Source organism: Cupriavidus sp. 05L310, from assembly GCF_056398185.1.
In genome coordinates this window covers 1-57348 of record NZ_JBFTOX010000065.1, presented here as the reverse complement: position 1 = coordinate 57348, position 57348 = coordinate 1, and the positions used below count along the sequence as shown (strand labels likewise).

Annotated in this window: 55 protein-coding genes and 1 pseudogene; 30 read left to right on the top strand and 26 right to left on the bottom strand. The window is 61.5% G+C overall.

The window, feature by feature from the left end; translation table 11 throughout:
• The coding region (locus AC1DS6_RS35015; RefSeq protein WP_477104196.1) for an IS4 family transposase at positions 1–125 on the top strand (125 nt) is incomplete at its 5' end.
• A gap of 242 nt (positions 126–367) precedes the next feature.
• Entirely contained in the window at positions 368–1384 is a 1017-nt protein-coding gene (locus AC1DS6_RS35010) for a restriction endonuclease (protein WP_477104195.1), read from the top strand.
• Positions 1385–1837: 453 nt separating this feature from the next.
• Here AC1DS6_RS35010 and AC1DS6_RS35005 read toward each other — a convergent pair whose 3' ends face one another.
• The 5 genes from AC1DS6_RS35005 to AC1DS6_RS34985 all read right to left on the bottom strand — a co-directional run bounded on the left by AC1DS6_RS35005 (position 1838) and on the right by AC1DS6_RS34985 (position 6805).
• A complete protein-coding gene (locus AC1DS6_RS35005; RefSeq protein WP_477104194.1) occupies positions 1838–2686 on the bottom strand; it encodes an enoyl-CoA hydratase-related protein in 849 nt (282 codons plus the stop codon).
• Positions 2683–3465, bottom strand: a complete 783-nt coding sequence (locus tag AC1DS6_RS35000) for an enoyl-CoA hydratase-related protein (protein WP_477104193.1) — start codon at positions 3463–3465, stop codon at positions 2683–2685. The genes AC1DS6_RS35005 and AC1DS6_RS35000 overlap by 4 nt, the downstream gene beginning before the upstream one ends.
• 38 nt (positions 3466–3503) lie before the next feature.
• On the bottom strand, positions 3504–4727 hold the full coding sequence (locus AC1DS6_RS34995) for a CaiB/BaiF CoA transferase family protein (RefSeq protein WP_477104192.1): 1224 nt from the start codon (positions 4725–4727) through the stop codon (positions 3504–3506).
• Between the two features lie 10 nt (positions 4728–4737).
• Positions 4738–5706 carry a Bug family tripartite tricarboxylate transporter substrate binding protein gene (locus AC1DS6_RS34990; protein ID WP_477104191.1) on the bottom strand — a complete coding sequence of 323 codons (969 nt, stop codon included), beginning with the start codon at positions 5704–5706 and terminating at the stop codon, positions 4738–4740.
• Between the two features lie 133 nt (positions 5707–5839).
• Positions 5840–6805 (bottom strand): LysR family transcriptional regulator, encoded by a 966-nt coding sequence (locus tag AC1DS6_RS34985; protein ID WP_477104190.1) that lies wholly within the window; start codon positions 6803–6805, stop codon positions 5840–5842.
• Between the two features lie 373 nt (positions 6806–7178).
• Here AC1DS6_RS34985 and AC1DS6_RS34980 point away from each other — a divergent pair, with 373 nt between their 5' ends.
• The 12 genes and pseudogenes from AC1DS6_RS34980 to AC1DS6_RS34925 all read left to right on the top strand — a co-directional run bounded on the left by AC1DS6_RS34980 (position 7179) and on the right by AC1DS6_RS34925 (position 21345).
• Positions 7179–8528, top strand: a complete 1350-nt coding sequence (locus tag AC1DS6_RS34980) for a hypothetical protein (protein WP_477104189.1) — start codon at positions 7179–7181, stop codon at positions 8526–8528.
• Positions 8529–8979: 451 nt separating this feature from the next.
• Positions 8980–10932: a CHAT domain-containing protein gene (locus AC1DS6_RS34975; protein WP_477104188.1), complete on the top strand. Its 1953-nt coding sequence runs from the start codon at positions 8980–8982 to the stop codon at positions 10930–10932.
• 62 nt (positions 10933–10994) lie between these two features.
• Positions 10995–12647: an amidohydrolase family protein gene (locus AC1DS6_RS34970; RefSeq protein ID WP_477104187.1), complete on the top strand. Its 1653-nt coding sequence runs from the start codon at positions 10995–10997 to the stop codon at positions 12645–12647.
• 1065 nt (positions 12648–13712) lie between these two features.
• Positions 13713–14222 (top strand): annotated as a pseudogene (locus AC1DS6_RS34965) (peptidylprolyl isomerase); the annotation flags it as partial.
• Between the two features lie 1640 nt (positions 14223–15862).
• The gene (locus AC1DS6_RS34960) at positions 15863–16771 is read left to right on the top strand and encodes a tyrosine-type recombinase/integrase (protein ID WP_477104186.1); all 909 of its coding nucleotides are present in this window, start codon (positions 15863–15865) and stop codon (positions 16769–16771) included.
• Positions 16772–16914: 143 nt separating this feature from the next.
• The gene (locus AC1DS6_RS34955; RefSeq protein WP_253932974.1) at positions 16915–17328 is read left to right on the top strand and encodes an HU family DNA-binding protein; all 414 of its coding nucleotides are present in this window, start codon (positions 16915–16917) and stop codon (positions 17326–17328) included.
• A gap of 279 nt (positions 17329–17607) precedes the next feature.
• A complete protein-coding gene (locus AC1DS6_RS34950; RefSeq protein WP_253932975.1) occupies positions 17608–18444 on the top strand; it encodes a hypothetical protein in 837 nt (278 codons plus the stop codon).
• A gap of 138 nt (positions 18445–18582) precedes the next feature.
• A complete protein-coding gene (locus AC1DS6_RS34945; protein WP_253932976.1) occupies positions 18583–18807 on the top strand; it encodes a hypothetical protein in 225 nt (74 codons plus the stop codon).
• Positions 18808–18817: 10 nt separating this feature from the next.
• On the top strand, positions 18818–19447 hold the full coding sequence (locus AC1DS6_RS34940; RefSeq protein WP_477104185.1) for a hypothetical protein: 630 nt from the start codon (positions 18818–18820) through the stop codon (positions 19445–19447).
• Positions 19444–19989 carry a hypothetical protein gene (locus AC1DS6_RS34935; protein ID WP_477104184.1) on the top strand — a complete coding sequence of 182 codons (546 nt, stop codon included), beginning with the start codon at positions 19444–19446 and terminating at the stop codon, positions 19987–19989. Before AC1DS6_RS34940 ends, AC1DS6_RS34935 begins: the two co-directional genes overlap by 4 nt.
• Before the next feature lie 397 nt (positions 19990–20386).
• Positions 20387–20866, top strand: coding sequence for a hypothetical protein (locus tag AC1DS6_RS34930; protein ID WP_477104183.1), 480 nt, complete (start codon positions 20387–20389; stop codon positions 20864–20866).
• Positions 20863–21345 carry a hypothetical protein gene (locus AC1DS6_RS34925; RefSeq protein ID WP_253932980.1) on the top strand — a complete coding sequence of 161 codons (483 nt, stop codon included), beginning with the start codon at positions 20863–20865 and terminating at the stop codon, positions 21343–21345. The genes AC1DS6_RS34930 and AC1DS6_RS34925 overlap by 4 nt, the downstream gene beginning before the upstream one ends.
• 378 nt (positions 21346–21723) lie before the next feature.
• Here the strand turns inward: AC1DS6_RS34925 and AC1DS6_RS34920 are convergent, their stop codons facing one another.
• The 12 genes from AC1DS6_RS34920 to AC1DS6_RS34865 all read right to left on the bottom strand — a co-directional run bounded on the left by AC1DS6_RS34920 (position 21724) and on the right by AC1DS6_RS34865 (position 30754).
• A complete protein-coding gene (locus AC1DS6_RS34920; protein ID WP_477104182.1) occupies positions 21724–22203 on the bottom strand; it encodes an outer membrane lipoprotein in 480 nt (159 codons plus the stop codon).
• Between the two features lie 113 nt (positions 22204–22316).
• Positions 22317–23165 (bottom strand): PRTRC system ThiF family protein, encoded by an 849-nt coding sequence (locus AC1DS6_RS34915; protein ID WP_477104181.1) that lies wholly within the window; start codon positions 23163–23165, stop codon positions 22317–22319.
• Complete coding sequence (locus AC1DS6_RS34910; protein WP_477104180.1) at positions 23146–23796, bottom strand: PRTRC system protein A; 651 nt, start codon at positions 23794–23796, stop codon at positions 23146–23148. The genes AC1DS6_RS34915 and AC1DS6_RS34910 overlap by 20 nt, the downstream gene beginning before the upstream one ends.
• A gap of 2 nt (positions 23797–23798) precedes the next feature.
• A complete protein-coding gene (locus AC1DS6_RS34905; protein ID WP_477104179.1) occupies positions 23799–24521 on the bottom strand; it encodes a PRTRC system protein B in 723 nt (240 codons plus the stop codon).
• Positions 24518–25666, bottom strand: coding sequence for a PRTRC system protein F (locus AC1DS6_RS34900; protein ID WP_477104178.1), 1149 nt, complete (start codon positions 25664–25666; stop codon positions 24518–24520). Before AC1DS6_RS34900 ends, AC1DS6_RS34905 begins: the two co-directional genes overlap by 4 nt.
• Positions 25667–25766: 100 nt before the next feature.
• The gene (locus AC1DS6_RS34895) at positions 25767–25976 is read right to left on the bottom strand and encodes a PRTRC system protein C (protein ID WP_477104177.1); all 210 of its coding nucleotides are present in this window, start codon (positions 25974–25976) and stop codon (positions 25767–25769) included.
• Positions 25977–25989: 13 nt separating this feature from the next.
• Entirely contained in the window at positions 25990–26469 is a 480-nt protein-coding gene (locus AC1DS6_RS34890; protein WP_477104176.1) for a PRTRC system protein E, read from the bottom strand.
• Positions 26470–26508: 39 nt separating this feature from the next.
• Positions 26509–28209 carry a PRTRC system ParB family protein gene (locus AC1DS6_RS34885; protein WP_477104175.1) on the bottom strand — a complete coding sequence of 567 codons (1701 nt, stop codon included), beginning with the start codon at positions 28207–28209 and terminating at the stop codon, positions 26509–26511.
• Positions 28210–28431: 222 nt separating this feature from the next.
• Positions 28432–28824, bottom strand: a complete 393-nt coding sequence (locus AC1DS6_RS34880; RefSeq protein WP_477104174.1) for a hypothetical protein — start codon at positions 28822–28824, stop codon at positions 28432–28434.
• Between the two features lie 59 nt (positions 28825–28883).
• Complete coding sequence (locus tag AC1DS6_RS34875; protein ID WP_477104173.1) at positions 28884–29855, bottom strand: DUF932 domain-containing protein; 972 nt, start codon at positions 29853–29855, stop codon at positions 28884–28886.
• A 140-nt stretch (positions 29856–29995) separates the two neighbouring features.
• Positions 29996–30334: a hypothetical protein gene (locus AC1DS6_RS34870; protein WP_477104172.1), complete on the bottom strand. Its 339-nt coding sequence runs from the start codon at positions 30332–30334 to the stop codon at positions 29996–29998.
• A 15-nt stretch (positions 30335–30349) separates the two neighbouring features.
• Positions 30350–30754 (bottom strand): hypothetical protein, encoded by a 405-nt coding sequence (locus AC1DS6_RS34865; RefSeq protein WP_477104171.1) that lies wholly within the window; start codon positions 30752–30754, stop codon positions 30350–30352.
• 189 nt (positions 30755–30943) lie between these two features.
• Between AC1DS6_RS34865 and AC1DS6_RS34860 the strand changes: the two genes are divergently transcribed.
• On the top strand, positions 30944–32347 hold the full coding sequence (locus AC1DS6_RS34860; RefSeq protein ID WP_477104170.1) for a UvrD-helicase domain-containing protein: 1404 nt from the start codon (positions 30944–30946) through the stop codon (positions 32345–32347).
• Between the two features lie 243 nt (positions 32348–32590).
• The gene (locus AC1DS6_RS34855) at positions 32591–33028 is read left to right on the top strand and encodes a Rieske (2Fe-2S) protein (protein WP_477104169.1); all 438 of its coding nucleotides are present in this window, start codon (positions 32591–32593) and stop codon (positions 33026–33028) included.
• Between the two features lie 155 nt (positions 33029–33183).
• On the opposite strand, the gene AC1DS6_RS34850 is transcribed toward AC1DS6_RS34855, so the two are convergent.
• Together AC1DS6_RS34850 and AC1DS6_RS34845 are read right to left on the bottom strand one after the other, a co-directional pair.
• Positions 33184–33486, bottom strand: a complete 303-nt coding sequence (locus AC1DS6_RS34850; RefSeq protein ID WP_400097295.1) for a hypothetical protein — start codon at positions 33484–33486, stop codon at positions 33184–33186.
• 299 nt (positions 33487–33785) lie between these two features.
• Positions 33786–34322 (bottom strand): YcbK family protein, encoded by a 537-nt coding sequence (locus AC1DS6_RS34845; protein ID WP_477104168.1) that lies wholly within the window; start codon positions 34320–34322, stop codon positions 33786–33788.
• Positions 34323–34551: 229 nt separating this feature from the next.
• Here AC1DS6_RS34845 and AC1DS6_RS34840 point away from each other — a divergent pair, with 229 nt between their 5' ends.
• The 6 genes from AC1DS6_RS34840 to AC1DS6_RS34815 all read left to right on the top strand — a co-directional run bounded on the left by AC1DS6_RS34840 (position 34552) and on the right by AC1DS6_RS34815 (position 39199).
• Positions 34552–35583, top strand: a complete 1032-nt coding sequence (locus tag AC1DS6_RS34840; RefSeq protein WP_477104167.1) for a hypothetical protein — start codon at positions 34552–34554, stop codon at positions 35581–35583.
• 9 nt (positions 35584–35592) lie between these two features.
• Complete coding sequence (locus AC1DS6_RS34835) at positions 35593–36138, top strand: 1-acyl-sn-glycerol-3-phosphate acyltransferase (protein ID WP_477104166.1); 546 nt, start codon at positions 35593–35595, stop codon at positions 36136–36138.
• A gap of 305 nt (positions 36139–36443) precedes the next feature.
• The gene (locus AC1DS6_RS34830) at positions 36444–36587 is read left to right on the top strand and encodes a hypothetical protein (RefSeq protein WP_477104165.1); all 144 of its coding nucleotides are present in this window, start codon (positions 36444–36446) and stop codon (positions 36585–36587) included.
• Between the two features lie 43 nt (positions 36588–36630).
• The gene (locus AC1DS6_RS34825; protein ID WP_477104164.1) at positions 36631–37008 is read left to right on the top strand and encodes a hypothetical protein; all 378 of its coding nucleotides are present in this window, start codon (positions 36631–36633) and stop codon (positions 37006–37008) included.
• Between the two features lie 111 nt (positions 37009–37119).
• Entirely contained in the window at positions 37120–37710 is a 591-nt protein-coding gene (locus AC1DS6_RS34820) for a phospholipase D family nuclease (RefSeq protein WP_477104163.1), read from the top strand.
• 256 nt (positions 37711–37966) lie between these two features.
• Complete coding sequence (locus AC1DS6_RS34815; RefSeq protein ID WP_477104162.1) at positions 37967–39199, top strand: DUF1173 family protein; 1233 nt, start codon at positions 37967–37969, stop codon at positions 39197–39199.
• Here AC1DS6_RS34815 and AC1DS6_RS34810 read toward each other — a convergent pair.
• The 4 genes from AC1DS6_RS34810 to AC1DS6_RS34795 form a co-directional block, all read right to left on the bottom strand.
• Entirely contained in the window at positions 39171–40055 is an 885-nt protein-coding gene (locus AC1DS6_RS34810) for a hypothetical protein (RefSeq protein WP_477104161.1), read from the bottom strand. The genes AC1DS6_RS34815 and AC1DS6_RS34810 overlap by 29 nt on opposite strands.
• A 126-nt stretch (positions 40056–40181) precedes the next feature.
• Complete coding sequence (locus AC1DS6_RS34805) at positions 40182–40397, bottom strand: hypothetical protein (protein WP_477104160.1); 216 nt, start codon at positions 40395–40397, stop codon at positions 40182–40184.
• Between the two features lie 235 nt (positions 40398–40632).
• A complete protein-coding gene (locus AC1DS6_RS34800; protein WP_477104159.1) occupies positions 40633–43611 on the bottom strand; it encodes a DEAD/DEAH box helicase in 2979 nt (992 codons plus the stop codon).
• 5 nt (positions 43612–43616) lie between these two features.
• Positions 43617–44414: a Hachiman antiphage defense system protein HamA gene (locus tag AC1DS6_RS34795; protein ID WP_477104158.1), complete on the bottom strand. Its 798-nt coding sequence runs from the start codon at positions 44412–44414 to the stop codon at positions 43617–43619.
• Between the two features lie 722 nt (positions 44415–45136).
• Here AC1DS6_RS34795 and AC1DS6_RS34790 point away from each other — a divergent pair.
• The 8 genes from AC1DS6_RS34790 to ltrA all read left to right on the top strand — a co-directional run bounded on the left by AC1DS6_RS34790 (position 45137) and on the right by ltrA (position 54285).
• On the top strand, positions 45137–45607 hold the full coding sequence (locus tag AC1DS6_RS34790) for a toll/interleukin-1 receptor domain-containing protein (RefSeq protein ID WP_477104157.1): 471 nt from the start codon (positions 45137–45139) through the stop codon (positions 45605–45607).
• Between the two features lie 408 nt (positions 45608–46015).
• Complete coding sequence (locus tag AC1DS6_RS34785) at positions 46016–47167, top strand: IS110 family RNA-guided transposase (RefSeq protein WP_477104156.1); 1152 nt, start codon at positions 46016–46018, stop codon at positions 47165–47167.
• A gap of 511 nt (positions 47168–47678) precedes the next feature.
• Positions 47679–48971, top strand: a complete 1293-nt coding sequence (locus AC1DS6_RS34780) for an IS701 family transposase (protein WP_477104155.1) — start codon at positions 47679–47681, stop codon at positions 48969–48971.
• A gap of 411 nt (positions 48972–49382) precedes the next feature.
• Positions 49383–49916 carry a DUF6431 domain-containing protein gene (locus tag AC1DS6_RS34775; RefSeq protein WP_267606736.1) on the top strand — a complete coding sequence of 178 codons (534 nt, stop codon included), beginning with the start codon at positions 49383–49385 and terminating at the stop codon, positions 49914–49916.
• 128 nt (positions 49917–50044) lie between these two features.
• Positions 50045–51367, top strand: a complete 1323-nt coding sequence (locus AC1DS6_RS34770; protein WP_477104154.1) for a DDE-type integrase/transposase/recombinase — start codon at positions 50045–50047, stop codon at positions 51365–51367.
• 1 nt (position 51368) lies between these two features.
• The gene (locus AC1DS6_RS34765) at positions 51369–52163 is read left to right on the top strand and encodes an ExeA family protein (RefSeq protein WP_477104153.1); all 795 of its coding nucleotides are present in this window, start codon (positions 51369–51371) and stop codon (positions 52161–52163) included.
• Between the two features lie 32 nt (positions 52164–52195).
• Positions 52196–52402 (top strand): hypothetical protein, encoded by a 207-nt coding sequence (locus tag AC1DS6_RS34760; RefSeq protein WP_477104152.1) that lies wholly within the window; start codon positions 52196–52198, stop codon positions 52400–52402.
• Positions 52403–52980: 578 nt separating this feature from the next.
• Positions 52981–54285, top strand: a complete 1305-nt coding sequence (ltrA, locus tag AC1DS6_RS34755) for a group II intron reverse transcriptase/maturase (protein ID WP_477104151.1) — start codon at positions 52981–52983, stop codon at positions 54283–54285.
• Between the two features lie 311 nt (positions 54286–54596).
• Here ltrA and AC1DS6_RS34750 read toward each other — a convergent pair whose 3' ends face one another.
• From AC1DS6_RS34750 to AC1DS6_RS34740, 3 genes are all read right to left on the bottom strand, one after another.
• The gene (locus AC1DS6_RS34750) at positions 54597–55316 is read right to left on the bottom strand and encodes a hypothetical protein (protein WP_459572972.1); all 720 of its coding nucleotides are present in this window, start codon (positions 55314–55316) and stop codon (positions 54597–54599) included.
• A 17-nt stretch (positions 55317–55333) separates the two neighbouring features.
• Positions 55334–56482 carry an MFS transporter gene (locus tag AC1DS6_RS34745; RefSeq protein WP_459572969.1) on the bottom strand — a complete coding sequence of 383 codons (1149 nt, stop codon included), beginning with the start codon at positions 56480–56482 and terminating at the stop codon, positions 55334–55336.
• A gap of 140 nt (positions 56483–56622) precedes the next feature.
• Positions 56623–57348: SDR family oxidoreductase (locus AC1DS6_RS34740; protein WP_477104150.1), on the bottom strand; the 726-nt coding region annotated here is incomplete at its 5' end.

Genomic DNA, 57348 nt, shown 5'->3' with positions numbered 1-57348 from the left:
CACTGGGTGGTTTCCTGGGCCGCAAGAGTGATGGCGAGCCCGGCGCCAAAACGATCTGGATCGGCATGCAGCGAACCATGGATGCTGCGTTCATGATCCTGGCGCTACGGGCTGAGGACTCATGACTTCTGTATAAGGAGATGCGTTATATGGTGCCTACGCAATTTTCAAATTGTTCGGATTATATGTGGTCGCTGGATACTAACCATAATATTTGAGTTTTGTGCCCAAGCCTCTATTTCGTCGGTGCAATTTCACCAGGGCAGGAGGATCAACCAAGTGAGTTGTGTGGTCAAATCTATGTTTCAGGTTGTATTTACAAAAATGTCAGATTGATTGTCAAATTAAGATCTTCTGGAGGTTATGCATGGCCGGAATTTGGTTTAATCCTGAAACGCTAGCTGATTCACTCAATGAAACAGTTGGCTACAAAGCAGGACTTGCGCTTTCCGCGGAGGAAATTTGTGACCACCTCGCGGGAACAGGATATCCAGACGTCATTAAAAGATCTGAAATTCGTACGGTTCGACTTCGGTCAGAAGAGTACGAAGAACTTTTCTACAAATTGCTCCATCGAGTCGGATACACAACCGAAGAACATGGCGGCGCAGTCGCTAGTATGGCGTCTCTTTATCACAAGTATAAAAAGGCCGACCTCGCCACATACGAAGGAGTCATGAGGCTGTATCATTCCCACGCTCGAATCATGATGGAAGAGGCCATGCGGCAAGGAGTAAAGTCGATGGATCCTACGGATTTCATGCGCAATGTATTTGCAAAGTATGGAGAGCGAGGTCTTAGAATTTCCATGGAGGTGATCGAAACTTTTAATCGAGTCGTTAGTTTGAGCCCGCACAGTATTGTGCGTTACACGGAGTGGAGAAATATCGAAAAATTAAGCTCCTTGTTTGCAGGAGGCAAGACAAAACCGGCGTATGGAGAATTCATTGATCAACGTTTCATTGACTATCTTAGTCAAAATCCAGAGTCTATTGGAAAGATGCATTGGCGCAAGTTCGAGGAACTAACCGCCGAGTATTTTTTTAGAGTCGGATACAAAGTGGAGCTAGGGCCGGGTGGGAATGATGACGGAGTCGATATTCGCATCTGGCTGCCGGATGAAAGCGAAAACGCTCCGCACGGGATCATTCAGTGTAAGAGACAAAAAGACAAAGTGGAGAAGGTTGTTGTCAAAGGTCTTATGACAGACGTCCAGTTTGCCGACGCACATTTTGGCTTGATTGTGACAAGCTCAGAATTAAGTGTGGGTGCTCGAAATACAATCGTCTCCCGTGGATATCCAATTGAGGAAGTCAACAAAGAGGGTGTTGCTAAATGGCTGATGACACTGAGGACGCCAGGCACTGGAATCGTACGAAATTAGCAGTGCCGGCAAGGCGAGATGGGGAGATGGGGAGATGGAGGAGGTTGCGAAAGTGCGATCTCCAGGCGCCTGGTTTTTTGTCTCAATTTCGGGGCAGAACAGGCGAGCCGCTTCGCCATCGCGCGTCGCTCACATGTTAATTACTTAACATAATAAATGTTATGTTACGTTTGCGGCACATTTGCCGGGCGTGTCCCGGTTCGTCCAAGAACTTCACCATGGGTAATGCGTTGACGGCCATTGACCCGGAGGCTTCCTAAATCGAATGTCCTGCTGTAGGAAACCGGAATTCGCTGGACTGGCCGTGTGCCACAGGGGTTCAATGCGCCCGCGTAGGACCGTTGACGGCCAATTTCGGACATCGGCCAACGCTTGCGTCCAGACATCCCAATGTCCGGTCTACTCCTCGTATCGGACGTTCGGGCGTACGCTAGCGGCGTGCTTGCGGGTCGCTCAGCGTTCCAGTCCCGCAAACGAAGGCTGGCGTTTTCCGAGGAAGGCCGCCACACCCTCACGGAAGTCGCTCCCCTGCAATAAAGCCGCGATCTCGCGCTCGGCCAGCGCCACGCTTTCACCCAGAGTCTGGCCGAGCGCGAGGTAAGACTGCCGCTTGGTCGCCGCCATTGCACTGGGGGAGCACAGGGTAGCCAATGCGGCGGCACGTTCGAGGACCTCTGGCAGAAAGCCATCGGTTTCGAGCACGGCTGAAACGAGGCCGGCCTGTTCCGCCTCCTGTGCGCTCATTGACCTGCCGCTGATCAGCCATTCGAGCGCACGAGACAGACCAATCAGCCTGGGCAGGATCCAAGCAATGCCGTGTTCGGCGGGCAGCCCGCGCCGCACGAAGGCTGGTACCAGGCGCGCTTCGCGGCTAGCGTAGCGGATATCGCAATAGAGGGAGAGCACCAGCCCCACACCGGCTGCCGCGCCGTTCAGAGCGCAGATGATCGGCTTGCCGATCGACAGCAGATAGCTGTAGCGCTGGCCAAAGTCCTCCCTGGCGGCGACATCGTTGGGCGCGTGAGCCGCCGTACTACTGACGTGTCGCGGGCCGGACTCTGCCAGCCGCGCGCGCGCCGCCGACAGGTCGGCGCCGGCGCAGAAGGCCTTTCCGGCCCCGGTCAATACGATCACCCGGACCTCGCGATCGTCCTGGCAGCGCTCTAGCGCAGTGCGCAGTCCGGCTTCCATCTCAGGGTTCCAGGCGTTGAGCTGGTCCGGCCTGTTTAGGGTGATGACGGCAATCCGGTCCGCCACTTCGCAGAGGATGATCTCGTTGATGCTGGGGCTGGCCGCGCTCATGATTTGCTCCCCACGCGTTCAGTCATCAAGCGCAGCGCCTGGCGGTGCGCCTCGGTGGTGTGCGCCAGCGCCTGCATGCTGGCGGAGAGGTTGAGCACGGAGTCGAGCGTGTTGAGCAGGGACGCGTCCACCAGGCGCTTCGTCATCCTGACCGCGTGCCCCGGGTTCGCGGCGATCGCGCGCGCAAGCGTCAGCGCAGCGTCCGTCAATGTCTCAGGCTCGGCCAGGCGCGACACGAGACCCCACTCCAGCGCCTGCTGTGCATCGATGGCGTTGCCGGTGAGCGCCATTTCATAGGCGCGCGCCAGAGGCAGGGTGCGTGCCAGTAGCCAGGCGCCGCCGTCACCCGCCACCAGGCCAAGCTTGACGAAGCTCTCTGCAAAGGTAGCGCGGGTCGAGGCAATGCGGATGTCGCACATGCAGGCCAGGTCCAGTCCAGCACCAATGGCGGGGCCGTTGACCGCGGCGATCACCGGTATGTCGAGTTGCTGGAAGGCTCGCGGGATGCGCTGGATGCCATTGCGGTAGCGCTCTTCGTTGGCGATCGGCTCGCCCGCGGCGAACTGGCCCAGCGACTGCAGGCTGCCGCCGGCGCAGAATGCGGGCCCGGCCCCGGTCAGGACGGCCGCGCGCAGGGCCGGGTCGGCGGAGATCTCCGCAAGCGCCGTGACGATGGCCTGGATGCAGGATTCGTCTGCAATGGCATTGCGGGTATGCGGGTGGTTCAGCGTGATGACGGCGATGCCGTCATCGCGGAAAATCTGGACGAAATCTGACATGGCTGGCGTTTTCTCTTGGCTGGGGACTGGTTCTTGCTTCAGAACGCGCCTTGCTGGCGCAGGGTGTCGATTGCCGCGGGCGACAGTCCGAGAAGCTCGCTCAGTACAGCCTCGTTGTGCTCGCCGAGGTCCGGGTTGGGCCTCAGTGCCAACGGTGGGGACTGGTGAAAGCGCAAGGGGCTGTTGGGCAGGACCACCTCGCCCAATTTGGGATGCGTCACATAGTTCAGCATGCCGCGCTCGTGCATATGACGGTCGTGCACAACCTCATCGAGCGTGCGTACCGGCGCGCAGGGAAAGTGATGGGCCTGGCCGGCCGCCATGATCTCGGCGCGCGTCAGGTTGCAGGCCCAGGAGGCAACCAGTTCGTCCACCTCGCTCATCACCGCACAACGCGAGGCGTGCGTCGCGTAGCGTTCCTGCCTGCCCAGCTCAGAGCGCCCCATCGCCTGGCACAGCCCCGGCCAGTGGCCTTCGGTGACGCAGATAATGGCAATGTAGCCATCCTTCGCCGAGTAGGTGTTGTAGGGCGACATTGCGAGCGCCCCGTGCCGGTTTCCGGTGCGCGGATTGCGTTCCGGGTCCTCGTAGTACATCGTCAGGTTTGAGGCGAGAGCAGGATACATCGTGTCCTGCATGGCGATCTCGACAATCCTTCCGCGGCCGCTGCGTTCGCGCTCGAACAAGGCCGAGACGATGGCCCCATAGAGGTGGATACCGCCCAGGAAATCGCTGATGGCCGGCCCTGCCTTGAGGGGGGGGCTGTCGGGATAGCCGGTCACGTGCATGGCCCCGCTCATGGCCTGAATGGTCAGGTCCATGGCAAGATGATCGCGATTCGGCCCACTGGTCCCGTAGCCCGAGGCAGACGCGTAGATCAAGCGAGGCTGGATCTCCAGCAGCGCCTCGGCCCCGAGGCCGAGGCGCTCCATCACGCCCGGCATGAAGTTCTCGAGCACCACGTCTGCCTTGGCCACCAGGTCACGAAAGACGCTGCGGCCTTGCTCGGTCTTGAAGTTGAGCGTGATGCCGCGCTTGTTGGAATTAAGCATGGCCAGGGGCAACAGCGACTCGCGGCGCGCGCGCACCGGCTCGCCATGTGGTGGTTCGATCTTGATCACGTCGGCGCCGGCCATCGCCAGAAGGAAGCCGCAGTAGGGACCCTGATAGATCTGGCCCAGGTCGAGTACGGTAAGGCCGGCAAGGGGAAGCTGGCGAGCCAGAAATTGGTCGGTGACGCTCTTGGTCAGGTTCGTCGTCATGATATGGCTCTCATTGTTTCTGCATCCCGGCCTGCCGGGCTGCCTGCTCCCAGCGGCTGATTTCCTCAAGCTGGAAGCGCCTCAGTTCGTTGGCATCGCCAACAAACGGCTCGCCGTAGGATTGCCGCACCTTCATCGCTGTTTCGGGCAAGCGGTAGATCGCCTGCAACTGCTTGTCTAGCAGGTCGACGACGGACGCCGGCGTACGAGCCGGAACGAATGCGCCGGTCCAGTTGACCATGTAGTAGTCCCGGAAGCCCGACTCCTGCAGCGTCGGCACCTTGGGGAAAGCGTCGAAGCGCCGGTCGCCGGTCACAGCCAGCATCCGAACCTTGCCGGACTGGAGAAAGGGAACGACGGCGCCGAGGTCGACAAAGGCAAAGTCGAGCTGGCCGCCGGCCAGGTCCGACAAAGCCGGCGCCACGCCCTTGTAAGGCACCGGCGTAGCGCGGCCACCCGCAAGTTGAAGGAAGAGTTCGGTGGCGACCTGGTAGGAGGCCGCACCGGCGCCATAGTTGAGCGTGCCCGGCTGGGCCCGGCTGCGTGCTGCCAGATCGCCAATCGTTTTCACACCCGAAGAGCCTGGCACCACCACCGCCATCACGCCACGCGTCAACCGGGCCACCGGTGCGAAGTCCTTCACGGGGTTGTATGGCAAGCGCTTGAAGATGGCAACATTGGTCGCCATCGGTGAATTGCTGGCCAGAAAGATCGTGTGGCCGTCGGCGTCGGCGCTGGCCACGGCCGTGGCTGCGATGAAGCTGTTGGCACCGGGCCGGTTCTCCACGACCACCGGCTTGCCCAGCCGCTCGCCGAGCTTCTGCGCGACATAGCGCGCAGTGGTATCAGCACCACTGCCGGGCGGGAACGATACTACCAGTCGGATTGGCTTATCAGGGTAGGCGCCCGCGCTGAAGGGCAGTGCCAGCAAGAGCAATGTGACCGCTCCGGCAAGGCGCAGTGAGGTGCGTCTGTTCATCTTGTCTCCACGCTAACTTATCGAGGGCGAGCTCTGTCTGGCTCGCATGGCTGCAGAATAGGCAGCCACAGACACGGCACCAATTGGGGCGGGTATATATCAGCCATACCACTACTGGTATGACTTGTAACCTTTATTGCGCGGGGAGTGCGTGGCTGATCTCGGTGCGCAGCCAAGCGCAGGCCGCGTCGCGGTGGGTGAGGTTGTGCCAAAACATCGAGACATCCGTGGCAGGCGCCTCGAAGGCAAGCTCGGCCACCACAACGTTGCCTGGCAAGGCCAGTCGCCTGGCTGTCCTTGCCGGGATGGCGCAAATCATGTCGGTCTCGCTGACGATCTGCGGCGCCGCCATGAAGCTGGAAATGGTGTACACCACCCGGCGCGAGCCACCTTGCTTGCGGATGGTCCGGTCGATCAGTTCACCCAGCAGGGTAAGGCCGGTTGGCGAGACGTCCAGGTGGGGCAGGTTGCAGAAGTCCTTCAGGCTGATCCGTACATTCCCTCCGGTATTGCGCGGCTTGCGCATCACACAGACGAACGCCTCGGAATATAGGAGCCGAGTGCGGATCCCGGGTGCGGAGGGACAGGCCGAGCCAATGCAGAGATCGAGTTCGCCGCTTGCCAACGCATCGACGGCGCCGCTCCGATGCAATGGACTGAACTGCGCCGTGATGGAGGGGGCGGCGGACCGCAGTGCGCTCAGCAAGGAGGGGGCCAGCGAGAGCTGAATATGCTCATTGCAGGCCAGCGAGAAGTGTCGCACGTGGGTGGCGGCATCGAAGGGCGCATTGGCGCCTGCCAACTGAGCCGTGGTTTCCAGCAGTTTTTCCACGATCGGCAGCAATTCCTTGCCGTGCGAGGTCAGCAGCATATGGTTGCCTTCACGCACCAGCAGGGCATCCTGAAAGACGTTGCGCAGGCGATCGAGGGTTCGACTCATAGCCGGCTGCGACACCTCCATCTGGGCCGCCGCCTGCGATACGCTGCGCCCTCGCAACAGGGCGGCAAGCGCGTACAAGGTATGGAAGTCAACATTGCCCAGGCGGTCCAGACCGGATGTCGGGTTAGCTTTTTTGCCTGCTTTAATTTCGGGCTCCACGCCATCATTGAGATGGCCACATGATAGTAGCTATAGGAAAGGAGCTACGCGGATTTTGGTGAAGGAACGAAAAATCCCCGGCGTCGCGACTGCCTGCAGCTATCGAACATTTTGCAGTCCGACGTACGTTCGCTTCGGCCGATGACCTGCTGATCGCGGTAAGCGAGGCGATGGCGGTTGTACTTTGAGAACGGCCGTTGCCGTCGCGGCGATCCGAATGACGGCAAGGGGTCGGATCCCGCCTGTCGCCCTTTGCTTTTGGCCGGCGCTTGCCGGTCAGGAGCGGTCTGCTGCGACTGGCTGCTTTGGGTATTGTTGATGGGGAACAATCTGGCAAGCCGCCCTCGTCGAGCCCCCCCAGCATCGCGTAGCGGTGGATCATGAGGCAGGCGACGTAGGCGACCGTCGACGGCCAGACCTGCTGACGGCGCTGGCCGGACAGCAACGCGCCATCTTCGCCCGCCTCCTGCTGTGGCTCGCCGTCGGCCCGGCCGTCGGTGCGACAATGCGTTCTCTTGAGGAGATGACCACCATGAGCATGAAGATCCAGTGGCCCATGCCGGCGCATTGGGAAGACTTCGAGGACATGTGCTATCGACTCGCCCAAGCGGAGCGCACCTTGGTGTCGGGTCGCAAGTACGGGCGGCGCGGCCAGGAACAGCACGGCGTCGACATCGTGGGGAAAGCGGACCACCCCGACTGGCACAACGTGGGCATCCAGTGCAAGTTGAAGACCGAGCATCTTGGCGGCGAATTGAGGGCCGCCGAGCTGAACGAAGTCTACGAGAAATCGAAGTCGCTCCAGCCGCGGTTGGACAAGCTCTACGTGGCCACGACGATCTCACGGGACACCGAGATCTCGGCGCTCGTTGACCGGATCAACGAGTCGTGGCAGCGGCGGCACTTCGTGGAGGTCTGGTGCTGGGAGGACATCTGCGACATGCTCGACGCGCATCCGACCGTCGCCACGCGCTACTACCCCGGCATCGTGGACACGGATGAGCTCCAACGCACGCCGAGGGATCCGTTTGAGCTGTTCCTCGGTGCGGGATCCGAGGAAATGACATCGAGGCGCCTGCGCAAGCTGTTCGACCATGATGCGTTTCGCGCGCAGTTCCAGGCCGCCACCCGCGAGGTCGCCAACGTCTTGAGCGAATACGTCCTGAACTGCCTGCATGTGCGCAAGGGCAAGGCGCGGCGGGTCGCCATCATGCTGGACGGGACCGAACTGGTGGTCGAGGACGACGGCCAGGCCTTCGATCCTCTCGACCACTCGTTCGAGACCATCCCGGACCAGGTCGGCCTCCGGACGATTCGGGGACTGGTGGACAACCAACCCCGTCTCCAGGCGACCTACATCCCGAGGAGCTCCGATGACGCGCAGGCGTTCAACCGCTTCGTGATCCGGGTCTTGGACATGGAAGGCATCGCCTCGAGCAATTGCAGCGTCCACGTTGACGCAGCCGAACTATTCACACGCCAGGACGGGCACGCCTATTTCGAGCAGATGAATATCCCGCAGGACTGCGACCCGTTCACGATCAACGTCGGAACCACCGACCACGCCTCGTCATCCGGCACGCACGAAGTACTCAGGCGCCTGAAGGAATACCTTGGCGACAGAAAGCTGGTCGTGGTCGTCGCGCCGCATCGGCCGGATCTCTACGCCGCGCTGGAACCCTCCGTTGCGCGCTGGCCGAACGTGTCGCTGCTGATGCGCTGAGATTACCGCACGCGCCGACGTACCCGCACGACGTGCTGAAACCGCAACCGTCCTTTTGGATCATCGTCGCGTTGCCGCACTCGGGGCGGGGGCTCGGCCCGCGGGCGGTTTGAGCAGGCCCATCGTGCGCAGCGGGAAAAGGCACCGCACGGCCCGTTCCCGAGATTGGTGAGGGAGATCTATGAGCATTGAGATCGTACTTTCCCTCGAATCCAATCGGGTAGCTGCCGACTCATTTCGCATACCTCTGGCTGCTGCTCAGCTTCAACGATCAGTGACTGCTTTCCGACACGCCCGCCGGGATGATCGACCGGTTGAATCCTCAGTCGTTAGCTGCCAATAGCATGAAATGATCCGCGCGCGGGAATTGGAACTGCAATATTTGCCCATCCTGGGGAGGGGTTGACATCTTCCGGTGGTTGAATAAATTTGCTTCCAGGGAGGAAGACATATGATTCAATTCAAAAACCAACGCCGGGGATTTTCATTCGCCAGACACATCTGGCTCATAGGGCTCGCCATGGCGCTGGCTGCGTGTTCCAGTGTTTATGACACGGAAGTATCCACTGCAATTGCGCAATCGGGAGTCACAGCAGCTTTGGCAACAGCAGTGCCCGCACCACCGCCGCCTGCCCGGGCAGATGGCCCCGTCGTTTATAACGCCAGCCTGTCTCCGGCGTTGCCAAAAAGCAGCGCATTCCCGAAGCGCCAGGTCTTGAAATCGGGACAGGCCACCACCTTGCGGTTCCATCTCGGTCCGCAGGATCCATTGTCGATCCTTGAGGCACAAATTGTCGCCACCGAGATTCGCACAAGCAAGGCCGATGTCCCGCTGAGCGTGGTGCTCGCCTGTTCGTTCTGCGAGCCGCGTGCGAACTCCCTAAGGCACATCGTTTACAAGCCCGACGCGCGCCGATCGAACGACGCCAGTTTTGCGTTCACCCCTCAGGCATCTGCGGATGGCCGCGCCTACACGGCGACGTTGCAGATCCTGATCATCAATGACACGACCGGAACCGAGCACGACCGGCTGAGCATCGATGTTGCTGTCGATGCGGCAAACGCCACGCCGGCAACGGCGGCCGTCGGCTCCGAGGTGTCGACGCGGACGGTGAAGGCGGTCGAGCCGTCCGCGGCGTCCTCCGCATGGCAGCCTGACCTCATTCTCTACGCGAACGAGGAACTCGGACGCTATGTCAGCATCGAGATCGAGCCGGTCAGCGCGGAGATGAAGGCATTGATCGGCAGTCTCATGCTCGACGCCAGTGGGGCGCGAAGAAAGTTTCGCTCAGGCGTGGACGACGCAACTATGGTGGACGCCATGACGAAGACCTCGTACGGCGTGATGTCGGCCGTCAGCCTGCAAGGGGAGTTTCTCGATCGGCTCAGTGCCACGGGCGTGAATGCGGCGGTGTCCGACGCATCGCAGACCACCCTCAAGCTGAACGATTCCGAAGCGAAGGTCGTTGCGGAGACGATCGCGGCAAGCGGACGACAACTGTACCGGAATCTCTTTACGAAATCGCAAGAATCCGATTTACGGACGGCGATTCGCCAGATCGAATCCGCGGCCGATCAACCTAGGGCCAGGCCCTTGCGCCTGAAAGTGATCACCGATCGGATCTCGTTGCCGTGGCAGTATCTTCATCCGGTTGGCCCGTCGGTCGATCCGAACAAGTTCTGGGGCATGCGCTTCAGCTTGAGCGTGCTGCGCACCAGCACCGGTGGCGCGGGACGAGGCGTACAAGTTGGCCAACCAATCGTCCCCACGGTGGTGTTTGCGCGCTACGGCAAAAGCGCGGACGACAGCGTGCACCGGGCCATTGAGCAGATAGCGCAACTGAAGCAGATCACGTTCAAGGAACCGCTCGTGGTGGACTCCGGCCCGAAACTGCTGAACGATGCGCTGACACGGGATCGCCGGCAAGTCTCCGCCATCTTGACATTCCTGCATGCCTCGTCCGGCGCGCAAACTCCGGCCGACTTCACGAGTGGCCCGCAACTGGAATTCAACACCGGCGACCTCGTGACCAGCGAAACCCTCGAGAACCTGCTGAACATCATGTCCGCCGAGGATCTCGAATCGCGCGTTCCCTACCTGACCAGCATGCCGCTCGTCATTCTCAACGCCTGCGAAACCGGCCCGTCGACCCATCTTCCCCACGTCAAGCTGCAGGACGCCTTGTTCCAGCTCGGCGCCGAGGGCGTGGTCGTCACGGAAGTCTCTGTCTGGATTCCGCTCGGCCACGAGGTAGCTACCCGCCTGATCGACAAGCTCGGCAAGGGCGAAGCGGTGAGCGACGCGTTGACGGTGGTCCGTCGTGAACTCTATGCCGAAAAGAAGAATCCGTTGGGACTGCTTTACGCCTACTACGGCGACCCGGCCGCAACCCTTCGCTATTGAATCCCACCTCTTCCGACATTAGTGTAACTATGACGACGCCCTTTAGCCGACGGAACTTCCTCGTGGCGCTTGCCGCCAGTCTCGCACCCGTGCCGAGCATTGGTCGCACAGCACCGCTATGCCAGACCGACCCAGCCATTTCGGATGTAAATGCACCGTTGACTATCGACGTGCACACCCACATCTTCAACGGGCGGGATCTTCAGATTCGCCAATTCTTCGCCAAGACGACGGTCCAACAGGGCTCCGAGCTGTACCCGTTTGCCAACGCTATGGGTGCCGTTCTGCAGACGCTGGGCTGGCATCTGGCCCCCAATGCGGAAAGCGAGCGGAGGGCCATCGCGCAATACGCCGCCGAGATGCGGAACTGCGGGGGTGCGGAGACATTGAGAACGCTGGCCGCGCCTGCCTTTGAGGAAGGCTACGCAGTGGGGCGGCGCGAGCTGCAAGCTGCGGCGCAGACGCTCAATCAGACGCCTCAGGGCGCCGCCGTGCTGGGGCCGAAGACAAAGGGTGGCTCTCGCCTGGAAGACGCGATCCGGTCGCTCCCGCCCACCTACAAGGGCTTCGAGGCGAAGCGGACACAACCTGGCGTCCTGGGTTCCAATCCCACGCTTCTCGGGTATCTGCGGTTCATCCTGCACAACTTCAACCATCGCCATGTCAATGCGATCGACTACCTGACGACCTATTCACGAAATTCGAGCCGCAAGGTGGACCTGGTGGTCGCCAGCATGGTGGACTACGACTGGTGGCTGGCGCAGGGTAAGCAAACTCCGACCACGCTCGCGGAGCAGGTCGACCTGATGGGGGAGATTTCCGTGCTGCTGGGCGGTCGCGTGCATGGCTTCGCACCATTCTGCCCGTTCCGGGAGGCGATGACCAAGGGGGCGGATGGCATCGGAGATTCGATGCGCCTTGTCAAGCGGGCCGTGGAGACCCAGGGCTTCCTTGGCGTCAAGTTGTATCCGCCGATGGGATTTGCGCCGTGGGGCAACACGGGCCAAACGATTTGGGTGGGCAAGCCCGGACTACCGGCGGCCGCATCGGATCCCGCATTCGGCGAGCATCTGGACGCGGCCATGGAGACGCTGTTCAAGTATTGCACCGATAACGGCGTGCCAATCATGGCGCATTCCAATCACTCGAACGGGCCCGACAAGGCATTCCTGGACCTTGCCGGCAGTGAGTACTGGTCAAAGGCCTTGGGCAAGTTCCCCGGCCTGCGGGCCAGCTTTGGCCACTTCGGCGACACCAATCTGGAGGATCATCAGGGCGACAAATCGCGCAAGTTCCTCGATCTGATGAGCAGCGCGGCGGGGTCGGCTGGTGCAAACATATTTGCCGACAGCGGCTATTTCGCTGGCGTTCTTTCCAACCAGTCGAAGATGACTCAAGTGTTGCAGACGCTGTACGCCGCCTCGGACAACCATGTGCTGCGGGAGCGCCTGATGTACGGCACCGACTGGACCATGATCCTGCCGCAGAAGAATGTGGACGATTACCTGTCGGACTTCATCGACGTGATGGGCAAGGTCGAAGCCGCCCAGCACGGCGTCACCGTGCGGCAGACCACCCTGTCGAACGCGTTCTTCGGCCACAACGCGGCCGAGTTCCTAGGCTTGAAGTCCGGCATGGTGAACCGGAGGCGGCTCGAGACGTTCTATGCGGCTAACAAGGTGCCGGAGCCAGACTGGATGCGCAAGGTGGGCTGACGCCGGCCGCTCCATGATGACCGCATGAGGGCATGAGAGCACGACCTTGCTCCGTCCGCTTTCGTGCCGGATGGCGGCCATATAACGCGCCGGTTCGGCGATGCCGAGCTGCTCGCGCGCGGCTTGGACCGGCTCGTTCAGCAATGTCTCGCAGTCCTCGTCGAGCAGCCCGCGTGTGAGTGTCGTATGCAACGGATCATTTTGTCGCGGAGACCGGCCGGCATAGTGCCGGTCCACGCGCGAGAAGGAAGAATGGGACTGACCGTCAGACAATGCTATGGCCGCACTCGGCCATAAGGCGACGCTCCCGTAAAGAACGACGGGGATGCTCAATCTTCGGCTGTGGACCAGACAGCGGACGCTCGGGTTCGCACGGCACCGCGCACTGCCTTCGCGCCTTCCGCCTGCAGTTCTGGCGGGGAACGCCCTTCTTCACCTCCGCTATTTCTTCGAGAATCGAACCCACGATTTCCGACGGGCGCCCGGCTGCCGATGAAGATGCCCACCGGCCATTGTCCCGGGCCGTTCCTCGGAGCAGCTATCATCATTTTTTTAGTCGCACTCGCTTGTGACTGGCCTGAGTGTGTGCGGCGTCGTTTCCATTCTGTCCGGCACGCTTCGTGCCATGAAGCGCCGTTCGCCTGCACGGTCATCGGGCAATTGGAAATCTGATCTGCAAGCGAGCGCCGCTTCAATAGACATATCAGAAACTGGCTTTATCCCGACCATGGGCGTCCGACGCGCCAAGGCACTCCTCCCGTGGTTATCGCGAGCCAGCTCGGAAGGCGAATGGCGGCTGTACCCCGGGGAAGCAGCCCTTGCGCAACCGCTCCGCTAGGACCGAAAGTCAGACAGCGGCACACGGGCGGACATGGCGGCTAAGACATCCGCCGCGCCCCCACTGTTGGGGAGAGTCGACATCTCCGCCCCATAACCCAATCTGGGGATGCGGTGTTTCCCGCCTTCCATCAGAATCACACAACACTTTTTCCTGACCCATTGCAACGATCTGACGCTATGCTCACCCGTTCGCTCTGTAAGTACATCCTTGTCGCGGCGGGGCTCATGCCCGTCTTTGTGAGCGCCCAGGAGGCGCCTCGCGTCAAAATTTCCACAAGCTCTGGCGATATCGTCGTCGAGCTCTATCCGGAGAAGGCGCCGAAGTCCGTCGATAACTTCCTTCAGTATGTCCGCGTCGGCCAGTACACCGGCACAATCTTCCACCGGGTCATACCGGGATTCATGGTTCAAGGCGGTGGCTTTGACAGCAACTTGACCGAAAAGTCGACCCGGGCGCCCATCCCCCTCGAGGCGAACAATGGGCTCCTGAACGAACGGGGAACGCTGGCCGTGGCCCGAACTGCGAACCCGAACTCCGCGACCGCCCAGTTTTTCATTAACCTCAGAGACAATCCTTCGCTGAATGCGCCCAAGCCAGACGGGTATGGCTACGCGGTCTTCGGACGCGTGGTGAGTGGGATGGATGTCGTGGATTCCATCGCGACGGTGGCGACGACAACGGTCCGCGGGTATGCGAACGTTCCAATCAGCCCTATCACCATCACGTCGGCTTCTGTTGATACGACGCCTATCCGGACCGTGGTTGTATCGAATTCCGCTTCCCTAGGCGTCTCCACCACGTCCCAGAAAGCGGACTCAAAGAAGAAGAGCGGCGCGCTCGCAGATAGCGGTGCCGTGGCCTCTAACGCGTCCCACAGTGCTACACGCGCGACAACAACCCTTGCTGCCGCCGATTCGAAAGAGCGATCACCGGCCTCCACGAACTGCCCGGTCGAAGCGACATTTTTGGGCGCCTTTCAAAAGGTTACCACGCTAAAGTTTGCGGCCCTGCGCGAGAAGATGCTCACGAAAGCAGAGTTGGAGGAGTACTTCCAAGATCTTGTAACGCTCCAGCGGGAAGCAAGCACAAACGTTCAAAACAATGGAATGCGCATCTACCTCTCCTACGGCATCACTGACACGCCGCGGCAACGCGCATTACTCGGGTGCGCGGAGAACTCAACTGGCGATTGCGCTGATCTGACCATCAACAGGGAGCCGCCGAACTTCCGTGACACCATCACACCACGGCTGGCGGTGTACCAGTGCCATCATGATGCGGGATGGCCCTCGGCAAGCGATTCGACACCGCCGCGCGGCAGGACGCCGACGCTAATTGCTGCGACACCTTCCGGTGGCCGGCAGCAGGCGCCGATACAAGAGAAGTCGAGCGCCAGACAATTGGGCGCGACGACTGGCGAGGGAGGCGGTCCTACGCTGAATGGCGTCCCGTCGCCACGACCGAGCGCAACGAAACAAGAAGATGATCACGCTCCGTACATCTCGCGCAAATGCGTTCGTATCGTCCAAGGCGGAAAAGGTGTGGCGGACGCGTACAAGCGGATTCAGAACGATTGCGGGACGCCAGTGACCGTCGCTTTCTGCCTTGAGGCGCCAGGACCGATTAACGAATGTCTGAATCCCCTTAAGTATGGCCTCAGCGACGTCATTCCGGCGCGAAAGTCCCAACTGACGGCGGACGCGATTCAAGGACCGTGGACCGCGTGGTCCTTTGTCTGTGACATGAGCAATCCGAAGAAACAGACATGCCTACCACCAAAAGATATTGCGGGAGGCGGGGCGTTTAGGGACTGACTGAGGGTGGACTACGCCAACCTCGCAACCACTATTAAATTTTCTTGTGGGACACACTGATGGCTGCTGACTCTTCTAACTGGACGTTAGCAAATTAGGACACCAATGGCAGAGAAGAGGCGGGAGGGCCTGTCGCATCTCTCTTCTCAAGGTTTGTGGACACAGGTAGTTACCATCTACCCTTTGGTGCCCTGAGACGCCACCATCCTGAGCGGGACGCAGCCGTTTCCGGCCAGCGTCACCGCCCGACGGCCACCCGCAGAAGCTTCAGACCCCGCACAAACCGACCAGCGTCCCGTCATCCTCAAGACGCTACCGAAGGCACGGGGCGAAAACCCTGTTGCACGCCGCGTTGCAACCACCGTAGCCATCGGATCTCTATCCTCTGCATTCCGGACTCTCCAGCGCCAACTAACACTGCAAGATGGAGCTTACCAAACGTCGTTGGACCGCTGGCACGCCCCTCGTGGCATTCGCCCCGGCCCGGTTTGGAAGCAGCAGCCGCCTCGAAGAGGCGGTAGGTGGTAGCGAAGATCGACTTTCAGTATATAACATCTGGAATGAACCAAATCGACCGCCTCTGGCTAACTAATCCGACCCTCGCCTATGCCGACTGGCAAGCGCGCGAGGCCGCCGGCGCGGACCGGCGCCCGTTCTCCGCACGCTCCATTGTTCAGCACCAGGCGATGTTCGAACACTTCCGACGGCACCTGTTCGCGCTCGACGAGACCCTGGCCACCTTCGGCTCCGACCACATCGCCGCCTTCTGGCAACTGCCGGAGGCTAGCAGCTACAGTACAGCCACCCGCATGCGATACCTGAAACTGCTCGACCGGCTGTGCCGCCACCTGATGGCCATCGGCGTGCGACAAGGCAATCCTGCCGAGAAATTGGTGCGCGACGGTCAGTGGCCAAAGGACGACCCTGCTCCGATCTTCCTCCGGGAGGACGCCGATGCCCGGCTGCAGGCTTACGTTCAGCCGCATGTTGGCGACGATCTCGCAATGCTGCGCAGCCGAGCAATCGTCGCGTTTTTCCTGGGAACCGGTGTCACGGTCGCGGAGAGCCGAGTTGCCCAGGTGGTCGACCTGCAGCCCGCGGCCGCGCCGCCCTATCTTCATGTTCCTGCGCATGGCGCGCGTGAAACCCGCACCGTGCATCTGGACACGTTCGCCGTACCCATCCTTTCGGCCTGGCTCGAACGCCGTGCCGCCCTGCCGATCGCTGGGGATCTGCTCTTCTCGCTCAAGGCCAGCGGCACGCCAATCACGGAAATTAGCCTCGGCAGGATCGTGCGCGCTACACTGGAGACCATCGCTTTCGAGGCGGACGACATGAGCCCTCGGATCCTGCGCAATACGTTCTGCCGGCGCCAGCTGCTCGCTGGCCGCTCGAGCGAGGATGTCAGCAAGCAGCTCGGCTTGGTCAGCTCAAGGACCTGCGACCGAATCGCTGCCACGATCGAATAATTCTCGCCGCATGATCGAACCTGCGGAAGTGTCGGAAATGCGACGGTGGGTCACAGTTCGCACTGATTTTGCTATCCTCCACGCAGCGCCGATGCCACCGGCATGCTGGCGCCTCACTCAACATACGACGAGCACCTATCCATATGGCAACCAAAGCAAAACCTGTCGCGAAGAGCGCCACGCCTGTGGCCAAGAAGGCAGCACCGGCCAAGAAGACCGCCGCCGCAGCTGCCCCAGTCGCCAAGCCACTGGCGGAAAAGTTTAACAAGTCCAGCCTGCTCGCCCACCTGGTCGCAAAAACCGAGCTGGATGCCAAGACCGTGAAGACCGTGTTGGCGCATCTGGAGAACACGGTCCTGAGCGCCGTGCACAAGAAGGGCGCAGGCGAGTTCACCCTGCCCGGCCTGTTCAAGGTGGTGGCCACCCAGGTCCCGGCGACCAAGAAGCGCTTCGGCAAGAACCCGTTCACCGGCGAAGACCAGTGGTTCGCCGCCAAGCCGGCGACCGTCAAGGTCAAGGTCCGCCCGCTGAAGAAGCTCAAGGACGCCGCGATCTGAGCATTGGACGGTTAGGCCGGGACAGCCCGCCCTAACCCATGCCGGCCTCGGCTTCCGTCGCCACGAGCCGGCAATCTACCGAAACTGGCTATCAAACCAGCGCGGAACCCCGCTATCATAGTGGCGTCGCATCAGCGGCAGGAAGCACAAGAAGCGGACCGGAAAGCGGTCCCGTCAGCCATCCCATAGAGCGTCTGTCCATGCCAGTCGGCATCGGCATGCGCTTCTCTTGCGCTTATCTCCTTTTTACCGCCGAGAACTCGGCAAAAGGAGAGAATCATGACTACCGCAATCGAGCCGGCTGCCCGTGCTGACCAGAATCCAATCTTCCGCCTGGAAGCGTTCGCATCCGGCCGCTACGACGTCTACTCGGCCATCAATGGCCTGCGTGCCGGCGCGCTCATTGGCGGCAATGGCCAATGGTGCGCGGAACAAGGCGCCAAGACCCTGGGCTACTTCGAGACGAAGGACGCCGCCGCCATGGCCTTGATCCAGGCCCGGGGCTTCCCATCGCAAACGCTGTTCGAGCAGATGCGCGACTTCATCGAAGGCCCGCAAAGGCCTCTGCAGCACTACCAGGACGACTTCTACAAGCACGACCGCGCCTACCTCGATGGATGGCGGAATGCCACCGATCTGCTTTGGTTCGTGACCGCCACGGCGACACATCTCGTCCCGCTGGATCTGGACGAGATCACCAAGCGTGAGGGCAACGCCGTCCTGGAGGCGCGGGATCCGGCGATCACGGGCCAGCCGCTGCACATCCATCACCTGGACGTAGCGACAGGAAGGATGCGTCCATGCACGTCCAACAAGGCGCACTCCCTTATCAATAGCCTGACGCAAACCTATCGGCTTGGCTGGGGGAACCTCAAGAAGCATGGGGAGACCTTGGCGCGCGTCACCATCACGGTGAATCGTCCGCCGGCGCAAAGTCCCATCGCCAATGTCGCAATGGCTGTCACGCGCGAGCCTTCGCCGAAGGAAATCGCGGTGCTTCGCCGCTTTGCCGCCTATGCGGCCGTCCGCCACTTCGGCACCTTGTTCGCGGCCGTCGGTCACGTTCGTATCGCCGACGACGAGCGAGCCTACTTCGACTCCGCTCAAGAATCGTAATCTCCCCGCCCTGGCTCGTGCCGGGGTGGAACCCCATCAAGCTTGTCCGTCCGGAGTCCTTTCGCCAGGCAGCAGCCTTGGGACAGGGTTTCCCCTGCGCTTCTTTCAACTGCGTCGTAGGACGCAAAGGAGCGAAAGATGGACCTCAGCAATTCCCGGCTCGGCGACTGCCAGCCGCTCGACAGCCTGCAGACGGCCAGCATTGGTATCTGCCTCACCACCGACCCGCGCATCACACACCTCGAAGACACGCCAATCACTGGCGCCGTCATCGTCTACGGACGCCCGGCCAAGCAAGTCTGGGCCTCGCAAACGGCACACCCGTTTGCTGACCCGGCCACGCCGTTCGTCCGACTGCAATAGGAGCCATGGCATGACCAACGAAATCCGGCGGGCTATCGTCGTCTTCCGGGGAACCTACCCGGGGGAGTACCCTGGCTCCTCTACCGAACTCCCGATCATCTGGGACCAGACCGGCCACCACACCAATGTGACCGCACTGACGAGCCATCCCAATCTCCAGCTTCCGGCGAGCAGTGCAATCCAACTGGTCTGCCGGCTTCGCGCGCCACTGACCGTGCGCGGTCGGCTCCTGCAGGATGGCCAACAGGTGAGTCCAGAGAAATACCTGGCCACCTGGCGAACCGCCCCGCGGGTGTGCCACTCACGCGTAGCAGAGGACCTGCAGATCGCCCTCTCCGGCGTGGCCACCTTTGACCTCCGCGTCGAGCGGTGCAACAAGGGCGGCTACCTCCTCGAGGAGTTGGGCATCGTCGACATAGATAGCCTGGTTTCGCAGTTTCCCGCTGTCCCCGTCGGGCAACAGTGGCGAATCGAGTTCGATCTCGCCTCACCCCACGCCTGGCGCGTGTTCGCGCAGTTCGCAGCAAGGAGTTACTACGACCCCGAAGTGAGGGCCCAACCCGCGCAGTTCCACGTCCAGACGCGCGCACTGGCCGGAACCGCCCCGCAACCTGACCTGTTCGGAGAAGAATTGGCATGAGCTACCGCATCGAGTACGCGCATCGCACCCTCAGAGTCGACGGTAGCGAGTTCCCGGATGCTAAGGACCGCTACATCGTGCTCGCGGAAGGTGGCGACAGCAATTGCTACGGCTCCGACAACAGGCGCTCGCGGTCATGGGGAGCCATCGCGATCGGGAGGCTGGAGGAAGTGCTGGAGGACGGCTGTCAGCTCGCGGCAGCCTGCGAGAGTGAAGGACTTCGGCTCAAGGGCCGCGCATTGCGGCCGGAGGCGTATCTGCGCCTCCTACGTGAGCAAATGCGGAAGGCGCAGCCCACGTGCTCGGCAAGGTATCGGCTCGGATTGTACTGCCGCACCGAAACGGACGACGAGACGGACATGTTGCTGCGCGCGCTGCCGGGCGCCGCACGGACCATCGAAAGGGACTGGGACAACAAGCCCGTTGTCGTCTACCGCTTCGCGGAGAACGGCCAGCCGGATTTCCGCCTGTTCTTCTCGGTCTACCCCGCGATCCGATGTGCCAAGCACGCCTGGCATTTTGTCGACAGCAGCAACCTCTGATGTACCAAGCCACGCCCTACCCGGGCGTGGCTCTTTGCTTTGGTTCAACGCGGCATTGTGGGCTGGTTGGAGTCAAGCTGATAGCCCACCGCAGAATGCGGAGCAACGGCCGAGTTCAACTGCGGATTCAACCGGTCATTCGCCCCAGCACCGCTCCGACGTCAGCTTCCGAAGTCCATCGGTCATTCAGCGCTTCGTCTCAGCTCGCAAATCATCGGCCGACACGCGTAGGCTAAGGAATCTGGGAGGAACCGGTTCGGAAGTTCCGTTTGCGTTGCATCGGCATGCCTCCGTCTCGATCCCTTCGCCTCGGGACAAGCAGACAAACGCGGGGACCGAACCGCCTCCGCATTCCGGACTGGTATAGTCGGCCTATCCGAATCCCGGTGCGCGCCATATGCCGACCTTCCAGAAGAGCGATATTGCACGTACACAGCTTGAGGCGGCTGTGGACATATTTCTTCGCGGCCTCAGTTACCACGCGGTCATCACTCTCGCCGGCGCGGCGAGCGGCTTGCTGGACGGCATGTTACGGGCGCAAGCCGGCAAGGAACCCTTCGTTGACTATGCGCGGCGAGTCTGTGAGCAAATGGCCGGGAAGACGCCATCGCGCCAATCCTATTACCACCATATCGAGATGATGCTTGGCATCTCCGCCCACAAGCATCTCGCGGAGACAGACACCGAAACGGTGGAGATGGACCTGTATGACTCGGCAGAGAAGGCGCTGACCAGAGCCATACTGGACTACATCAAGTTGAACGGACGCGGCGAACCACTCATGAACGTATTCTTGCGCCTTCTTTGGGCGAAGTACGATGGAGCACGCTTGGTGGCTGAATATGAGAACGTACCGAAGCAAATGAGGCCGCGATGACCACCCAAACCTACACCCGCCTCCAGATTGCGGCAGACCAGCTTCGGGCGGCAATCGGCCTCTTCGTAGCACGCAACGACCGCTTCTCAGTTATCACGCTTGCCGGTGCGGCAGACGTCATCCTCTCCCGCCTCGTTCTCAATACCGGCCAAAGCAACTTCACTGACTCGATCATCGAAATGGAAGTTGAGAAGGGGGGGCCAAGACAGACGAGAGCGGTTGCCGGAACGGCGGTCAACGACATGCTGCTCATCAATGCAATCAAGCACTTCGACCAAGGCGACAGCGGAACTGTTGAAGTGGACGATCTGGACGAATGTGCGCTCGCGGCAATCCTCAAGGCGCTGCCTAACTACGTCGCTCTTGCTGGACAGAATGAGGATTGGATAACAGCCTTCTACTACTGGATCAGGCAGAACCTGGACCCGAAAAAGTACAACGTGAACCTCGATCCAAATTGGGTAGCACCAGCAGCTTAGTAAGGGCATCACGTCCTGTGCCCGTCGTTGTATAGATTTTATGCCGCCAGTCGTTTCGAAGTCCTCCGCATCGGCTGGCGAAATAGCTAGCAGCCTCCAATCGAGACGCCAGCGCGGCAGACATAGGCAGTGCCCCAGACGCCGTCTCTCGTCGATCGAACGACCGCTAGCTGAGCGGAGCTGTCACGTGAATGTCTCGACGACGCATCGAACGCGGGTCCCCTCACGGCCTCGGCCGAACTGAGCCGTCGGATCGTTCCCTGAACTATACCGTCTCCGCCGCCACCGCTCCCCCATCCCGAAAGCCGCCGAAAAACAAAAAAGCCGCCCCCCAACATGGGGAGCGGCTGATTGCTGTGGGCGAGGCCCCGGGGACTGCTAACGGGTTACCCGCATGGCGCCGCCGCTGGACACGAGCATCACCCGATCGCCAGGGGCAATCGGTTGATCGGCATCCTGCGTGATGGCCACAAGTCGCCCCAGATCCGTGCGAACGACAATCTCATAGCCCTGCCGGCTGGCGTTCGACGCGCGTTCAGCAACCTGCTGCGCGACGATACCCGCAACCGGGCCGGCAATGGCTGCGGCGACATACCTGCCACGGCCACCACCGATGGCCTGCGAGCCAACGACCGAACCCACGATCGCACCGGCAATGCCGGCAAGACCCGAGAATGCGCCGTAGCCCGGCGTCACACTACCCTGGATGATGACAGCACGTACCCGTACGACCGACGCGTGCTCGACCTGGCCGCCGTGCAACGCCTCCATGCCTCGGTAGACATTGGAGGACGTGTGCTCGACGGCGCAGCCGGTCAGCATGGCGATTGCGGTAATGGTTGCAAATAGCTTTTTCATGGTTTCACCTTTCTTGAGGCGGGCGAAGCCATGCCATCGGGCATGGACATTCGCCCGATGGGACTTGAGGGAACACGCCACAGAAAGTGGCGCGGGTTACTACATTGCGGTGTTCAAACTGCCGTTGCCTGTGCCGCACCGGTGCGGCTGCGCGGCGACCTGCGCTGCTTGCTGCCTTCTTTCTTGCCCGGGCTTGGAACTGGGTCAACGTACCCAAATCTCGCCCAGGCTGCCGGGTCCAAGGCCAACGGATTGGTCCGGCCGGTAGCCAGGTTCACGAACACCCCCGAGTACGGGAGTGCGCCGGTTCGATAGAAAGTCCACAGCAGGTTGAAGGCCTGGACACCGATCGCCTGGTTGATGACCAACGACTGCTTGCGCAGTGCGTCGGCCATCGAGCAGGACGGCGCGGAGTCTTCCTTGTCACCTGCCGGGTCGATCAGATCCGGAAAGAGGTCGCCCACATGAGGCAGGCGCCCCGGGTGAGGTTGTCTGATCTCCCCCAGGATGACCTGGCCACGGTCCGTTTCGTTGCCGCAGTCGAGGTAGTAACTTCCCCCGCCCTTGCCACAAGCCGACAGGATCGCCTTTCGCGCAGCACGGGTATCGACGCACCCGATCACCAGATCGGCGTGCACTGCCTCGGAGGCGGCGAGTTTGCGGGGCACCGCGACCCATCGTGTGCCCATGAGGACATTGAGCCGGTTGACCAGCAACAGCGCCTTGTAGCCGCCGACGTCCGCCGGGTAGAAACCCTGGCGGCCGACATTGGTTTCGCTCACGGTGTCGTCGTCGTAGACGGTGCAGTCAATGCCACCGGGATGGCCGAGCTCGAGCATGGCATGGTGCAGTCGCGCCAGGTTCGGCAGCAGGGCGCTGCCCGTGCCGCCGGCACCAACCACGACCACCTTCCATGCCCCACTGATCATGCACGGCGGGATCCTATGTTGCAGCAACGTCATTGGCTTCTCCAACGGCATCCAACCAGGACACCGGAATGTTGTGGGAACGCTCGAAGATCCCCTTCGCGCAGAGTCGCAAGGCAACATCCATGCTTCGGGTATGACAGCGGCCAAGCACAACCGCAAACTTCACGTCAAAGCGATCGTCTTGGTCATCGGTCGTTGAGAAGCCGGCGGCGAAGCACCCGTGCGAGTGGCAGTCAGCCACCAGGACTTCGCCGTCGGCGAGTTGCGGTCGGTCGTAGCGGAGGCTGGCGCTGTCATGCGACAGCACGACCACCGAAACCAGGCGAAACGCCTTGGTCCCGGGGTTCCAGACAATCCACCCACCAGTTTCATTAGGACACGCCGCCCTCGCCTGCTCGGCAAAGGCGCCGATCAACTCTGGCGGAACTCGGCCGCACAGCAGTTCGGTCACCTCCTCGACAACCCCATAGGGGATGGCCGTTGAGACGGCGTAGCTGCTGATGCGGCGAATGAGCCGGATCCAGGGCCGAAAGATCTCGATGAATACGCCGTTGCTCGCGACAAGCAAGCGCTCGCCTGCTGTTGTCATCCCCGCGACGGGCTCCCTCGTCGGGACCATGACGGTCGGGAAGGAGCGTTGCAATGTAGAATCGAAAGGGTTCATGGTTATGTGAGCTCGTTGGCGATCAGATCGCCGAGAGTGTGTTTGAAGGGAACGAGGACGTCCTTTGGGTATGCCTTCCCGAACGCGCCGTCCAGCATGTCTTTCCAGAACGCGAACACGCCGCGCTTGTAGGCAACCCGTTTGCCGCCGTGGTTGGGGTGCGTGAAGGCCGAGTTGAAAAATGCATCCTCCCAGCCACGAATCGCGCTCACGCCGATCCTCGCAGGGACCTTTGCCGAGCCGACGCAGATCTCTCCAGCGTCCCAGGTGTTGAAGTAGGGAGGCTCGTAGAGCTTCGTCTTCGGCGTCGGCCTGCCTTCGTCCCGCAGGGCGAACACGCGGAATCCGTCGACAGCGGCCTGAAACACAAGCCCGGGGTGCGGCACGATGCTGCTGCGATTGCCAAGCTCCTTGCACTGGAAGAACACGCGACGCGTGCACGGCGGGCACCACCAGGTCACTGCATGCGCTCCAATGGACAACACGGTCGCAGGCAGAAACTCCGCCTGTGGGATCGCGTTCTCGGCGAGAGATTGCAGGCACTGCACGAGGCCGAACCGGTCAAGCGGCACACCCGCGCCGATCGTGGGCCTGTCGCCCTTGGGCGCAACCAGGATCGGGTGGAGCGTCGCATAGGAAATGGTTCCGTCTTTCTGGCTATATAAGAGGACGGCCTTGGTGACATTTACCTCCACGCCGGCCTGTCCCATTGCAATCTTTGTCATAGTGGATCCGAGTTTGTGAGGTGGCCAAGCACACGATCGATGCTGGTCAGCGTTTGAAGGGCAAGTTGCCAATCGGCGTACTGGCGTCGGATGGCCGAAGGTTCCTGTGCAATCGGGATGAAACCCAAGTGCATCGTCGCCTCGCCGCCATCCCACTCGTATTGATAGATGTCGTCGAAGAGCTGCTGGACCCGCTCGTCGTTCTCCCAGACCAGTACGGCCGCTGAGTACACAGGACGTGCGTCGTAGCCATAGTTGAGGAGATCCCGGCCCCGCGCCCTGCTAATCAGGTTGCGGAGCAGGATCAGCTCTCGGCAGAGCCGTGCCATGCCTCGCCGACTGGTCAACGATTCCAGCGTAGCGACGTCGAGACCGAAGTCCCGGCGATCTCTGCGTCGGCGCCGACCTGTCGGCGTCAGGCGAAGCGCGGCGGGGACAAGCTCTGCACGCACGACCGACGGCAAGTAGCGCTGCATTGTTTCCTGGTCCTCGTCAAAGCGCTCCTTCAGCCACTCAAGGCTGTCGGCGTCCGACTCTGTCTCGTCCCCCTCCCAATAGAAATGGGCAAAGTGAGAGAGCAGCTCGCTCGGCGTCCTGATCCAGGCAGTCCGCCATGACGCCGCTTCGATGAGACGCAAGGCGGTCGCCAGCAGCTGCGGGTGCGCACGCGTGAGCTTCTCGGCGTGTGCGCGCAGCTCGAAGATCCCTTCCCCTTCGCTACTCACCGCCAGATAGAGCGGTGCGTCGCCAGTAAAGGAACGCGCCTCGTATTGATGAGCAATCTCCTCGCGGACAGCATCGGCGTCCAGCAAGGAGAACTTGAGGTTGAGGTAATTGAACGGCCGATGCTGCCGGCCGAACCACTTAAAGAGCGCCTGGGCGTAGGCGTCGCCAACGCCGGTCGGTGCCTTGACGTCCCGCGCGCGCAACGCACCGGTATCAAAATGGGCACGCGCCAGCGCGGTGACCGCTTCGGGGGTATGGAAACGTACCTTGCCCCTGACCGCAACGTCGGCCGAGACTTCCGGCAGCGTCAGAAAACCATGGGCAGGTCGATCTGCGGCAGCGGCAGGCCGCAGAAATTGCGGGATTGCGGCGACGCCTCCATCGACGCCGCCACCAGTTTGCCGAGGGCTGAGCAGCATGCTTGCATCTCCTTCGATTGTAAAAAAACCGCCCCGGGCGGCCGATCAAATGCTCTGTCGGGATCCGCCAGGGCTTTCATCAAGTCCCGATGGCGCATGGCTACCCCTTGGCGCCCGCAGCGCGGACGAAGGTGTAAGTTGCCGTCTCCCCCTTGTGCTCGGGGCCGTCCACCTTGGCGGTGGTCAGCTCCGGGTACTGCGCCGAGTACAGGTCCCGCACATCGTCGGGACTGAACGCAGGGCCGGGATCGACGAACGTCATGCCGTTGTAGAGGAACTCGCGCACAAGGCGCGTCACTTCGATGGTCATGGTGTGCCTCCAATTAGTCGTCGAGCAATGCGGCAAGGTCCGTCCCCTTGGACTCCGGAGGATGTCCGTCGCTGGAGGGAGCTGCAGTTGCCGGGGCTTCCGCCTCGGTAGTGCCATCGGCGGACTCTTCCTCCTCTTCGCCTTCACTCTCCTCATTCGGGAGCTGCGGCTTGGACTTCGATTTGCCAGCGTTGGCGATCGCCTTCGAGGCCTTCTGCGTTTGCGCGGTCTTGGCGGCATCAAGCACGGCAGTCGTCGCCTCCACCTGCTCGCTGAGCGAGCGGCGTGACGTCGTATACCCGGCAAGCGCGTCGAGGAATCCGGTATCCAGCTCAGCCGGCGTGGCCGTCAGGACCAGCGGCAGGCTCAGACCCGTGTCAGCACCACCCTTGACGGTTGGCGCGACGAAGACCGTCATCTGTTCGCCCTTGAGGGCGAGCGTCAGGACGAGCTTCTCACACGAGCCAAGCAGGGTTGCAAGTTGTTGGAACATGGAATTTCCTTTCACTGAAAACTGGGGGAAAGCGATGCCTTAGAACAGCAGCACGCGCGGTACCTTGCCTTCGTACTCGAACTTCTCCACCTTCAGGAGGGCTTCGATCAACTCGGGCTTGGGCTTGTTGAAAACCTTGGCAGTGCTATCGCCAAGCGCGGCCAGCAGGCCGATCTCGTTGGCAACCACCCTCATCTCGGACTTGGTCAGCAATTCCAGGAAGTCCTTGGAGAGCTTCCAGTACTTGCGCAAGTCGAGCTTCTGGTATTTGCACAGACGCACCAGCGATGGCACGTCCAGTCCCTCGATGGCGGCAACGGTGAGCGCCACGGACATGTTCTCCCGCTGCACTTCGGTCAGTGCGCTTGCGGCGTCCAGCGCCTTGTCAAGGTCAGTGGCCGAGCACGTTTCGTCGGGAACGATGCGCTCATAAAGCTTGCGCATGGCCGCCCCGTCGATCGTTCGCGCCTGGCCCGCCAATGCGACGGCAAGGAGGTAGTGATTGGCCACGATCGGATCGGACGCCACTTCGCGCCGCAGGCATTTACGCCAGAGGGCGACGCGGTAGGCCTTCACCTTATCGGTCTCGCTGACAGCCGTGACGGGCTTCTCCGCCGGCGTAGCGCCAGCGGTGGTGCCGGCGCCAGATGCCGCTGCTGCCTTTCCCGTCGTACCGCCCTTCTTTGATGTCGACGGCGGTGCCGCCGCGGCTTTGTCGGCCGCGATCCGCGCGGCAACCTTGCGCGAGTTGCAGGCCGTGTCGAAGCATTGACCCCGGTAGACCTTGCCCATCGAGTCCGGCAGGCCGCTGACGGCAGCACCGAAGTTCTGGCAGGCATGGCAGGCCTTGGCTTGCTCCTCACCAACCCCGGTGGAACCCTCCACGACCAGCTGGATCCGCGTGTACTTGTCGCCTGTCCGCACGATCCGAACCGCAGGAAATTCGTCTTTGAGGCCTTGCTCGATCGTGGCCAGCTGCGCCTCGCACTTAGTGTTGAAGCAAGTGCGATTGGTGCAGTTTCCGGTGGCGATGGATTCGCCGAACATCTCCGTCTGCAGCGCAGAATTGTGCGGGCACGTTGCGCACTCCGTTTTATCAAAAATGGCGCTTGCAAGACTGCAGGACACCGTCTCAATTGCCTTCTTCAACTCAGCAACCGTCTTCGACTCGGAGATGATGACAGGCAGGAACTTGTCCTGCTTATCCTTGGCGAGGGCGGCGAGCAGCTCGGCGTGACCGAGCTGGATCCTGCGCTCGTTGAGAGCATTAAGCACCTCACTGCTACAGTTCATGAGTGCCAGGCGTTTGTCGAGAAGCGCACGGGACCAGCCGAAAATGCGCGCCGCCTCCTCCCGGTCACCCTTAAGTTTGCCGACCATCCTCGCTGCAGCCACCGCCTCCTCAGAGGGCGCGATGTCGTCGCGGGAGACGTTCTCGATGATCGCCATGGCCTCCGCCGTCTCGTCGTCGACATCCTGCACCACGATGGGCATCGCGTACTCGACGCCAAACACCTCGGTCGCCGCGCGGTAGCGTCGCTCGCCGGCGATGATCTCGTAGAGGTCGTCCTCAACCGGGCGGACAACGATGGGTTGCATGATGCATCCCGCCGCACGTACGCCGGCAACGAGTTCTGCCATTTTCACCGGATCAAAGAACCGGCGTGGATTGAATCGGCTCGTGCGGATCCGGCTCAAGGGTAGAGTCGGCTGTTCGAGCAGCATTGCGGATTCTTGCATTGTGGGTTCTCCTATAGCGAGGGAACCCACCCGTGAAGGGAGTGGTTCCCCTCTTGGGCTTAACTTGCCGCTCTGGCGGCTGTGAAAACCATCTAGACTCTTCGCGCCTTGGGACTGCAGCAGCAGTCCGAAAACGCGGCAGTGCAGGTGTACCGATCCGGGATCGGAGAACGCCTGGTGTCTGTGCCGTGCTTCCTGCCTTGCGGACGGGCCGGGCGCGGCCTAGCCTTCGAAGGTGCCATCCGCTCGATAGACCACATACCGGTTGCCGATGTTGAGTGCTTTGTCGCGCAGGACCTGGGTGAACATGGTCTCCGGCACGGTGACGCCAAGTGCGGCGAGCTTGCTGCGGAAGTAAGCGAGGCCGGCACCCATCGAAGTGGTGTCGTCCAGGTTGTGGTAGAGGAAGTCCTCCGAGGGCTCTTCGCAATCATCAGTCAGCTCTTCTTGACAATCCGCCGTCTCGGCCATTGCTCGTTGCTCGGCTTGTTCCATGGCAACCGGAGAGCGCAGGCGCTCCACCCACAGAAAGAAATGGTGCAGCGGGCGGTCCCAACCGAGTACGACGTCGATGGTATTGGCCCCGTGGACCGTTTGAAAGTGGTGTTGGCTCATGGCGATCTCCAGATGAGGTGGCGCCGCGCCAGCCTGGCGGCTGGCGGCGGCGTTACGACTTACAGTGCTTCCAGCGCTTGAAGCGCCTTTTCCTTGGCGTTGGCACCAATGCCGAACCAAGCGGAGTTCAGGCGATTGTCCTGACCGCGTGCGCGGATATGGAAATCGTGGTACTCGGTGACCGCGTTAAGCAGCCCCCATGCCGTACCCCTGACACCGTCCAACCCGGCGCCCTTGCCGGCGCCATTGAATAGCCCCATGACGGTCTTGTAGCCTCGCGACTTCGTGACGTCAGGGGTTGCAATCGAACTCATCAAGGACTGCAGCACGGCATCCGCCTGTGCGGGCGAAACCGCCTTCTCCGACAAGTTCTTCATGCGGTCGATGAAACTGCCGAAGACCTTCTCGCCGATCAAGCCGAGCTGGTCCTGCACAACGGTCGGATCGAACTCGGTGTTGTGGCGGACCTTGATCACCGACGCACTGGCCAACGCGGCTTGCGCGCCATGCAGGCTCAGATGCAAGGTGTTGTTGCAAACGACGCGAATGGAGGTGAACTGCGCGGTCGTCGCCAGCGAGCCATCGCAAGAGGTGGCCAGCAGCAGGTAGTTCTTCACCGGATCGTTGTCGACCACTTCGGCGTCAAAACCCGTCCTGGCCAGCGCCCAGATTCGGCGCCCGCCCTTCAGGCTGCCCGCGGTCTCGAGCGTGAAGCCCGAGTGCGCGACCAGGTCACGGAAGAATTCCAGGACCTCGCCCGGCTGGACGACCTTGTAGCGATCGGAAACCACCGCCAGCGGCGCGTTGCTGTCGCTTCGGTAGAGCACGTGATGCTCCGGGAAGTCGTGCATCTCGCCATTCATGAACTGCACCGTGCTGCGGTGCAGATGCCAATCCAGCTTGGCTTCGCGGCGCCAGTCTTCGATCGTCGCGTTCTCGGTGAGCTTTCGGCCGAGGCCATGCCACGGCATTGCACCGACGTAGGCCATGGAGGCCGTGCCGTCGAGAGAGAGTTGTAGTTCGTGAGCCATTTGGAATCTCCTGGGTGGCGTTTGTGACAATGCAGCTGGGTGCTGCAACAAAAACCAGGAGGTATCGGACCTTCCGTCTACGCCTCGTGCAGGGCGCAAACGGAAGCCCCGAGGGGCTTCACGAAGTTGTGGGAAGAAGGCTAGAACCCGAAGCGCGCGCAGCGCATCCGGGCCAACGGACCGGTGATACCGGCAGTGGCCAACTCGCTGACTAGCGCCGCGATGCCGGCATCCTTATCCGGTACCGGAGTACGAGCCTGTTCCGCATACGGCTGAACGCGGCACTTGCGGACCAGAAACGTGTTGCCGCACTGAATGAGCGCGAGCTCGATATCCAGAGTGCGGAAACCGGCAATCAACAGGCTGTGCTGCTTCTTGGACTTGCGTCCCCGCGACGGGCTGACAGCCGCCGTTTCGGGCTTCTCTTCGGGAAGGGCGGCGAGATCCAGCCCACCCTGATCGTCTGGGTGCTTTTTCATGATTGTTGGTTTTCCTTACTGTGTCTCGCCAACGCACAGGGCGGCGATCACGCTGCGGATAAGTTGTCTGCTGTATTCCAGGCGACTGCCGGACTGCACGCAGAAGTCGACGAGACGATTGACGCCGTCCGTGACGATCGTGCCGTAGAGCACGAACGAATCCGGAGTGGCCTTGTGGAATTGATGGATGCGACCTTCGCTACTAAAAAAGCGCTCGTGATATCGCAAAAACGTGCGCGCGATGAAATCACGATGGTCGAATACGGGGAGCGCGCGGGCCAAATCCCGGCGCTGCAATGCGCCAATAGGATGGATCAGGCCAAGCTCATCTTCTGTCCGGCAAGTGGGCGAAATGATCCGCGCAATATGCACGGGTTCGTCGCACTCGCGCTCGGGTTGAAGCTTCCCGAGCAGACGCATATATCCCCTGCCTACTGCTAGCTCTGTCATTTCACCCCCCTTCCGGTACATGCCGCTGCTGCGGCGATTTGAAAGCGGGGTAACGGGTTCAATTCTGCATCGTTTTCGGGGTGGCGCGCAAGAGAAACACCAAGAGAATGAATCGGAATTTGCGGCCGCACTCGCGAGATGCCGCCAGGAAGCGAAGTGATGCAATTGACGGACGAACAGGAAACCATCATCGCGGATCCGCTGGATAGCGATCTGGCGATGGTGATCGCCTTCGCCGGCGCGGCGAAAACCACGACGCTGCGGCTCAAGGCCGCGGCGCACCCGAAAAAGCGCGGGCTCTATCTTGCCTATAACCGGGCCGCTGCCATCGCTGCCCGCGAGACCTTTCCTCCCAATACGACCTGCAAGACAGTGCACGCACTGGCCTATCCGCGCTTCGGCAGTCGCTATGCGCACAAGCTCGCCGGGAACCTGCGAGTGGGCGATGCGATGCGGCTAATGGGGCTGGGTGAGGATTGGAAGCTGGGGCGCGAAGTGGTCGAGTGTGTAAACGCCTACATCTGCTCTGACCACGACGAGTTTCCGCGGCTCGCACCGGCCGGTGGCGACCTATCCATTACGACGGAGCGAAGGACCCACGTTGCAGCGGTCGCCAAGAGCCTTTGGCAACGGATGGCCGACCCCAAGGACGAGGCACCAATGGTGCACGACGGCTACCTGAAGCTGTTTCAGCTCTCTCGCCCCACCCTGCCCTACGACTTCGTCATGCTGGACGAGGGTCAGGACAGCAATCCGACCACCCTCGCTCTGTTTCGCAACCCGGCTCCGCCCAAGATCATCGTGGGCGACCCCTACCAGAGCATCTACCGCTACCGAGGCAGCGTCAATGCGATGGACCCCGGCACGGCCTCCCGCGTTTATCACCTGACCCGGAGTTTCCGCTTCGGGCCGCGGGTCGCGGCGATTGCCACTGCCTTGTTACTGGAGTTCTACGGCGAGACGCGAGCGATCGTCGGCGGCGGTGCCGACACCCAGATTGAAGACTTCCGGCCATACGGACCCCACGCGTGTCTTTGCCGCACCAACGCCGAGGTGTTCGCCCAGGCTGCCGTTGCTGTCCAGAGCGGTGAGTCGCTCGCGTTCGTCGGCGGCATCGATGGCTACAACTTTGCACAGGTACTGGACGCCTATTGGTTGTTTATCGGGTGCCCCGATCAGGTCCGCGATCCGCTAGTGCGGCAGTTCCGGTCCTTTCGGGAGATGGAGCGCTACGCAGAGGCAGCGGATGACCCCGAGACAAAACGCTTGATCAAGGTGGTGGGGATCTACGGCGGAGACATCCCGGCGCTGATCAAGGCGATACGCCGGGCGCTTCCACCCGTGGGCGCGACCGCTGACCTCACCTTGGCCACCGCCCATAAATCCAAAGGCCAGGACCTGTTGCGCGTCGTGATGGCCGACGATTTCCCGGATCTCGCCGATGACGATCTGGACTTGCAGGAAGCGAACTTGGCTTATGTAGCCGTGACCCGTGCCGTGCATTCGCTACGGCCAAACAGCATGTTGCGCGACTGGTTACGGGAGATATCGTTGAACCGATAGGGCCGCGCGGAAGAACACTGCACCCCCGCGGTAGACGGCGAACGCCGTCGCTTTAAGGCGCAGTTGAAAGTGAGGTGAAGAGCTAAGGAATGCTTGATGAGTATGTGAGAGGGCAGCTTGCATGCCCCGCTGGTTGCCGCAATCAAGGTGGCCCCAGAACCAGGGAAGTTCCGGCGTCACAGCCGGTCGGGAAATACGTCAGAAACGGTCTCGAACAGCGACTCGAGCCAAGGAAGTATGAGAATGGTCAAGAAACAAAGAAAGTCCAACCCGGTACGCCTCTCGGCAGAGCAGATTGCGCGTCTCGACGTAGCATTGGCACGGGTTTCTGCCGCCGCAATTAGCATTGAAGCAAAAGGGCATTATGGGATGACTCTAGGCAGAGCAGAATGCAGACGCGTCGCGGCGCAGATCAAGGAATCCAGAGCAGTAGCAAAGCGCGACCTAAGGGACATAAGACTCCGGATTGGCAGAAGAGAGATCGAACTACTAAGGGGGATATCCACCCATTTCGGAAAGATACCGTCGGACATCGTGATCTTGCTCATACATCGGGCGGCATCTGAGCTAGTCGGCGGGAGCCCAGTCCTCATGCAGACCGAACGGCTTGGAGAGCCCGTCATCGATGCTTATCTCCAGATGCTCGGGCGGTCACAGGGGAAGGCGTCGCTAAACCGCTAAACTGCTAAACCTCCGGCTTCAGGGTATTGAGAAGCGACGGCGGGTTCCTACCGTCGGCGGCCCAGGAGGCCGCCGACGGCAGAACCTAAAGGAAAAAGGGACTTCCAGAGAGGTCCTCTGGAAGTCCCTTTCGGGACTTCGAATTGCGGTGGCTGTCAGTGCAGCACGCGTGCGCGACGCGAGGTCGCGGTTGCGAGCTTGAACAGCATTTCGAGGTTGCGCAGCACGGTGGGCGATTCATCCGCTCCGGCTTCGAACATTTGCTCTACGAGGGCCTTTACTCGGGCTGCTTCTTCGGGCTGTTCCGCTGCCTTGGTCAAACTGCCCCAAAACGCCGGCTCGAAGAGCGGCCAACGTGCATAGGCACTGGCTTGAGCTCGATCGGTGCGACGAAACGTGTTGCCTTCGGAAGCCGCTTGAATAGCTTTGCGTTCGACCTTGTCAAAAATTGCGGGCATCGCGATCTCCAGACATTGCCGCGGAACGGCGATTGAAATGGAGATGGGCGCGTAGCGCCTTCGGAATGGGGGCCAATCCGAAACCGCCAGGCGGATGTCCGATTGTTGCTCTTGCCTCTCTGGAGGCTTACCTTAATTCTGGCATAGATTCTCTGGCCTTGCAGGGCAAGTCCTACAGATTTGCCTAACCGATTTGCCGCCCTCAATGCCCGCGCGGGCAAATCCAAATATGGTAAACAATTGATTTTTAAAAAGAATGACGTTCCACACTGGCCAATTTGTTGTCAGATTTTGGCCGATTAGCCTATCCAAGTGCGGAGTTTGCCACGGTCCAGATGCGTGAAGCCATCCGCGGGGTAGTAGCCAACGCCACCGGCGGACAGATACTTGCCAAGCTGCGCAATGCGGCTGGCCGAGACCCCGGGAATCCGAATGTCCACTGCCTGGCCGAGCATGTGCAGGCTGTTGAGCGCCGCGCGCTCCGTCCGCGCATTGGTATACGGGTGGCGATAGCCGGAGAGCACCGTAACCGGTTCGTCAATACCGAAGTAACGCAGCCAACCGTACACGCCGCGCAGGATATCGAGTGTTACTGGGTCGATCTGCACCGCCAAGTTGAGTTGCACGTCTCGCAGGAGTCGGCATAGCGCCGTGTACCCCTCCGGGATCAGCTTGCCGTCTGCCCAGTACACCGCCTTTACCGATTCGCGACCGCGAACGAGCCATAGCTCGCGCGGCTGTGACCAGAAGTCGCCGCTCCATCCTGGAACTGGTAACGCCAGGGAGGCCACGGCAGCCGCGCTGTGCAGCAGGAATCGCCGACGCGACGGCAGCAAGAGGTCACTCTTCGGGTTCGGGAGCATGGTACGGGATGGAAGCTTATCGACGCTCCATGATCTGGGCCAATCGATACCACCTCGGATGGGATTGCGCGTGCAAATGGGTCCGCTTTCCGTGTGCCTCGCGGCTCGACGGAGTCAGATGCGTTTTTCCGCCGGAATTGCAGGTTGCGCGAGCGAAATCGAGCCTGAAGATTGATCGGTCTGCGACGTGAATGGAGCAATCATGGAGTCTTCCTGCAATACCATACCGCTCGGGCTGGATCCGAAGCTTGCCTTCGACATCGGCTACGACTATGCCCGCTACGGGCTGCGCCTGCCATCGAGCGTCCAAGATGCCGCCGATGCGCTGCCGGAGCATATCTTCCAAGGCCATCGCTACGGCAGTCAGAAGTTCCTGATCACGCGACCGCGCGGCGATCGGTACGTGCGCAAATGGCTGCAGCTCCGCGTCAATGCCTGGCGCCGCCTGCGGCATTTCGATGATCGGATCACCCCGGACTACCTGCGCACGATCGACTCGCCGTATTGCCCCGTGACACGCGTCACCCTGGCGCACTCTTCCGCCAGCGATACGACCTGGTCGGTGGACCGCCTATACAACGCGGCGGGATACGCACCGGGAAACCTCGCCGTCACCTCAGCCCGCGCGAACACGGCCAAGGGAGCGCTAACGACTCAAGCGGTAGTGCGGATCCTACAAGGCGAATTGCAGCAGCAGCTCGATCCGACCCTGACACCCGAACAATGGCGCCGCCAGATCTACATGATGGCCTGGAACGACCCGAACGTCCCCCCCGACGCCACCTCACGACTGACCATGGCTGTTTTGCCTCCCCCACGGACGATTTGCCACTCGCCGTACACAGCCTTCCAGCTAGTGCTGAGCCTGGCGATGCTAGGCCGGCCGCTGCTAAGCGGCACGGACCGAATTCAGGCTGTGATTGACATCATTCGGACCAAGAAGACGCGGCGGCAGCTGATCGAGATGCTGCTGGTGCTCAAGCACATCGCTAGCCTAAATGTGCGTCGCTCGCTCAGCGAGGGACAGAGAGGCCCGATTCCCCTCTACGCCTTGGAGGACGCCTGGGCATCGGATGCCGTGGTGCAGCACTGGGAACGAATCGTGCGAAAGACCGAGCCCGAGCAATTTCTCCCCGCAATGCACTGCCTCGGCGGTCGCGTCTGCACGCGGGAGGACTCCTACGACGGATGGGCGCTCGCTTCCGGCGGCTACGACACACCGTGCCACAACTGAGCCGACCTTATGATCACGCTCCGCCAGATATTCCGCACGACCGTCTTGGCTGCGCTTCGCGTCAATGTCGAGTTGGAAGACAGCGTCGTCACGCGCTTGCAGTGTGGCCGCGTCATCGTGGTCGCCAACCACGTCAGCCTGCTGGACGGCGTCCTGATTGCCCTGGCCAGCCCGGTACCCCTCATGTTCGGCGTCGATCCCGACTATGCGCGGCACTCTTGGCTCGCGATGGCGGGGATGCGGGCCCTCGCGCGCATGGGATTCGGCGACGTGATCCCGTTGGATCGCAACTCCCCCTACTCAATGCGCACGCTCTCGCAGCGGCTGAATCGGGACGAGGCGGTGATGCTGTTTCCCGAGGGCGCGATCGGGACGGGCGGAGCCCCTTTGCCAGAGCGGCCCGGTGTCGCCTGGCTTTCCCAGCGCACCGGGGCCACGATCGTCTACGTCCAAATCCGGGGCGCTGAGCAAAGCCGCCTGTTCGCCAAGGCGGGCAAGCGATGGTGGCCTGCGATCACCTTGACCTTCGGCCGCCATCTAGAGCCGGTCCGTTGAGGCAGCGTGTGCCGCGCCACGCCTCGGATATCAGGCCGAGAGAGCCGGCAACGCGCTTTCGTTGCGTGGTGTGCGGCCATCTCTCCGCCGGAAGGATACCCGGCAGAGGGCGCGGCGACGGGAGTTTCCGCTATCCACGCCGGCATCTGGTCGACGGCAGTGTTTGCGAAGGCGTGTTGCGCGAGGCGGAATGGGTCGAGGTCGAGGTCTTGCGGTGAGGCATTCGCAAATCCCATCCCTTCGAACGAGGGAGTTGCGCCGGCAAAATGCGGCAGTACCTTATCAGTAGGTACTGAGGAGACATCATGAAACTGTTCGACAAGACAAATCGGCGCTGCAGCTGGAGCGAAACCGGAGCCTGCCCTATCACCGTGCGACTTGCGATTGGTCTTGGTGCATTGATCGCGGTGGCAGTGCTGGCTGCACTCTCCCGAATCAAGATTGGCTAACCGAACGGGCAAGCGGAATTGCCCCCGAACAAAGGGACCGAAAATGATCCGCCAACAAGATATCCGACGCGCAACTATCCAGAAGGAGGCGAACCAGTCCTGGTCGTCTCTCGTCTTCTTTGAATGCATGACAGCCGGCCTGTTCCTCGCCACGTTCTTCATCATGAAGGGCATGAACCCATACGCCGGCCTGGCCCTGGCAGCCCTGCTGGGCTTCCTGGTGCTGTCCAGCCAACGGGCGCGCCGAGTAGTGAGCTGTGTCGCGACTTTGCTCTACACCCTCATGGGCGCCTATGTCGGCTACGCGATGGAGTCCTGGGCGCTCGGGATCATCCTGTCGATTCTGGTGTTCCTTCTGTCATGGACCTTCCATGACATGGGCAACCAGCACTACGACGACTTCCAGGCGCCCCGAAAGTAGTCCTTCGGCGAGCGAATCCGGTCTCTTTTCGGCTCCTATTTGAGCGGGCCGCCCGGCGCCGCAGGGCAAGAATGGGAAGCCATCCTGCCGTCGCTATGCCGAAGGACTTCTATGCGCAAACACCACATTGCAGCGGCCGCCCTGGCTGCTGCGGCCCTGCTGCCGGCCATCGGGCACGCGTTCAGCTTTAGCCTTCCCGATGCGGCCTCAGCAATCACTGCGAGCTCGACCGATATCGAGGCCGCGTTTTCCCCTGATGCAGGCGCGCTCGATCTCGTGCTCAAGGTTATTGGTTCGGCCAAGCAGTCGATTCGAGTGTCCGCCTACAGCTTTACGTCCGCACCGGTCACGAAAGCGCTGCTGGATGCCCGCCGGCGCGGCGTGGATATCCAGGTGGTGGTCGACCAGCGGAACAACCTGTCGGAGGACCGCAGCGGGAAGGCCGCCGCCGCCCTCGGCTCGTTGGTGACCGCTGGCATTCCGGTGCGAACGATCAGCACATATGCCATCCATCACGACAAATTCCTCTGCGTCGACGGTCGCACAGTCGAAACCGGTAGCTTCAACTACAGCGATGCGGCAGCGCGGAGAAACAGCGAGAACGTGCTGGTGATCTGGGACCGGCCAGATCTCGCACGTCGTTATCTGCGCCACTGGCAAAGCCGATTCAATGCCGGCGTGCCGTACCAGCCTCGTTTTTAGGACGGCCAGCATGTACCCGTGTCAGTGCGTGGATTGCAATCGGACGACCCTCCGCCCACGAGAATCGGACGTCAAGGAGCACGCAGCCGCTGCCCGGCGGTCCGCCGCGCTTGGCTACGGTCGTTGCGACCTGGAAGTCCTGCCGCTCCGGTTTCTCCCCGTTCTGTCGATCCGTGAGTGTGATCAGTTTTCACGGGCTGAGGCGGCCGTGATCGCAGAACGGCGGCGTTGGCTTGCGGACGTTGGAGGCGGCTGAATGAACCCTCTCGTACACATCATGGGCCAGGCCTACGCGCTCTCCGAATTGACGGAAAGTGAGGGCGGATACAACGCCGTGCTGGAGCGCGCGAAGCGGACTGCCGGCTATGCGGAGTGCGGCTGTGTTCCCAGAACGCCCTTCCCGAAGCTGCAGATTCGGCGCCACGGCACCTCGTACCTGCTGGCGAGATGGCCCGACCAAGCCCACCTGCACGCGAAGGAATGTCCCTTCGGGCGAGCCTGGGCTGGGCGATCGGAGGACGCGGTAGCCACCGCTCCGTTCGTGCTGAGGGACGGCGTACTCGATATCCGCCTGGATCTCGCGCTGACGGTACTGCCGCGCGCCGTACCGGCCAGCCCAGTGCAGGTGCCATCCGCGGAAGCCAGGGGAGCCGGCCGCCGAACTGCTGGCTTGTTGGCCTTTCTCGAGTATGCCTGGGAGGCCGCGGGCCTGAATAGCTGGTCGGCAAATGAGCGCCGGAGCTGGGCCAGCTGCTGGGCTCGTCTGAGCGGGGAGCTCGGCAATGGCCAGATCAATGGGCAGCCGGCCGCAGACATTCTTCACGTCATTCGACGCTATGAACCAGACAAGCGCGCCGAGATCAACGACGAGTTGGACACGTTCCTGGACAGGCTCAAGTCAAACGCCGACGAGAAACGCCGCGGACTCGTCATTGGTGAGATCCAGTCGCTCGAGCCCAGTCAGTTCGGGGGAGTCTTGGTCCTGCGCCAGAACAATCGACGTTACTACTTGTCGGAAGCGGCTTATAAGGCGACGCTCCAGGCACACGGCACGGCCCTGTCGGGAATCGGGCGTCATGGAGCACGATGTGTAGCCGTCCTCGCTGTCAGCCACTCCGACAAGCGATACCTCAAGGCGGTGGAAGTCGCAGCAATGCTTACCAATGCGGTGTTCATCCCTGGCGACTCCACCTACGAGCTCGCCATGGCGGACCGGCTGATCCGTGAAGGCCGCACCTTTATGAAGCCGCTGCGCCACGTCGACCGGGCACCAGTGCACCCGGATTTCGTGCTACGGGATACCGGCAAGGAAACGGTGATCGAGGTCTACGGGATGGTCGGCAATGCTGAGTACGACAGGAAGGTCACGGAGAAACGCCAGTACTACGCCCGTCTCGGAACGCCGGTTGTGGAATGGATTCCGCCAGGCCAGGCGCTGGAAAGCGTCGTGTTGCCCCCGATCAAGTCAGGATCTGGCACTGCCCGCTAGCTTGCAAAAAGCTGACACCCTCGCCCTTGCCGCCATCGAAGCCAAGCGTTTCCACATCCAGACCGGCGGATTCCGGGGAGAGGGTGACCTCGGGCCTGGTCGAGAAGAGCATAGTCTGGCCGTCATTGATGCCGATCCGGATCGCGCTCCAGCCATTCGGGTAAATCGTGCGGCGCAAGGACTTGCCACACTGTTTCGTGATGTTCTTCCCCCCAATCTCCAGCTTTTCGCAACCTCCAACGGCTACGAATTCCATGATGGGGGGCTTGGCGGGCGTCGCCACCGTTTTGTTCCTGGCAGATGTCGTATCGATAGGAGCGTAATTTTCATTGGATTGAGGTGGGCTGGCGGCGGTCGGCGGGATTGCCGCCGGCGCTTCCGTCGTATAGCCCCGCCCATACATACATGCCTTAAACGCCGCGCCCCTGCCACCGGTGTTGGCATCGTAGGTGATCGTTGGCGCGGGATGGTATTGTCCGCCGGTCGTCATGCAGTTTGTCGTGCCGTATGAACCGCCATATGAACTCTGGCAGGTGGTCAGGATTGGCGTGGTGGTAGCCTGCCCGATCGTATTTGAGACGTTCGCCACGGGGAACTGCTGGTAGGCCTCGGCGGTACAATGCGCCTTATCGTACTCAAATTCACTCTGGGTTGCGCCAGGCTTGTACCACTTGACCGCACACCCAGAAAGCAGGGTGATGAGACACAGCACACCAAGTCGTTGCCGCATACGTGTTCCTAAGGCTTGTTTTGATTCCCCCGCCAAGGCAAGGGCGTGTAATTGCGAGGGCGTTCGCCGGTTGCCGCGCGCCACTGGTTCTAATCTGCTGCGAGTGTACGGATCGGTGAACTTCATGCAAGGAATTGGCCTGCGGAAACTGAACGGTTGCGAGGAAACGACGATCCGGCAGCGCAAAGCTCAAACGGGGCCGGTTTTGAACCGGCCCCGTTTGTCTTGTGGGGGACGTAGCCGCTTTTAGGGCTACGAGAAGTAGATGATGTCCTTGTAGTCAAGAACGGCCTTCGCCAGGCCAAGGCGCATTGCTGGGGTGTCCTTGACGCCGTCTGCCAGCCAGACGTAGTTGTGGCACGCACGAAAGATCGTGAGCAGCTTGCCAATCTGCTCCGGACGGTACACGGAGTATCCGTTCCACACCCGCCCGCGGTTGGCCTGAGACGAGATCGGGCGCTCAAGCATGGATGAACGCCGGCGGATACGATGCGTCGATCTGGCTGAGCTGGGCCTTCTATTACTACCTGGCCACGATCCATGCCTGCGTGCGGCTGATCGATCGATCGAAACAATAGGCTGCAAGTGCGCTAACGCCCACGTCCACGCTGCTCCGCGGGGGCGTCGTGTAAGTAGCCGGCCGGTGCAGGTTTGTTTTTGTTGGTCGACCGTCGCACCGCGTTAGCAGCTAACTGGCCGTGGCTCACTGCGAGGACAGGTCTGACAGCGTGTTCTGATAGACGAGTTCGCCCAAGTGCGCACGCCATGCGTCCGCGTGGGCCCGGAGCGACGCGAGCGCATCGGTCCTGACTTGCGTGGGGCCGACGACGGGCTGGGCCTGCAGTGCAACGCCCAGTTGGGTGCACGCACGGCGGTGCCGCAGTCCGCTGGCGGCCAGAAGGCGAGCGGCGGCATTGGGCAAGCCAAAGCGCAAATGATCGGGAAAGGTTCGGACTCCTTCGGCCAGAACGCTACCGTCTCGCTCCAGTTTCTTCTCCAACAGACTCACGCCTTGCTCGACAATTGTCTGCAGCGAATAACTGATGCCTTGCGTGCAAACGCCAAGCAAGTCGTCCATCGGCATGCCGACACGATCGGCAATCTCTCGATATTGCGATCCGCGCATCCACAGCGTCGCAATCTCGAAGAACCGTTCTTTCACCGTGTTGACGTCCGCGTTTTCATCCAGACGAAAGGCCCGCTTTACCGCCTGGCGAAGCTCGGGCAGCGTCCAGGCCCATTCGAACAGGGGGAGTCGTACCTCGTCAGACAGCGGATCGGCCTCGATACTCCAGTTGGGCCGGCGCGGTAGCAAGCCCACTTCGACGGAATCGATCCAGCGGGCTCTGGCGCCGGTGGCGCGCGCCCAGCCGATCTTTCCTTCCCCGCGCAGGGCGACGAGCCAGCCGGCCCGCAGGGCGAACACCGTGCGCAGATGCGCCGTGGAGGCCGCGGATAGTTGCTGTGCGGCGAACGTCTGTGCCGCCAGATCCTGTGCCATTGCGACGAATTGGGCTTCACCCATTTCGTCGGAGAGCAATTCGATCAGCGTGGCGTCAACCCCGTCGATCAGGGGGTAGATGGGCGGATTGGCCTCGAGGAACTCATTGGTGAGCGGCAGGTTGCCGCGGGTGAGAAAGCGTGTAATGGCTTCGACCAGCTTGCGTAAAGAACCCTCGACGGCCTCTCCGGCACCCTGTCGGGCCACGGGTTCGACGAACTGCCACTGGTCCGGGTTGGCGCAGATCACAAGACCCTTGGTATTCGCGCCCGCCCTGCCGGCGCGCCCTACCAGATTCTTGATATCGCGGGCCAGCATGGCCTCTTGGCCAGTCGTGCCGCGCCGCTGGACGGAGTAGAGCACAAGCGTTCGGATCGGCAGGTTGACCCCTTCTGCCAGCGTGCTGGTACAGATCACCAGCTTGACATCCAGGGCGCGAACCAGGCCTTCCAGCACCTCACGCGTCTCCTGGGGGATGTCTCCATGGTGAAGTGCGACGCCATTCCGGAGCGCCGCCGTACCGACCCAGTCGTTGCCATATTCCAGTTCGAGATAGGCGACGGACTTCTGTACTGTGTCGAGCCGTGCGAAGTCAATGGGCCTGGGTAGGGGTAAGGGGATATGCAACTGCTCGACGAGCGTCTCGGCGATGCCGATGGCGCCTTGCGCTCCGCGTTTGTTGGCGGCGAAGATGGCGGTTGCACCCATGGGCAACACTTTGCGGGCCGCGGCGATTGCCTGGGTCTTGATTGGCGCAAACGGGTGAGTCTTCAGGCGCCCGGTTTCAGGATTGGGATAGGAGAAGTCGCGTCGCGCGAGAAAGCCGTCGATGGAGAAGCGCCGTTCCTGCGCTTCGTGCGGATGCAGTTCGAGGCCGATCTCCGTCCTGACACCGTCGCCCACAGGTCGGAGTACGGCAAACTCCGCGCTGGCGGGGCGATAGCTGCTGCGCACGACTGTCTGGTTTGTGCCGCCCAGCCAGCCATTAATCTGCTCGATGTTCGGCACGATCGCCGACATGAAGACGAACCGGGTGTGCCGTGCCTGACGGGCTTTCAGACGGGCCAACAGCAACTCCAGCCCAATGCCTCGCTCGCCACCATCCAGAAGATGGCCTTCGTCGCAAATGACCAGGCCAATTCGGCCTGCAAAATCGGGGTCGGCTCCCAGGAGCCCGGAAAGCGCTTCAGGCGTGGCAACAACGGCCTGCACGTCGGCGAGCGCGTGGATTTCCTCACCCGATGGTACCGTGCCCCCGTAAGCACAGCGCGCCGCAATGCCCAAGGCATTCAATCGTCGCACCAGGGTGCCGCGCAGTTCCGACGCCAGGGATCGGTACGGGACCAGCAGGATCGCGACATCCTGCGGAGCGCGCTTCAGATGCCAATAAAGCAGGGTTTCGCAGAGCGTGGTCTTGCCGGCGCCTGTCGGCATCTGCAGCGAGTAGCTATCCACGGACGCGAGCAGGCCCCCGTGGATCGCTTCGATCTGCGAGGGAAAGAACTCCCAGGTTGATGGTTGCCGGTCAAGCAGGGAGGCGACCAGTGGCTGCCAGAATTCGAGGTGGCCGTCAGGCAGGACGGCGCGGACATGCGAGCGGGTAAAGCTGGTGAGAAGCCGGTGCAGAAGCTTGGCGGCGATCCACGGGCCCGGCCCCTCCTGCAGCACCCGTCGCTCGGCAAGGCGGGTCGCCTCGGTCATGCGGGCGAGCCGCAGCATGTCACCGGCGCGGAGCGATTCGCGCACGGCGAGGGCAAATGCGGACTCCAGAACTGGTGGGCGTGCCAGGAAATCATAGCAGGCCGCCTGCAGGCTCTGGTTCTCTGGAGGGCGGCCACCCCGCCGCATTGCCAAGCATGCCGAGGCGGGATAGTCACCAAAATAGAACGACGCGGCCGCGTAGAGGGTCGCCTCCTCCCGGGAGATGCCATGCTGCCTCAACTGCTCGTCGGAAGTCTCGACGGAGAATTGCAGGAACGCATTGCCGAGTTGCGCCCAATCGTCGCGGGAGGTGTCGGGAGCGTCCATGCTGCGAAACAGCTCGCCAACCAGCGAAATGTAGTAGTCCTCCGGGCGATTGGTGATGCGCGCGAGTTGGATCGGCGTCTGGGCGATCGAAAAAAAGCGCAGGTGGCGGACGCTATCGGCATCGTTAATCCAGTGCTGAAGGGTGGCTCGCATTTTTTTTAAACCGGGACGGCGGCACGCGCTGCGGCGAACACCGATTCGTAGGTCTGCTTCAGATTCGGCACGGCAATCACCAGGAGGGTGAAATCGCCACTGGCAACGGCGGGTGCCGTGAGCAGCTCCTGATCCAGCAAGCTGTCGCACACGACCGCCACGGCGCGATACCGCTTTGCCACTGGTGGGTGATCAACGAGGTTGATGAAGCGATTGAGCAACGGAATGTCGACATCGCCGAGGCTTTCCGCCATGGCGCGTTCACGCAGCCACACCAGGGTTTCGGCAAGGCGACTGGTGCGATCTTTCGCGCAATCTTCGATGGCCGAAGCAATGGGCGCGGACGTTCCCGGAGTGGACTTGAGCTTGACTTCGGCGCACAGGATGCCGTCCTCGGCCCCAGAGTTCGGGCGGTTCGGCATTAGAAAATGGACGACATCCGATCGCGGGGCCGGCTTGGTCCGATCTTGCTTGAGCCGCCATTTCTTGGCGCCGATGGCCGTTCCAGGCAGCTCCTTGGTTGACTGATAGATGTAGCAGAGCAGCTCTCCAAAGTCGCCGGCCATGGTGGAGCCAGGATCCGGCAGCTTCGAGGCCAGGATGTCGCCTTGCGGGATGCCCAGCTCGTTGGATCGCTGGGTCAGCACTGCGTCGGTGATGTAGCAACGCCGAACGGCGATGGCCAGATCGGCGGCCAGTTGCTGGGCTTGCTCTGCGGTCAATCTGACCAGGACGTAAGGCTGTTCCTGCTGGTGCGGGAACCACCCGATGGAAGTGTTGAAGTCAAATCCCAGTTCATCCATGGCAGAGCTTTAGGGTTAAACGCGGCACGTGTGGGTGGGTTCCCGTCATCGTGCCGGCCGGCGACAGGGAATGACGATGGCCTCGCTGTTGTCGACGTGAAATTTGAAGCGCTCGAAGAGAATAGCGCAGGTCGGCGTCGTCCGCTGCGGCGAGGATATTGACATGCGCGGTGGCATGGCGAACGCTCCCGCGCTGGCATCGCTGGACGGTAGGCGAGAAGAGGGACAGCGTCAAGGCGGGCGGCGCGCGGAGAATGGCGTCCGCTGCTGAGAAAGCGGCGGACATTCGTCGAAGTAAGCTGGAGTGACCGCTTGTGGCCGGTCTCGGCCTTCGGGCTACCTAGGCAGCTTGAAGAACTGCAGCTTCCATCAGCATTCTCACTGGGAATGGGGCCCTTGTGCACCACAGCATCGCATGCTTATCCCATGACGGCCTAAGCAATTGTGTTTAACATCAGCGCTGTCACGATAAACGAGGCAGCATGGCTATGGCAAGATGCACGGCACCAGTACGTGGACACAACTCGGCAGCAGCGGCTGCAGCCTGTCCTGCATGTAGCAGCCGCGGCTACCGCTATGGCGGTGGCTACAGTTCGACCTACTCCACGTCGGGCAGCGGAGGAGGTGGCTACAGCAGCGGCGGCGGCGGTAGCAGGTTCAGTGGCAGAGCAAGGCCGCGCTGGTCGCGAGCCGGTTCGTCGGTCTCGTACACGACTTCCCAAGTGCAGTCACTCACGCCAATTCGCGAATCCGTTGAGAAGACAGCGGCGGAGCTGCCCGACCTTCGCGATTGCTTTCTGTGCCACGCGTGGGACGACCGGCAGGGGGCAGCCAAAGAGCTGTACGATTTGCTCGTGGCGGCTGGCGTCAAGGTTTGGTTCAGCGAGAAGGACCTTGGCCTCGGCGTGCCGATGATGCGTGCCATTGACAAGGGCTTGGCAAATTCCCGCATCGGGCTTGTGCTGGTCACCCCGAACCTGTTGCGCCGCCTCCCGCAAGAGGGCGTCGCCGACAAAGAGCTTTCGGCCCTCCTGGCGGGCAACCGGCTCGTGCCCATCGTGCACCAGACGACGTACCCAGAGCTCCGGAATGTCAGCCCCTTGCTTGCTTCCCGAACCGGCCTGGACACTGCCGAAGACTCAATGGCGGTGGTCGCGACCAAGATTGCCGAGCTGGTCGCCATCTGGGCCTAGCGGATTATCTTGGCTCCTAACACCTTTGCGCTCCCTGGCTCTCGGCCTCGGGGCTGTTTGCGCACCCCGAAATGTGAATTCTTCAGGCCGGAGTGGTAGGGCCACAACGAAGAGGAAAGAATACTGGAAGTTCCAAGCCGATCGCGCAGGTCCGCTTGTGGCCGGAGTCTGCCGGTTCAGTACCGGGGAGCTAGTCATCTGAGGAGCCTCGGCTCGATGGACACATCAGGTTTTTTAATGTCCATATTCAATGGCCATACAAGCGACACAAGATATCGGCTAAGTTGTTGATTACTTGGCCACTCGATGTGTCCACACACCTCTAGATGCCTATGAAGGGCCCGCAGAGTTAAGCCCCTTGGAGTAAAACGAAGATTCGGAGTCTCGTTTCTCATGAGGAGCACGCAAATGAACGCGCCTGACACAGCCCTTCAGGGGCAGGATACGACGATCACCGGTCGGCTGTACATCGCCTTCGAACTGGGCGACAAGAGCTGGAAGCTGTCGCTGGGCGACGGCGTGCGCGGGCCGAGCCGGTGCTCGGTGGCGGCCGGCGACATGACGTCGGTCCTGACTGCAATCGCCAAGGCCAAAGCCCGGTGTCATCTGCCTGCCGATGCGCCGGTGCGCTCCTGCTATGAGGCCGGCCGGGACGGCTTTTGGCTGCACCGCTGGCTCAGCACACATGGAATCGTCAACCTGGTGGTCGATTCCGCCAGTATCGAAGTGAACCGGCGGGCGCGCCGCGCGAAGACGGACCGGCTCGACAGCGACAAGCTGCTGTCGATGCTGATCCGTTACTACGCGGGCGAGCGGCGGGTGTGGGCAGTCGCGCGGGTCCCAACCGAAGAGCAGGAAGATGAGCGGCGCGTGCATCGCGAGCTCGGGCGCCTGCGCCAGGAGCGCACCGCCCACAGCAACCGAATCCGCTCGCTGCTGGTGTTGCACAACCTGCGGCTCGAGCGCATCGGTGGGCGCTCGTGGGCATGCTGGTGGGCCCAGCATGCCGCGCAGCTCCTGCCAGGTTTGCGCGCCGAGATAGAACGCGAGTTCGAGCGGCTGTTGCTTGTCGCCAAGCAGATCACGACACTGGAGGCGTTCCAAAACCGCCAAGTCCGCAGCGGCACACAACCCACGATCGCCGTGCTGACGCGGCTTGCAGGTATCGGCACTGGCAGTGCATGGACCCTGGTCAAGGAACTGTTTGGCTGGCGGCGGTTCCACAATCGCCGTGAACTTGCCGGTTGCCTGGGCCTGGCGCCGACGCCCTACGCAAGCGGCACCAGCCAAGTCGAACAGGGCATCAGCAAGGCGGGCAATAAACGGGCGCGGTGGCTGATGGTGGAACTCGCATGGAGCTGGTTGCGCTTTCAGCCGGCGAGCCAGTTGAGCCAGTGGTTTAGGCAACGATTTGCCATGTCCGGAAAGCGCTCGCGACGCATCGGCATTGTCGCGCTCGCTCGCCGTCTCGCGATCGCATTGTGGCGCTACCTGGAATATGGTGAGATTCCGCTCGGGGCAAGGCTCAAGTCGCTCGGCAGCAGTGCCGTCGTGATCTGAGAACTCCAGCATCGGTCGATGAACGGTTTGAAGGTTAGCGCGCCCGGACAGTAAGAGGGTTACCCGACGGGTAATCGTAGTTTTAGATGGGGCGCGTCGCTAAGGGAGTGTTCCAGCGCTTTGCGCATGCGGTATGTGGTGACCGGCCTGGCGCCGGCACGGATAGAAGTTGGCCAGGGCAACTGCCCGGCATCAGACACTCCGACCTCCATCCCGTTGAAGTCTCGAATTATTGAAAGGACACCAAACTGAAATCACGCGCCTTTGCCGTGCAAGTTATCCACCGCTGGCCAGCGTCGTGGTCGTGACAGGCGACCCGCTGACCGGCCGTGGATAACTTGCGGCTCGTCTCTCGTCTCAATAGGAGATACTGCCCAACGAAAAAAGACCAACAAGTGCTTGACTCCCAACGCCCCATAGAAATCTTACTGTGTCACAAAAACGACAATTACTGTGTCAATAATATTGAATTTCAGTTATAACCAAGATTCCATCGTGGCAAGAGGCGGCAATGGGAAATCTGGCGGAATTCGATCGTTATATTGAGTACCTATGCGTGGCGTTGGATCATGTGGATCGAAACGTCGGATTGCAGGACTATTGTCGAGGCCTCATGTTGCCGATCCAGCGCAAGAGTGTTGAGCCTCTGGCTGCGCATACCGATCCGCTACACGTGGCTGCCAAGCACCAATCGTTACATCACTTCGTGGCCAAGGCGGGATGGTCGGACAGTGCCGTGATGTCGCGCGTTCGCGACTGGGTTGTGCCACACCTCGGGTTGGACAGTGGCTGCTACTGGATTATCGATGACACCGGGTTCCCGAAGAAGGGAATGCATTCAGTTGGCGTCGCGCGCCAATACTGCGGTCAACTGGGCAAGCAGGACAACTGCCAGGTGGCGGTCAGTCTTTCGCTGGCCAGCGTCCAGGGCAGCATTCCTGTCGCCTATCAACTGTATTTGCCCAAAGACTGGGCGAGTGACCCGGTGCGCAAGAAGAAGGCCGGGGTGCCGGACGGCATGACGTTCGCGACCAAGCCGGAAATTGCTCTGGCGCAAATGCGTGAGGCGCTCGCCTCGGGCGTGCCGATGGGCGTGGTGCTGGCGGACGCCGGGTATGGCGATGAAACCGCCTTTCGCGATGGCATTACTGAGATGGGCATGCTGTATGCAGTCGGCATACGGCCGGGGACTACGGTATGGGCGCCCGGCACCGCGCCGCTGCCGCCCAAGGCATGGAGCGGTCGCGGCATACGGCCGACGAAGCTGCGTCGGGAGCCTGGACACCAACCGGTGACGGTGAAGGCCTTGGCGATGGACTTGCCGCAGCAAGTCTATCGCACGGTCACCTGGCGGGAAGGCTCCAACACTGAACTGTCCTCCCGCTTCGCCGCCGTGCGGGTTCGCCCTGCTCATCGCGACTACCTGGGCACGCAGATGCGTCCCGAGGAGTGGCTACTGATCGAATGGCCCGAAGGAGAAGCCGAGCCGGTGAAATACTTCCTCTCTACCGGTCCGTCCGATGCCACCCTGGAACAATTGGTCTTCGTCACCAAGATGCGCTGGCGTATCGAGCGCGACTATCAGGAACTCAAGCAGGAGTTCGGCCTCGCGCACTATGAAGGCCGCGGCTGGAGGGGCTTTCATCACCATGCCACCCTGTGTATTGCGGCCTACGCCTTCCTCGTCGCTATGCGCCTCAATCAGAGCACCTCAAAAAAAAACCGTGCTCAACCAGAAACGCCTTCCTTCCCCAAGGATTACGTCCCTCGCGGCAGCCGGACGAGTGCAGCGCCACGTGGCTGAGTCGATTTCGACGCTGCGGCTACTCATCGCTCGTGCCATTATCAACCGGCTCCGCCGGTGTCCATGCTGCTGGGATGTGAAGCTAAATTTGTGACACAGTGTGCGTCCAGCTAAGGCTGGCGTGTTCAGCAGGAGCCAGTCCTGCCGGGGTAAAAGTCAGGCGCCCCGTAGCTTGAATAGCAGGGTGGCGGGAAACCAAGACTCTGAAGCCTACCGACAGGCGGCCCCTTGGTGTTACGTCCCGCCAATTTTGAGGTTTGGCGAGGGGTGTTTGTCGCGGTTTCGGCAAGAGCGAGTTTAGGAACATCGCCTTGACCATCGCGAGACACGACGGGCGTAAAGAAGGCCAGTACTCCTCTGATATCGTGCGACGTTTCCGGACCTCGTACGAACATCAGAACAGACTGGCCTATGCATCGGATTGTATTCGCGTTTCCCACTCTCGAACAACATCTTCGCGCCGTTCGTGCCACCCCGCAGTCGTACCGGCCCAAGGTCTGCATCCATTGCGGTGGCGCCTGTCTGTGGTGCCATGGCTGCTACCACCGCAAGGCCGACCGCGGCGAGGACGGCTCGCTCAATCCGGCACCGGTTCCACGCTTTCGTTGCCCAACGTGCCGCCGCACCTGCTCGCGCCTGCCGCTGTGCATCTGCCCACGCCGCTGGTACGACTGGGCACTGCAGCAGCAAGTCCTGCTGCTCCTGCTCATCGGCGCATCGCTGCGCCGCGTGGCCGCCGTGTTCGCGCTGAGCTACCACACCGTGCGGCGCTGGTGGCACTGGCTCCAGGCGCACGGCGCGACCTTCATGTTCCATCTGCGCAGCCGCTTTGCCGAACTGGGCCGCGCCGCCGATTCCACCACGTTCTGGCTCACCTGCTTCGCGCGAATGCCGTTGTGTGAGGCAATGGCCTGGCTCGATCACGACGACCAGGATGTCCCGTGATCAATTGACTCCAACGCGGGCCGCGATGGGCCAATTCGCATTGGCACCGGGACTCCACACACTTTGCCCACTGCCGCCGGATTCGGATTGCAGGTCTCATGGCGTTTCCCTTTTTACGAGGAACGTTCATGAATGACATCGATCCGAAGGCACTGTTTCGCCTGTCCGTGCTGGGCCCGCTGGTCAGCCGCGAGAAGCTGGGCCGCGGCGAGCTGCAGCAGCTCCTGCGGCAACTGGCCCGCCAGGAGTATGCGATCCCCGGCTCGCGCCGGCGCCACATCGGCGAGAAGACCCTGCAGGCCTGGTACTACGCCTGGCGGCGCGAGGGCATCGCGGGGCTGGCCGACAAGCCCCGCACCGATACCGGCCGCTCCAAGCTGCCCGAGCCGGTGCAAACCGCGGTGCTGGCCGCCAAGCGCGAGAACCCGCGCCGCTCGATTCGCCAGATTCGCCTGCTGCTCGAGGCCAGCGGCGTTGTGCCGCGCGACTCGCTCTCGCGCTGCGCGGTGCACCGCCTGCTTCAGACGCATGGGCTCTCGCGCATTGCCGGCCCAGCGGTCGTGCCCGACGAGAAGCGCAGCTTCGTGGCCGAACACGCCGGCTCCATCTGGTACGGCGACGTCATGCACGCACCCACGCTGTCGTTCGGCGGCCGGCGCATGAAGACCTATCTCGTCTCGCTCATGGATGACGCCTCGCGGCTCATCGCCCACAGCGCCTTCTGCCTGTCCGAGACGGCGCTGGATATCGAGGGCGTGCTCAAGCAGGCGCTGCTCAAGCGCGGCGTGCCAAAGATGATCGTCGTCGACAACGGCGCAGCGTATCGCGCTTCGACCCTGCAGGGCATCTGCGCACGCCTGTCGATCCGACTGGTCTATTGCCGGCCATACGCACCAGAAGGCAAGGGGAAGTTGGAACGCTGGCACCGGACCCTACGCGAGCAGTTCCTCGCCGAGCTCGACATCACCCATCTGCGCGACCTGGCCGACCTGAACGCCCGCCTGTGGGCCTGGGTCGAGCAGGTCTATCACCGCAACCCACACAGCGCGCTCGATAACCAAACGCCGCTGGCCCGCTATCAGCAGGACCTGCCCAGGATCCGCTCGCTGGGCTCGCTGGCCGCGCAACTCGATGAGCTGTTCCTGCATCGCGTCGCGCGCCACGTGCGTCGCGATGGCACGGTGTCGTTCCAGGGCAAGCGCTTCGAGGTCCCGTACGAGCTGACCGGCCAGACCGTGCAGCTCGTCGTCGATCCGCATACCGCGACGGTCAGGCGGGTCGAGAGCGAATCCGGACAGCCGCTGGGCGCCGCCACCGAACTCGACGCCGTTGCAAACCTCACCCGCCGGCGTCGCAAGCCCCTGTCGGAACCGGCGACCGGCGAACCTGCCTCGCCGGGGCCCAATCTGATCGAGCTCGTTCACCAGCGCCACTACGCACCGGAGGCATGACATGTACCGACAACACTTCGGCCTGCGTCGTGCGCTGCTGGACAAGGATTCGACCGAACTGTGGGACGACGGTGCGCTCGCCCAGTTGACTGAGCGCTTCCAGTGGCTGCTGACCAGCCCCGGCATCGGCCTGCTCACCGGCGAGCCCGGCGTGGGCAAGACCGCCGCGCTGCGCCACATCACCCGCACGCTCAATCCGCATCGCTATCTGGTCATCTACTTGGCCGAGACCGAGTTCGGGCGCGTCGATCTGTACCGGGCGCTGGCCCGCGCGCTCGGCCTCGAACCCGGCTATCGGCGCGCCGACCTGTGGCGCGACCTGAAGCAGCGCATCACCGAGCTGGCCGACAGCAAGCAATTGCTGCCCGTGTGGATCATCGACGAAGCCCAGAACCTGCCGCCCGAGTTCTTCCGCGACTTCCCGTCGTTCCTGAACTTCGCCTTCGATGCCCGTGACCTGCTCACCGTCTGGTTCGCCGGTCATCCGAGTCTGGCCAGTACGCTCGAGCGCGCGCCGTACGCCGCCTTGTATGGACGCATTCAGGCGCGTGTGCTGTTCAAACCGGTCTTCGAGCGTGAACGCTTCGCGCAGCTCATTGCGCACGCGCTCAAGAGCGCCGGCTGCACCCACACGCTGCTGGCCGACTCCGGGCTCGAACTGCTGCGGCAGGCCTCGCGTGGCCTACCGCGGCAGGCCGGGCGCATCTTGCGCACCACCATGCAATTGGCCGTTCCGAAAGGGCTCAATCACCTGCCAGACGAGCTGCTTCAACAGGCTATCGAGGAGTTGCGATGACTGCCGGTAGTCAACACAAGGAGTCTTCCCGCATGCGATCCAAGAACACGCCCCGTCCTGCCATGCCCCCGATGCCGATTCCACCCACACTATCTGACGAGGCAGCCGCGCAAATCCAGCACTTCCTCTCAGATTGCTTCCTGTGGTTCAGCGCCACGTACCGGGACCAGATCCGCCGCTATTACGAACCATGGCACGGTGGCGGCAAACGCCAACCCCGTCTGGACGATCCGTTCTAAGCAACAGCCCCGGCCATCCCGGGGCTGTTTGCCCTTCGCCCCCCTTCATCGTGCGACGATTCTCGGACTTCGCCTCATTCCATCTCACGCTACGCCGGAGTTGCTCTGCGCCTCCGGCAACCCGCGACGATTGCCGACGTCTCACCTCGAATAGCTCGCGACGCCGCTCCTCAAATAGCCCGGGACGTAACACTTGGGGGCCGCGCGAGTCATCGGGCCGTAACCAAAGTGAACGCGGATGTGGCCTCGAAAACAATAGACCCGAAGGCCGAGCCCTCACTGTGTAGGCGAAGGCAGCATGGGTAGCCGAAATCTGACCGACACGGCTACTTCACTTCGGCGGGGTGTAAGCGACGGCACGATGACAAGGACACGCTAAGCAACTGGAGAAGCCCTCCTCGCCCCGGCGCGAAATCGTCGGAGCAAGGTAGGTTCTATAACCGGAGAACCCGGGAAGTGGATCGAAGGCGAGAGGGTGGCGGATGGGTCCGTAGTAGCTGTGAAGCCGGGTAACGCTGGCGGAGCGAAGGGGCCCTGCTGTTTGTAACGTCCTCAACAACATGGGAGGCAAGGACGAGATGACAAAGACGTCCGTTAGTTTGCAGGACCTGAGGCGGGGACTATACGTCAAGGCGAAGACTGAACCGTCCTGGCGTTTCTGGGGCTTGTACGTCCATGTCTGCAAGACGGAGGCACTACGCGAAGCGTACGAGATGGCCAGATTAAACAACGGAGCACCGGGTATTGACGGCGTGACGTTCGAGGTCATCGAGGCGCAGGGCGTGGAGGCGTTCCTGGAGCAGATACGGGGCGAACTGGTGGACCGTACCTACCGGCCACTGCCGGCACGGAGGAGGGAGATACCGAAGGACGGGGGAAAATTCCGCGTCCTATCGATACCCGCTATCCGTGATCGAGTGGTCCAGGGTGCGCTCAAGCTGATACTGGAACCGATCTTCGAGGCAGATTTCCTGCCGGGGTCGTATGGCTATCGTCCCAAGAGGACCGCACATGAAGCGGTGCAGCGAGTGGCGACGGCGATCGTGCAGGCGAAAACCCTGGTCTTAGATCTGGATCTACGCGCCTACTTTGACACCGTGCGGCATCATCTGCTGCTCGGCAAGGTGGCGCGGCGGATCAATGATCGGGACGTCATGCATCTGCTAAAGCTGATGCTGACTGCATCGGGCAAACAAGGCGTTCCGCAGGGCGGGGTGATTTCGCCGCTGCTCAGCAATATCTATCTCACAGAGGTGGATCAAATGCTGGAGCGCGCGAAGGATACCACGCGCGAAGGGAAGTACACTCACGTCGAGTATGCCCGCTTCGCTGACGACCTGGTCGTGCTGATCAATGCCCACCCGCGCCATGCGTGGTTGCTCGGGGCCGTGACCCGACGCCTTCGGGAAGAATTTGCCAAACTGCAGGTCGAAATCAATGAAGAGAAGAGCCGCACCGTGAATCTGGCATGTGGAGAGAGCTTCGGCTTTCTGGGCTTCGACTTCCGTCGCATCCGAAGCATCCGGAACAAGGTGTGGCGACCGCAGTACACGCCCAAGCTGAAAAAGCGAACGACGTTACTGCGAAAGCTCAAGGATGTGTTCAGGCGATATAAGTCGCAGCCGGTGGGCCGTGTTGTCGAATTGATCAACCCGGTGCTACGTGGCTGGGTGAACTACTTCGCTGTTGGACATTCCAGTGAGTGCTTCAGCTTCGTGAAAGACTGGGTGGAAAAGAAGATCAGGCGCCACATGCAGCGATCCCGGCAGCAACAGGGCTTCGGCTGGGAGACGTGGAGTAAGCGGTGGTTGTATGGCGAACTGAAGCTGTTCAATGGCTATAAGGTTCGCTACAAAACGCAAATGAAAGCGTCCCCAGCATGATAGGTCCCATAAGCGTTGACATGAAGCAGGCAGGAGAGCGTAGTGCCGGAAAACGGCCCGCTGCGTTCGATGAGGCGGGAGCTGGAAACGTGGCCACGGCAGCCGGACTGAGGCCCACTGCGAAAGCAGTGGAACTGCCACCGGAGCCTAACGTGCGCGCGCCAGTTCTCGACCCTACAAGATTAGAGAAGCCGCAGGCTAGGAAAAATGAGTCGATTGAGCGCAATGGAGAGCGTGTTGGCGTGCATTCTGGGGGCAAAGATATGGCTAGAATGCCGCGACATACTTCCTCGCGCTGCGTAACTCCTTCTTCAGCTAAGGGTAATGTTGTTGACATCAATCGAGACGACCAGCGGCTCCGGGATCGCTTGACCGTCGGGCAGGCGCGGATAGATACGACGTCTTGTCGGGAAGCGGATGCCTGAAACCGTGATGTAGTCGCCGACGTAATGCGCTCCGGCTGTATTGCCGGCGATCTCCACGTCATAGTCGAGGCGGCGTACTAGATTGTCGGAATCAACGTAGATTGCCTGTGCATTGCTGAAGACCTCTAGCGAATCTGGGTAGCGCACCTCGATCTTGCGCCACGTTTCGCCGCGCTCTGTCCATGTCCCAGCGTCCTCGCACACTACACCGTCCCATGCGAGCAAGAATGGTGTATTCAGGTAGGTCCACATCGCACAGCCAGCGAAGAAGGCTAGCTGCAGGGGATCCCAAGGGGTTTCCAGCTTGTGTCCTTCGAACGAGGTGCGGGGCTGCATACGCTCTTGCAGAACTTGGTTAGCCGCATCTAGTAGAGCGATTCGGCGTCCCATAAAGTCACTCCTGCTCGCGAGCGTTCCGAACGGTTCGTGTGATGCCCATTGCCTGTCGGTACTTACTGTGACCGTAGTCGTGTCGAGTACACCGGGTTGGGATTTGATAGCCCATAGTGCCCCACCTTGGCTCAAGTCGGCCTGGACCTTTGTAAATTTCCGCCATTGGGTGATGCCCCCGTGGGCGTCGATGATGGCTTTCGCGATGCTGTTCATAGAATGGACCTTTTTCATTACCTAGCCTGTGCCACATGGCGATTGAGAATAAGGGCGACCATCTCACACGCGCCGGCGAATAGGCCAATGCCCCAGATTGCCTCAGTCGCCAGAATCGCCGCACCTATCGCGCTGCCAATGGAAAAGCCGAAGTACATGGTCGACGTGTTTAAGGCCAGCGAGAGCGGTGCCTGGGACGGGCTGCCGGCTGCCATCAGGCGCGACATCTGTGCCGGGAAGAACGCCCAGACGGCGAAGCCCCATACCGCGATCGCCGCCAGGACTGGTAACAGCGCCGGGCCCGCCGAATGCGTGGAGGCCGACAAGGCGAGCGCCCAGAATGAAAGTGCCAGGGCGAAAAGCGAGTAGCGCGCCACCCGGCTCGAGCCAAACTTGTCCGTCAGCGTCCCTCCCGCCGTAACACCCACTGCCGCCGCCAGGCCCCACATCGAAACAGTCGCATTGATGCCAACTGCGTCGAATTCAAGCACGCGAGAGAGGTAGGCTGCGATATAGGGATATGCAGCATAGGCACCAATGGACCAGAATAGGCTCACCGAAAGCAATCGGACGACGGCAGGCTGACGGGCGATTGAGAGCCGTTGCGATAGCGTTGCCACAGGAATGCCAGCACCGGCATCCCGGGCGACGCCGACGAGAATCCCTGCAATCGCCGTCAGGCTCATCGCGCCGACCGCCAGAAAGGTGGCACGCCAGCCGAAGGCATGTCCCACTACGCCGCCAAGAGGCAAGCCCAGCGCGATCGCCAGTGTCATACCCCCGCTCACAATGGCCAACGCCCGGCCTCGCTTGCTAGCAGATACGATCGCACCGGCAAGGGCGTTGGCGTTGGGCACATATAGACCAGAAGCAACGGCCATCATCACGCGTGCGGTCATCAGCAGCCCGAAGCTGGGCGACCAGGCGGCCAGCAGGTTTCCTCCGCCAAAGATGGTCATGGCGAACAGCAGTACGCTGCGACGCCGTAATCGCGCCGTCATGACCGTCGCGACAGGTGAACTCACGGCCATGGTCAGTGTGAATACCACGACGAGCAGTGCGATATGTGGCACGGTCATCCCGAAATCGGCTGCCATCGTAGATAGCAGAGGCGCAATCATGAATCCCTCGGTGCCAATCGCAAACGTGCCGAGCGCCAGAAACAAGGCGGGTACAAGCGAGTCGTTGCGTTCGGGGGCGGGTACCGCGGAGGCCGCGGGTGCCGTTACCGCACGGCTATTGTGTGACACAGATCTTCTCCTGCGCGTGGTCACTGGCACTCCGGGCCGGGGCGCCAGGCTTCTCGTTAAACCGGGATGGGGTTATCGGCGATGTACTGGTTGAAGTCGTGAACCAACTGATGCTCGCCGAGTCCCGGGTTATCGCGCATGGCGCGAATGGACTCGACAAACACCTCATGCTCTTCGGTCCCGAGGCCGCGCATGGTTTCTTCGATAAACGCGTCCAGGGGCATGGCACGCGGATCGCCGCTCTTCTTGACGAGGTCGGTGTCGACCCAAGGCGGTGCGATCTCCTGGACTGTCACGTTGGTCGCGCGGAGCATGAAGCGCTGCGACAGGGCATAAGAGTGCAGCGCCGCTTTCGATGCGGAATAGACTGCATTAGTGGCGATCGGGACATACGCCAGCACCGACGTGTTGTAGATAATCGTCGAGCGAGGTTGACCCTTCAGATGCTCGACGAGCTCCGATGTCATGCGGATCGGGCCCAAGAGGTTGGTGTCGAGGATGCTGCGAGACGCGGCGTCCTCGACGGGAGTCGACGCGTCGTCAAACGGCATGATGCCCGCGTTGTTGATCAGAACGTTCAGCGTGGGATAGTCCGAGATCAAGTCCTTCGCCACGCGCGCGATGTCGGCAGCCTCGGAAATATCGAGTTCGACGCCATCGATGCCGGGATACTCCGCGGAGATCTGCCGCAGAAGTGCTTTGCGGCGTCCAGCAATGATGACCTTGTTTCCCAAGGCATGGAAGGCCTTCGCCAACTCCAGGCCAATGCCCGACGTCCCGCC

Excerpts from the sequence above, each read along its gene's own strand:
- AC1DS6_RS35010 (WP_477104195.1), top strand. The coding sequence starts at position 368 with ATGGCCGGAATTTGGTTTAATCCTGAAACGCTAGCTGATTCACTCAAT.
- AC1DS6_RS35005 (WP_477104194.1), bottom strand. The coding sequence starts at position 2,686 with ATGAGCGCGGCCAGCCCCAGCATCAACGAGATCATCCTCTGCGAAGTG.
- AC1DS6_RS35000 (WP_477104193.1), bottom strand. The coding sequence starts at position 3,465 with ATGTCAGATTTCGTCCAGATTTTCCGCGATGACGGCATCGCCGTCATC.
- AC1DS6_RS34995 (WP_477104192.1), bottom strand. The coding sequence starts at position 4,727 with ATGACGACGAACCTGACCAAGAGCGTCACCGACCAATTTCTGGCTCGC.
- AC1DS6_RS34990 (WP_477104191.1), bottom strand. The coding sequence starts at position 5,706 with ATGAACAGACGCACCTCACTGCGCCTTGCCGGAGCGGTCACATTGCTC.
- AC1DS6_RS34975 (WP_477104188.1), top strand. The coding sequence starts at position 8,980 with ATGATTCAATTCAAAAACCAACGCCGGGGATTTTCATTCGCCAGACAC.
- AC1DS6_RS34960 (WP_477104186.1), top strand. The coding sequence starts at position 15,863 with ATGAACCAAATCGACCGCCTCTGGCTAACTAATCCGACCCTCGCCTAT.
- AC1DS6_RS34955 (WP_253932974.1), top strand. The coding sequence starts at position 16,915 with ATGGCAACCAAAGCAAAACCTGTCGCGAAGAGCGCCACGCCTGTGGCC.
- AC1DS6_RS34950 (WP_253932975.1), top strand. The coding sequence starts at position 17,608 with ATGACTACCGCAATCGAGCCGGCTGCCCGTGCTGACCAGAATCCAATC.
- AC1DS6_RS34945 (WP_253932976.1), top strand. The coding sequence starts at position 18,583 with ATGGACCTCAGCAATTCCCGGCTCGGCGACTGCCAGCCGCTCGACAGC.
- AC1DS6_RS34940 (WP_477104185.1), top strand. The coding sequence starts at position 18,818 with ATGACCAACGAAATCCGGCGGGCTATCGTCGTCTTCCGGGGAACCTAC.
- AC1DS6_RS34935 (WP_477104184.1), top strand. The coding sequence starts at position 19,444 with ATGAGCTACCGCATCGAGTACGCGCATCGCACCCTCAGAGTCGACGGT.
- AC1DS6_RS34930 (WP_477104183.1), top strand. The coding sequence starts at position 20,387 with ATGCCGACCTTCCAGAAGAGCGATATTGCACGTACACAGCTTGAGGCG.
- AC1DS6_RS34925 (WP_253932980.1), top strand. The coding sequence starts at position 20,863 with ATGACCACCCAAACCTACACCCGCCTCCAGATTGCGGCAGACCAGCTT.
- AC1DS6_RS34920 (WP_477104182.1), bottom strand. The coding sequence starts at position 22,203 with ATGAAAAAGCTATTTGCAACCATTACCGCAATCGCCATGCTGACCGGC.
- AC1DS6_RS34915 (WP_477104181.1), bottom strand. The coding sequence starts at position 23,165 with ATGACGTTGCTGCAACATAGGATCCCGCCGTGCATGATCAGTGGGGCA.
- AC1DS6_RS34910 (WP_477104180.1), bottom strand. The coding sequence starts at position 23,796 with ATGAACCCTTTCGATTCTACATTGCAACGCTCCTTCCCGACCGTCATG.
- AC1DS6_RS34905 (WP_477104179.1), bottom strand. The coding sequence starts at position 24,521 with ATGACAAAGATTGCAATGGGACAGGCCGGCGTGGAGGTAAATGTCACC.
- AC1DS6_RS34900 (WP_477104178.1), bottom strand. The coding sequence starts at position 25,666 with ATGCTGCTCAGCCCTCGGCAAACTGGTGGCGGCGTCGATGGAGGCGTC.
- AC1DS6_RS34895 (WP_477104177.1), bottom strand. The coding sequence starts at position 25,976 with ATGACCATCGAAGTGACGCGCCTTGTGCGCGAGTTCCTCTACAACGGC.
- AC1DS6_RS34890 (WP_477104176.1), bottom strand. The coding sequence starts at position 26,469 with ATGTTCCAACAACTTGCAACCCTGCTTGGCTCGTGTGAGAAGCTCGTC.
- AC1DS6_RS34885 (WP_477104175.1), bottom strand. The coding sequence starts at position 28,209 with ATGCAAGAATCCGCAATGCTGCTCGAACAGCCGACTCTACCCTTGAGC.
- AC1DS6_RS34880 (WP_477104174.1), bottom strand. The coding sequence starts at position 28,824 with ATGAGCCAACACCACTTTCAAACGGTCCACGGGGCCAATACCATCGAC.
- AC1DS6_RS34875 (WP_477104173.1), bottom strand. The coding sequence starts at position 29,855 with ATGGCTCACGAACTACAACTCTCTCTCGACGGCACGGCCTCCATGGCC.
- AC1DS6_RS34870 (WP_477104172.1), bottom strand. The coding sequence starts at position 30,334 with ATGAAAAAGCACCCAGACGATCAGGGTGGGCTGGATCTCGCCGCCCTT.
- AC1DS6_RS34865 (WP_477104171.1), bottom strand. The coding sequence starts at position 30,754 with ATGCGTCTGCTCGGGAAGCTTCAACCCGAGCGCGAGTGCGACGAACCC.
- AC1DS6_RS34860 (WP_477104170.1), top strand. The coding sequence starts at position 30,944 with ATGCAATTGACGGACGAACAGGAAACCATCATCGCGGATCCGCTGGAT.
- AC1DS6_RS34855 (WP_477104169.1), top strand. The coding sequence starts at position 32,591 with ATGGTCAAGAAACAAAGAAAGTCCAACCCGGTACGCCTCTCGGCAGAG.
- AC1DS6_RS34850 (WP_400097295.1), bottom strand. The coding sequence starts at position 33,486 with ATGCCCGCAATTTTTGACAAGGTCGAACGCAAAGCTATTCAAGCGGCT.
- AC1DS6_RS34840 (WP_477104167.1), top strand. The coding sequence starts at position 34,552 with ATGGAGTCTTCCTGCAATACCATACCGCTCGGGCTGGATCCGAAGCTT.
- AC1DS6_RS34835 (WP_477104166.1), top strand. The coding sequence starts at position 35,593 with ATGATCACGCTCCGCCAGATATTCCGCACGACCGTCTTGGCTGCGCTT.
- AC1DS6_RS34830 (WP_477104165.1), top strand. The coding sequence starts at position 36,444 with ATGAAACTGTTCGACAAGACAAATCGGCGCTGCAGCTGGAGCGAAACC.
- AC1DS6_RS34825 (WP_477104164.1), top strand. The coding sequence starts at position 36,631 with ATGATCCGCCAACAAGATATCCGACGCGCAACTATCCAGAAGGAGGCG.
- AC1DS6_RS34820 (WP_477104163.1), top strand. The coding sequence starts at position 37,120 with ATGCGCAAACACCACATTGCAGCGGCCGCCCTGGCTGCTGCGGCCCTG.
- AC1DS6_RS34815 (WP_477104162.1), top strand. The coding sequence starts at position 37,967 with ATGAACCCTCTCGTACACATCATGGGCCAGGCCTACGCGCTCTCCGAA.
- AC1DS6_RS34810 (WP_477104161.1), bottom strand. The coding sequence starts at position 40,055 with ATGAAGTTCACCGATCCGTACACTCGCAGCAGATTAGAACCAGTGGCG.
- AC1DS6_RS34805 (WP_477104160.1), bottom strand. The coding sequence starts at position 40,397 with ATGCTTGAGCGCCCGATCTCGTCTCAGGCCAACCGCGGGCGGGTGTGG.
- AC1DS6_RS34800 (WP_477104159.1), bottom strand. The coding sequence starts at position 43,611 with ATGCGAGCCACCCTTCAGCACTGGATTAACGATGCCGATAGCGTCCGC.
- AC1DS6_RS34795 (WP_477104158.1), bottom strand. The coding sequence starts at position 44,414 with ATGGATGAACTGGGATTTGACTTCAACACTTCCATCGGGTGGTTCCCG.
- AC1DS6_RS34785 (WP_477104156.1), top strand. The coding sequence starts at position 46,016 with ATGAACGCGCCTGACACAGCCCTTCAGGGGCAGGATACGACGATCACC.
- AC1DS6_RS34780 (WP_477104155.1), top strand. The coding sequence starts at position 47,679 with ATGGGAAATCTGGCGGAATTCGATCGTTATATTGAGTACCTATGCGTG.
- AC1DS6_RS34775 (WP_267606736.1), top strand. The coding sequence starts at position 49,383 with ATGCATCGGATTGTATTCGCGTTTCCCACTCTCGAACAACATCTTCGC.
- AC1DS6_RS34770 (WP_477104154.1), top strand. The coding sequence starts at position 50,045 with ATGAATGACATCGATCCGAAGGCACTGTTTCGCCTGTCCGTGCTGGGC.
- AC1DS6_RS34765 (WP_477104153.1), top strand. The coding sequence starts at position 51,369 with ATGTACCGACAACACTTCGGCCTGCGTCGTGCGCTGCTGGACAAGGAT.
- AC1DS6_RS34760 (WP_477104152.1), top strand. The coding sequence starts at position 52,196 with ATGCGATCCAAGAACACGCCCCGTCCTGCCATGCCCCCGATGCCGATT.
- ltrA (WP_477104151.1), top strand. The coding sequence starts at position 52,981 with ATGACAAAGACGTCCGTTAGTTTGCAGGACCTGAGGCGGGGACTATAC.
- AC1DS6_RS34750 (WP_459572972.1), bottom strand. The coding sequence starts at position 55,316 with ATGAACAGCATCGCGAAAGCCATCATCGACGCCCACGGGGGCATCACC.